This is a genomic window from Anabaena sp. WA102, assembly GCF_001277295.1.
Taxonomy (GTDB): domain Bacteria; phylum Cyanobacteriota; class Cyanobacteriia; order Cyanobacteriales; family Nostocaceae; genus Dolichospermum; species Dolichospermum heterosporum.
The window spans coordinates 980,417-1,038,087 of sequence record NZ_CP011456.1 but is presented as its reverse complement, the minus strand read 5'-3'; the positions used below and the strand labels follow the sequence as shown (position 1 = coordinate 1,038,087).

At 39.5% G+C, this 57,671-nt stretch carries 47 protein-coding genes, 1 tRNA gene, 3 rRNA genes and 1 pseudogene (2 of these 52 running past the window's edge); 23 read left to right on the top strand and 29 right to left on the bottom strand.

Annotated elements, in window-relative coordinates:
- The 4 genes from AA650_RS04220 to AA650_RS04205 form a co-directional block, all read right to left on the bottom strand.
- On the bottom strand, nt 1-197 hold the 5' end (the start) of the coding sequence (locus tag AA650_RS04220) for a peroxiredoxin (protein WP_053538083.1). 262 nt of this gene lie to the left of the window's left edge; only the first 197 of its 459 coding nucleotides appear in the window; the start codon lies at nt 195-197; its stop codon lies off the left edge, out of view.
- 24 nt (nt 198-221) lie between these two features.
- Entirely contained in the window at nt 222-785 is a 564-nt protein-coding gene (locus AA650_RS04215) for a PEP-CTERM sorting domain-containing protein (protein ID WP_168635097.1), read from the bottom strand.
- Between the two features lie 86 nt (nt 786-871).
- A complete protein-coding gene (locus tag AA650_RS04210) occupies nt 872-3,256 on the bottom strand; it encodes a cadherin domain-containing protein (protein WP_053538081.1) in 2,385 nt (794 codons plus the stop codon).
- 434 nt (nt 3,257-3,690) lie between these two features.
- Nucleotides 3,691-7,833 (bottom strand): Calx-beta domain-containing protein, encoded by a 4,143-nt coding sequence (locus AA650_RS04205; protein ID WP_053538080.1) that lies wholly within the window; start codon nt 7,831-7,833, stop codon nt 3,691-3,693.
- Nucleotides 7,834-8,005: 172 nt separating this feature from the next.
- On the opposite strand from AA650_RS04205, the gene AA650_RS04200 reads away from it, so the two are divergent.
- From AA650_RS04200 to AA650_RS04155, 10 genes are all read left to right on the top strand, one after another.
- Entirely contained in the window at nt 8,006-8,188 is a 183-nt protein-coding gene (locus AA650_RS04200) for a hypothetical protein (protein WP_039201592.1), read from the top strand.
- A gap of 515 nt (nt 8,189-8,703) precedes the next feature.
- Nucleotides 8,704-9,051, top strand: a complete 348-nt coding sequence (locus AA650_RS04195) for a helix-turn-helix domain-containing protein (RefSeq protein ID WP_081424140.1) — start codon at nt 8,704-8,706, stop codon at nt 9,049-9,051.
- Nucleotides 8,934-9,680, top strand: a complete 747-nt coding sequence (locus AA650_RS04190) for an NB-ARC domain-containing protein (RefSeq protein WP_081424139.1) — start codon at nt 8,934-8,936, stop codon at nt 9,678-9,680. Before AA650_RS04195 ends, AA650_RS04190 begins: the two co-directional genes overlap by 118 nt.
- A 24-nt stretch (nt 9,681-9,704) precedes the next feature.
- Nucleotides 9,705-10,835 (top strand): acyltransferase family protein, encoded by a 1,131-nt coding sequence (locus tag AA650_RS04185; protein ID WP_053538078.1) that lies wholly within the window; start codon nt 9,705-9,707, stop codon nt 10,833-10,835.
- A gap of 255 nt (nt 10,836-11,090) precedes the next feature.
- Nucleotides 11,091-12,089 carry a UDP-glucose 4-epimerase GalE gene (galE, locus tag AA650_RS04180; protein ID WP_053538077.1) on the top strand — a complete coding sequence of 333 codons (999 nt, stop codon included), beginning with the start codon at nt 11,091-11,093 and terminating at the stop codon, nt 12,087-12,089.
- A 169-nt stretch (nt 12,090-12,258) separates the two neighbouring features.
- Entirely contained in the window at nt 12,259-12,744 is a 486-nt protein-coding gene (locus tag AA650_RS04175) for a hypothetical protein (protein WP_053538076.1), read from the top strand.
- 69 nt (nt 12,745-12,813) lie between these two features.
- Nucleotides 12,814-13,224: a DUF4164 domain-containing protein gene (locus AA650_RS04170; RefSeq protein WP_081424138.1), complete on the top strand. Its 411-nt coding sequence runs from the start codon at nt 12,814-12,816 to the stop codon at nt 13,222-13,224.
- Between the two features lie 204 nt (nt 13,225-13,428).
- Nucleotides 13,429-14,067, top strand: coding sequence for a tetratricopeptide repeat protein (locus tag AA650_RS04165; protein ID WP_411762910.1), 639 nt, complete (start codon nt 13,429-13,431; stop codon nt 14,065-14,067).
- A 387-nt stretch (nt 14,068-14,454) separates the two neighbouring features.
- Complete coding sequence (locus tag AA650_RS04160) at nt 14,455-15,303, top strand: M23 family metallopeptidase (protein WP_053538074.1); 849 nt, start codon at nt 14,455-14,457, stop codon at nt 15,301-15,303.
- A 168-nt stretch (nt 15,304-15,471) separates the two neighbouring features.
- Complete coding sequence (locus AA650_RS04155; RefSeq protein WP_053538073.1) at nt 15,472-16,077, top strand: peptidoglycan-binding domain-containing protein; 606 nt, start codon at nt 15,472-15,474, stop codon at nt 16,075-16,077.
- Nucleotides 16,078-16,950: 873 nt separating this feature from the next.
- Here AA650_RS04155 and wecB read toward each other — a convergent pair.
- The 7 genes from wecB to AA650_RS04120 form a co-directional block, all read right to left on the bottom strand.
- Nucleotides 16,951-18,081: a non-hydrolyzing UDP-N-acetylglucosamine 2-epimerase gene (wecB, locus tag AA650_RS04150; RefSeq protein WP_053538072.1), complete on the bottom strand. Its 1,131-nt coding sequence runs from the start codon at nt 18,079-18,081 to the stop codon at nt 16,951-16,953.
- Nucleotides 18,082-18,160: 79 nt separating this feature from the next.
- Complete coding sequence (locus AA650_RS04145; protein ID WP_053538071.1) at nt 18,161-20,590, bottom strand: ABC transporter substrate-binding protein; 2,430 nt, start codon at nt 20,588-20,590, stop codon at nt 18,161-18,163.
- 175 nt (nt 20,591-20,765) lie between these two features.
- Nucleotides 20,766-21,887, bottom strand: coding sequence for a DUF1822 family protein (locus tag AA650_RS04140; protein WP_053538070.1), 1,122 nt, complete (start codon nt 21,885-21,887; stop codon nt 20,766-20,768).
- Nucleotides 21,888-21,890: 3 nt separating this feature from the next.
- Nucleotides 21,891-22,553, bottom strand: coding sequence for a hypothetical protein (locus AA650_RS04135; RefSeq protein ID WP_053538069.1), 663 nt, complete (start codon nt 22,551-22,553; stop codon nt 21,891-21,893).
- A gap of 42 nt (nt 22,554-22,595) precedes the next feature.
- Nucleotides 22,596-23,114, bottom strand: coding sequence for a tetratricopeptide repeat protein (locus tag AA650_RS04130; RefSeq protein ID WP_053538068.1), 519 nt, complete (start codon nt 23,112-23,114; stop codon nt 22,596-22,598).
- Between the two features lie 262 nt (nt 23,115-23,376).
- Nucleotides 23,377-24,174, bottom strand: coding sequence for a glycine-rich domain-containing protein (locus AA650_RS04125; protein WP_053538067.1), 798 nt, complete (start codon nt 24,172-24,174; stop codon nt 23,377-23,379).
- 236 nt (nt 24,175-24,410) lie between these two features.
- Nucleotides 24,411-25,844, bottom strand: coding sequence for a carotenoid oxygenase family protein (locus tag AA650_RS04120; RefSeq protein ID WP_053538066.1), 1,434 nt, complete (start codon nt 25,842-25,844; stop codon nt 24,411-24,413).
- A gap of 36 nt (nt 25,845-25,880) precedes the next feature.
- Here AA650_RS04120 and AA650_RS04115 point away from each other — a divergent pair, with 36 nt between their 5' ends.
- The 6 genes from AA650_RS04115 (at nt 25,881) to AA650_RS04095 (ending at nt 31,805) form a co-directional block, all read left to right on the top strand.
- Entirely contained in the window at nt 25,881-26,888 is a 1,008-nt protein-coding gene (locus AA650_RS04115; RefSeq protein WP_234413295.1) for an AAA family ATPase, read from the top strand.
- Between the two features lie 23 nt (nt 26,889-26,911).
- Nucleotides 26,912-28,396, top strand: a complete 1,485-nt coding sequence (gene dcm, locus AA650_RS04110; protein WP_053538065.1) for a DNA (cytosine-5-)-methyltransferase — start codon at nt 26,912-26,914, stop codon at nt 28,394-28,396.
- 32 nt (nt 28,397-28,428) lie between these two features.
- On the top strand, nt 28,429-29,187 hold the full coding sequence (locus AA650_RS04105) for a thioesterase II family protein (protein WP_053538064.1): 759 nt from the start codon (nt 28,429-28,431) through the stop codon (nt 29,185-29,187).
- Between the two features lie 299 nt (nt 29,188-29,486).
- A complete protein-coding gene (locus AA650_RS04100; RefSeq protein ID WP_027402602.1) occupies nt 29,487-29,954 on the top strand; it encodes an Hsp20/alpha crystallin family protein in 468 nt (155 codons plus the stop codon).
- Between the two features lie 626 nt (nt 29,955-30,580).
- Nucleotides 30,581-30,826 carry a hypothetical protein gene (locus AA650_RS26075; protein ID WP_035082434.1) on the top strand — a complete coding sequence of 82 codons (246 nt, stop codon included), beginning with the start codon at nt 30,581-30,583 and terminating at the stop codon, nt 30,824-30,826.
- 10 nt (nt 30,827-30,836) lie between these two features.
- The gene (locus tag AA650_RS04095; protein WP_053538063.1) at nt 30,837-31,805 is read left to right on the top strand and encodes a hypothetical protein; all 969 of its coding nucleotides are present in this window, start codon (nt 30,837-30,839) and stop codon (nt 31,803-31,805) included.
- 45 nt (nt 31,806-31,850) lie between these two features.
- Here the strand turns inward: AA650_RS04095 and AA650_RS04090 are convergent.
- The 3 genes from AA650_RS04090 to pds form a co-directional block, all read right to left on the bottom strand.
- Nucleotides 31,851-31,938: transfer RNA gene (locus tag AA650_RS04090), tRNA-Ser, on the bottom strand.
- A gap of 260 nt (nt 31,939-32,198) precedes the next feature.
- On the bottom strand, nt 32,199-33,131 hold the full coding sequence (gene crtB, locus AA650_RS04085) for a 15-cis-phytoene synthase CrtB (RefSeq protein ID WP_039201752.1): 933 nt from the start codon (nt 33,129-33,131) through the stop codon (nt 32,199-32,201).
- The gene (gene pds, locus AA650_RS04080; RefSeq protein ID WP_053538062.1) at nt 33,115-34,554 is read right to left on the bottom strand and encodes a 15-cis-phytoene desaturase; all 1,440 of its coding nucleotides are present in this window, start codon (nt 34,552-34,554) and stop codon (nt 33,115-33,117) included. The genes crtB and pds overlap by 17 nt, the downstream gene beginning before the upstream one ends.
- Before the next feature lie 585 nt (nt 34,555-35,139).
- Between pds and AA650_RS04075 the strand changes: the two genes are divergently transcribed.
- Both AA650_RS04075 and nagZ read left to right on the top strand, forming a co-directional pair.
- Entirely contained in the window at nt 35,140-36,357 is a 1,218-nt protein-coding gene (locus AA650_RS04075; protein ID WP_053538061.1) for a septal ring lytic transglycosylase RlpA family protein, read from the top strand.
- 322 nt (nt 36,358-36,679) lie between these two features.
- On the top strand, nt 36,680-37,765 hold the full coding sequence (gene nagZ, locus AA650_RS04070; RefSeq protein ID WP_053538060.1) for a beta-N-acetylhexosaminidase: 1,086 nt from the start codon (nt 36,680-36,682) through the stop codon (nt 37,763-37,765).
- Nucleotides 37,766-38,264: 499 nt separating this feature from the next.
- Here the strand turns inward: nagZ and AA650_RS04065 are convergent, their stop codons facing one another.
- The 10 genes from AA650_RS04065 to AA650_RS04020 form a co-directional block, all read right to left on the bottom strand.
- Nucleotides 38,265-38,720 (bottom strand): PPC domain-containing protein, encoded by a 456-nt coding sequence (locus AA650_RS04065; RefSeq protein ID WP_027402609.1) that lies wholly within the window; start codon nt 38,718-38,720, stop codon nt 38,265-38,267.
- 56 nt (nt 38,721-38,776) lie between these two features.
- Nucleotides 38,777-39,436 carry a ComF family protein gene (locus AA650_RS04060; RefSeq protein WP_053538059.1) on the bottom strand — a complete coding sequence of 220 codons (660 nt, stop codon included), beginning with the start codon at nt 39,434-39,436 and terminating at the stop codon, nt 38,777-38,779.
- A complete protein-coding gene (locus tag AA650_RS04055; protein ID WP_053538058.1) occupies nt 39,433-39,909 on the bottom strand; it encodes a GNAT family N-acetyltransferase in 477 nt (158 codons plus the stop codon). Before AA650_RS04055 ends, AA650_RS04060 begins: the two co-directional genes overlap by 4 nt.
- 123 nt (nt 39,910-40,032) lie before the next feature.
- Nucleotides 40,033-40,150, bottom strand: a 5S ribosomal RNA gene (gene rrf / locus AA650_RS04050).
- Between the two features lie 116 nt (nt 40,151-40,266).
- Nucleotides 40,267-43,092 (bottom strand): 23S ribosomal RNA (locus tag AA650_RS04045).
- A gap of 272 nt (nt 43,093-43,364) precedes the next feature.
- Nucleotides 43,365-44,851, bottom strand: a 16S ribosomal RNA gene (locus tag AA650_RS04040).
- The 16S, 23S and 5S rRNA genes sit together here, the layout of an rRNA operon.
- A gap of 444 nt (nt 44,852-45,295) precedes the next feature.
- Entirely contained in the window at nt 45,296-46,774 is a 1,479-nt protein-coding gene (locus AA650_RS04035) for a S8 family peptidase (RefSeq protein ID WP_053538057.1), read from the bottom strand.
- Between the two features lie 1,170 nt (nt 46,775-47,944).
- On the bottom strand, nt 47,945-48,139 hold the full coding sequence (locus AA650_RS04030; protein ID WP_053538056.1) for a heavy-metal-associated domain-containing protein: 195 nt from the start codon (nt 48,137-48,139) through the stop codon (nt 47,945-47,947).
- 550 nt (nt 48,140-48,689) lie between these two features.
- Complete coding sequence (locus AA650_RS04025; RefSeq protein WP_053538055.1) at nt 48,690-49,130, bottom strand: hypothetical protein; 441 nt, start codon at nt 49,128-49,130, stop codon at nt 48,690-48,692.
- Nucleotides 49,131-49,196: 66 nt separating this feature from the next.
- Complete coding sequence (locus AA650_RS04020) at nt 49,197-49,889, bottom strand: hypothetical protein (RefSeq protein WP_027402615.1); 693 nt, start codon at nt 49,887-49,889, stop codon at nt 49,197-49,199.
- 270 nt (nt 49,890-50,159) lie between these two features.
- Here AA650_RS04020 and acs point away from each other — a divergent pair, with 270 nt between their 5' ends.
- Nucleotides 50,160-52,130 carry an acetate--CoA ligase gene (acs, locus tag AA650_RS04015; RefSeq protein ID WP_053538054.1) on the top strand — a complete coding sequence of 657 codons (1,971 nt, stop codon included), beginning with the start codon at nt 50,160-50,162 and terminating at the stop codon, nt 52,128-52,130.
- A 49-nt stretch (nt 52,131-52,179) separates the two neighbouring features.
- Here the strand turns inward: acs and AA650_RS04010 are convergent, their stop codons facing one another.
- A complete protein-coding gene (locus AA650_RS04010) occupies nt 52,180-52,473 on the bottom strand; it encodes a hypothetical protein (protein ID WP_039202529.1) in 294 nt (97 codons plus the stop codon).
- A 307-nt stretch (nt 52,474-52,780) separates the two neighbouring features.
- Here AA650_RS04010 and AA650_RS04005 point away from each other — a divergent pair, with 307 nt between their 5' ends.
- The 4 genes and pseudogenes from AA650_RS04005 (at nt 52,781) to AA650_RS03985 (ending at nt 56,103) form a co-directional block, all read left to right on the top strand.
- A complete protein-coding gene (locus AA650_RS04005) occupies nt 52,781-53,347 on the top strand; it encodes a DUF4347 domain-containing protein (protein WP_081424136.1) in 567 nt (188 codons plus the stop codon).
- Nucleotides 53,348-54,276: 929 nt separating this feature from the next.
- Nucleotides 54,277-54,489, top strand: a pseudogene (locus AA650_RS27560) (transposase); the annotation flags it as partial.
- Nucleotides 54,490-54,554: 65 nt separating this feature from the next.
- Nucleotides 54,555-54,797, top strand: coding sequence for a hypothetical protein (locus AA650_RS03990; RefSeq protein WP_053538050.1), 243 nt, complete (start codon nt 54,555-54,557; stop codon nt 54,795-54,797).
- A 154-nt stretch (nt 54,798-54,951) separates the two neighbouring features.
- Nucleotides 54,952-56,103 carry a transporter substrate-binding domain-containing protein gene (locus AA650_RS03985; RefSeq protein WP_199924372.1) on the top strand — a complete coding sequence of 384 codons (1,152 nt, stop codon included), beginning with the start codon at nt 54,952-54,954 and terminating at the stop codon, nt 56,101-56,103.
- Nucleotides 56,104-56,245: 142 nt separating this feature from the next.
- On the opposite strand, the gene AA650_RS03980 is transcribed toward AA650_RS03985, so the two are convergent.
- The 4 genes from AA650_RS03980 to AA650_RS03965 form a co-directional block, all read right to left on the bottom strand.
- Nucleotides 56,246-56,446, bottom strand: coding sequence for a hypothetical protein (locus AA650_RS03980; protein WP_053538048.1), 201 nt, complete (start codon nt 56,444-56,446; stop codon nt 56,246-56,248).
- 175 nt (nt 56,447-56,621) lie between these two features.
- Nucleotides 56,622-56,891 (bottom strand): hypothetical protein, encoded by a 270-nt coding sequence (locus AA650_RS03975; protein ID WP_053538047.1) that lies wholly within the window; start codon nt 56,889-56,891, stop codon nt 56,622-56,624.
- A gap of 6 nt (nt 56,892-56,897) precedes the next feature.
- Nucleotides 56,898-57,302 (bottom strand): endonuclease domain-containing protein, encoded by a 405-nt coding sequence (locus AA650_RS03970; RefSeq protein WP_053538046.1) that lies wholly within the window; start codon nt 57,300-57,302, stop codon nt 56,898-56,900.
- A gap of 193 nt (nt 57,303-57,495) precedes the next feature.
- On the bottom strand, nt 57,496-57,671 hold the end of the coding sequence (locus AA650_RS03965) for an ATP-binding protein (protein WP_053538045.1). 1,804 nt of this gene lie beyond the right edge of the window; 176 of the gene's 1,980 nt are visible here — the last part of the coding sequence; its start codon lies beyond the right edge, outside the window; the stop codon is at nt 57,496-57,498.

Sequence of the window (57,671 nt, the reverse complement as noted above, 5' to 3'; positions counted from 1 at the left end):
TCAGCACCAGCGGATTGAAACACTTCATATTGATCTCGAAAAGCGCAAGATTCTACAGTGCATCCTGGTGTATCATCCTTGGGATAAAAATAGAGGACAACGGATTTTTGACCCCGAAAATCTCCCAAACTGACATTTTTGCCATTTTGGGCAGGTAGACTAAAATTAGGAGCGGTATCTCCAACTTTGATAGACATATTAAAATTATTAATTAGAGAGTGTCAAGATTTGGAATTGCCAGTGTATTTACGTTTAGCCCAAACACCAATACCAAAAAGAATTGTACTACCTAATATTGGTAGGGTATCAGTTTCCCAAGGAACAGCCTGAATTTGAGCATTACTTAGGGTGAGAGTTGATTGACCTGTTGAATCATCAACGTCAACAACTCCAATACCGATATTATAACTTCCCGGTGAAGTGAAGGCATAGCTATAAGTACCATTATTACCAGTTAAGGGTTGAATATTATTGGCAATCGTTACAAAAGCTTGATCTTGATCTGTGCTTGTGAAATTCCAGTTGAAGCTAAACACATCTCCAGGGTTGATGTTACTAAAGGTACTTTTAATAGCTGAACCATAATAATTGTTCGGGATAGCAGCGTCCAAATCGGTCGCATTGATACCTAGCAATTCCTCGAAACTACCAGTACCACCACCCGTTTGAACTTGATTCGATGAACCTGAGTAAATAACTGTGTTGTTACTAGTAACATCTCCAAGGGGGTCAAAGGTGTTTAAATTAACGAAGTTAATAGAGTAAGCAGGGGCAGAGATTGCCATGGAAGTGATACCAGTGGACAAGGTGATACTGATGGTGATCAGAGGGTTTTTGAATTGAGTTAACATAGAGTTCCTGATAGAAAATGTTAAAAGACAAAGTTACCAACGTTATTTAACTGGGTGCTAGTGATGTTATCAACCTGAAGGAAGTTCTTAAATATGGCACTACCTGAAATCCCATCCCGATCAATTTGCAGAAAGGTACTACCAGTATTACTACCTGTTCCGTTTACAAATCTGATGTATTTATCCGCAATAGGATTAGTGCCATTATAATTGATACTACCGAGTAACTTAGTAAGAACAATTTTGTCTGCTCCCACAGTAAAATCCGTAATCCGTTGTCCTACATCTCGAAGATCGGTAAATACGAACAAATCATTACCCGCACCTCCGGTAATGGTTTTTGCCCCTGGACCGCCTATAATGTAGTCAGAAACAGCAGTTCCTACAATTGGGTTACGTCCATTGTTAATTGAAGGATTACCAATAATTTCATTGAGATCATTGATGTTAATATTTAATTGTTTTTCATAACTTAACCCTCCTTGGTCTGTGGTTTTGACGCGAATATTGTAACTATTCTTAGTTTCAAAATCGGGAGAAGCATTAATTTTCAGTTGATTGCTACTAATGGTAAAGACATTATTATCCGTGTCTCCTGCACCAGTTACCAGGCTATAACTGAAGGTATTACCCGTATCAACATCCGTCGTGCTGAAATCTCCGATTACAGTCAGAGAGGCAACATTTTCGTTAACACTGGTATTACTAAGGATGAGATTTGTTGGGGTTTCGTTAACATTATTAACACCAATAGTTAATTGTTTTTCATAACTTAACCCTCCTTGGTCTGTGGTTTGGACACGGATGTTGTAACTATTCTTAGTTTCAAAATCGGGAGAAGCATTAATTTTCAGTTGATTGCTACTAATGGTAAAGACATTATTATCCGTGTCTCCTGCACCAGCTACCAGGCTATAACTGAAGGTATTAACCGCATCAACATCTGTAGTGCTGAAATCTCCGACTACAGTCAGAGAGGCAACATTTTCGTTAACACTGGTATTGCTAAGGATTAGATTTGTTGGGGTTTCGTTAACATTATTAACACCAATAGTTAATTGTTTTTCATAACTTAACCCTCCTTGGTCTGTGGTTTGGACACGGATGTTGTAACTATTCTTAGTTTCAAAATCGGGAGAAGCATTAATTTTTAGTTGATTGCTACTAATGGTAAAGACATTATTATCCGTGTCTCCTGCACCGTTTACCAGGCTATAGGTAAATAATGTGTTACCTGCATCAGGATCTGTGGCGCTGAAATCTCCGATTACAGTCAGAAGATCAACATTTTCGTTAATACTGTTATTGCTAAGGGTTAGACTTGTTGGGGGTTCGTTAAGATCATTGACGTTAAGAGTTAATTGTTTTTCATAACTTAACCCCCCTTGGTCTGTGGTTTTGACAAGGATGCTGTAACTACTCTTAGTTTCAAAATCGGGAGAAGCATTAATTTTCAGTTGATTACTACTAATAGTAAAGAGATTATTATCCGTGTCTCCCGCACCACTTATCAGAGTATAGGTGAAGGTATTACCCGCATCAACATCCGTCGTGCTGAAGTTTCCAATTACAGTCAGAGGGGCGACATTTTCGTTAATATTGGTATTGCTAAGGGTTAGATTTGTTGGGGTTTCGTTAACATTGGTAACTTGTATATTCAGTGCAGAGACAGTTAAACCTCTCAGAGTAGTCGTTGCCGGTTCCCCAAAATTATCGTGGGCTGTAATCTGAACTTCATAAATATTATCTTGATTACTATCAATGGGATTTTCAAAATCAGGAATACTATTAAACGTGAGTTGACCCGTTGTAGGATCAAGAGTAAATAAAGATTGATCCACTCCCCCTGTAATAGCAAAGGTTACAGTATCTTCTGGATTAGGGTCAGAAACTGTGAGAATAATATTATTACTATTTTCTAGAAAAGCCCCTGGGGTGGGAATCAGGGGTGCATTATTTACATAATCATCGGTAAAAGCCAAGCCCGATAGATTAGGAATCAGGACAAAATCTGAAGCGGTAACATCTGCTTTGGCTAAGAAATGGAGAGTAGCAAAGGGTTCGAGGTTATTAACACCTATTGCTTGACCCAAATCAAATGCAGGTAAAGCACCCGCTTCTAAATCGCCAATCCGCCCAACAGTGTTATCTAAAGTACCACCAAAAACGGCGGGAAAGTTTGAGGTAATAACTTCATCAGGGTTAAAAGGATCATCCAAAGATTCTAGAATACTTGGATTCCATTGTATGGAAGACAAAAAACCAATTAATCCGACTGCATCACTACGGAAGTCACCAACTAAAATTTGTGCATAAAACCTGTTTCCGGCAATAACGCTATCAACAGCATCGCTGATAAGACCGTCATTATCAGCAAATAGTTGGATTTTAATACTGAATGCCATAATATTTTCTTCGACTTGTCTAAATGAATTCTGACAATAACTGTACACAACGGTGTCTTGACACTCTGCGGACTGAAGACACCTTAATTTATTGAGGTTTTCGGTTTATCGAGCAAGCCCTAAGTAATAGACATCTCCGGTAAAGATTGTAGAGACGTTCCATGGAACGTCTCTACAATGGTTTCAAACCACGCCCATTTAATTTTCGGAGATAGTCTAATAGGCAGGGAATAATTTCAGGAGTTAAGGGAACACCAAAAAATAAATTACCCAATTTTGTGGGATGGGCATACTATGGCTAACGCCACGCTACGCTATCGACAAGCTCAGCACAAGTCCTGCCCGTCCTTGATGGTTAGCGGGCAAGATGCCCGCACCACAAGAGATTTTTGGGTATTTTTTTAATTGGAAGTCCCTAAATAGACACTGAGAACTTAAACCGACAATTTCAGTCTAATGTCAGCAGTTAAGGCATTTGCATCAAGGGTACTAATCAACCCATCACCATTGATATCAGCAGTGCCATCAAAAATTCCCCTATTAAAGTTCGTTCTTGCTTGGTTCAGTGAACCTAAATCACCAGTATTAACTTTGCCATCATAGTTGATGTCTGAGTTAAAGGTGGATTTACCGGACAATTTAACCTCGTACTGAGACCAATCAGGAATGTTGGTAAACAATACCAGACTACTACCATTTTTATCAAAATCAAAGTTTTCCCCAGCCACCAAAGGATCATAGGTCAAGTTAACCCGTTGACTAGAACCCGGATTCACCAACAGGTCTTTATCCCCTGACAAATCCAGATTCACAGTCACCCCGCTGACATTAATCTGAATATCGGAAACCACCAGAACACCTGACCCCGTATTGGTGATGTCAAAGTATTTGGTGGTATCAGCATAATTGGGGCGGACATAATCGCTGTCTTGGAAGTTCTTACGGAACTTGGATAGTTCTGTTGTGAATTTGATACTAGAATCATTGGCATTGCCTGAATTATCGGTAATAGCCAAACCTGGAATCACAAGATCAGCTTCGGAGTATTGGCTGAAGTAGGAATCATAAGTATACCCCTCTGCTGTGTAGGCATAACCGTATTCTGAGCCAAAACCAGAGCCGCCGCCATAGCTATAGAGATTGGTGGTCTCACCGTAGAGGGTGTCGCCATCTGTGTAGCTGGTGACATAGACACGATTGTTGTAGGAACTATCCGTTGTTACAGCGCTTACTGAGTCAATGGTGTATTGTCCTGTATAGCCTGTCTCATTGGCATAACCACCCAATACTTGACCTGCTGTATAGGTTCCTGCTAAAGCGTAGCCGTAACCACTATAACTATCGCCATTACCGTAGGTGTAGGTGTAGTTAAATAGTTGGTTCTGGATGTCAGCTTCGTAGTATTGGCTAAAGTAGGGGTCGGAACTATTGCCATTTACGTCATAGGCATTGCCACCTTCCGAACCAAGTCCCCCATAGCCATTAACACCCTGCCAGTCACGGGACACATTGGTTGTTGTTCCATAACCAGTATCACCATCGGTGTAGCTGGTGACATAGACGCGGTTGTTATAGGAACTATCTAAAGCAGTGGGGGTAATGGAGTCAATAGTGTACTGACCTGGATACCCCGTTTCGTTGTAGCCGCCAATGGTTTGACCTGCTGCATAAGTTCCATCCACAGCATAAACATAACCCGTATAACTATCCCCATTACCGTAGTTATAGGTAAAGTTATATTGGCTGTAAGCCGGAGTTACCACAATTGGTTGGTATGTTTCCACATCCAGAGAGTAGTAGGGATTGTCATCCGCTAAAGCAGCGCTATCTACTGTGGTTGTGAAATAGTAAGTCCCGGTGGAATTTTCTGTTTGGAAGCGCAGAAGAGCAAAGCGTTCTAACTGATTCACTCCTATAGCTTGACCCAATTCAAAAGCGGGGAGAGAACCGCCACTGAGGTTGTTAATCAAACCACTGCTATTGTCTACAGTTCCATCCTGTAACAGTGGGAAATTGGCGGTGATAATGTTGGTGGGGTCAAAGGGCGTATCAATAGATTCCAGAATCAGCCCATCCCAAGCTAAATTAAGTCCTAAACCGTTAACCCCAGCCGCATTTCCACGCAGGTCTGCTACCTGTATTTCTACAAAGAAGGAACGATTTAGTCCTACTTGGTCATTGCTGATTATTTCACCGGGTGTTCCATTGTTATCTGCCAGCAGATTCAGTCGCACTTGCAGGACGGCAGGCAAATCTGCTTCGTAATAGCTGTTGAACCCAGTGTCTCCTGAATAGTTCGCATTGTAGGCAGAGCCATATTCAGAGCCTAAACCACCGTAGCCCCACGAGCTAATGCTATTTGTTGTACCATAACCAGTATCCCCATCGGTGTAGCTAGTCACATAGACGTAGTTGTTGTTGCCAGTGCCAGCATTGTCAACAGAATCAATGGTGTAATAGCCTGGGTTGCCTGTTTCATTGGTGTAACCATCCAATACTTGACCAACCGTATAGGTTCCCTGTGCAGCATAGCCAAAACCAGAATAGCTATCTCCATTACCATAGGTATAGGTAAAGGTATATTGTTGGTTGATTAGGTCGGCTTCATTGGAGTTACTGAAATCGTCACCGCCCCCAGCAGAATTGTAGGCATAGCCAGATTCAGAGCCTAAACCATTATAGCCATTACCGTAACCACCGTAAGCAGAACCATAACCAGTATCGCCATCGGTGTAGCTAGTCACATAGACGTAGTTGTTGTTGCCAGTGCCAGCATTGTCAACAGAATCAATGGTGTAATAGCCTGGGTTGCCTGTTTCATTGGTGTAACCATCCAATACTTGACCAACCGTATAGGTTCCCTGTGCAGCATAGCCATAACCAGAATAGCTATCTCCATTACCATAGGTATAGGTAAAGGTATATTGTTGGTTGATTAGGTCGGCTTCATTGGAGTTACTGAAATCGTCAAGGCCCCCAGCAGAATTGTAGGCATAGCCGGATTCAGAGCCTAAACCATTGTAGCCCCACGAGCTAATACTATTTGTTGTACCATAACCAGTATCGCCATCGGTGTAGCTAGTCACATAGACGGAGTTGTTGTTGACAATATCAGTCTTGTCAACAGAATTAATGGTGTAATAGCCGGGGTTGCCTGTTTCATTGGTGTAACCATCCAATACTTGATCAACCGTATAGGTTCCCTGTGCAGCATAGCCATAACCAGAATAGCTATCGCCATTACCATAGGTATAGGTAAAGGTATAAACGCTTTGGGGAACAGGTTCATTCTCAACAATAGTGAGGGTTGAGTTTATTTGATTACCTAATATTGCGCCTCCCGTAGGATCGCTTAGGGTTAAATTGACGGTTTTATCACCTTCGTAAATGGTGTCATCAATAACGGCAATAGCTACAGTTTTAGTCGTTTCACCATCGCCAAAGGTGACAGTAATGGGATTGTTGTCGTAGTCACTACCTGCTGTTGCAGTTCCGTCACTGGGGGTTAGGGTGACACTTACTTCGCCGATGATTCCCCCTGAACGAGTAAGAGTTACTTGGGTAATGGGAGTTCCGTCTTCTTGAACACTGTAATTGGTGGTACTGAATGTGATAGTGCTGGGAATATTTACTGCACTGATGCCATTTAGAGTGAGATGAGCAAAGAAGATATGATCATCATTGGACGGATTAACCGTTTCCAGTGTAAGACTAGTATCTCCGTTATTAATGAAGGGTAACAGATTGTAAAGTTCATCATCTGTTGCTGGATCTGTGCTATCGGAGGGTGGGTTATCAGGACTATCTCCTATACCACCAACAGTAAACAAAGCCCCGTTACCAAATTGACCGTCATCATAATTACCTGCAACTTGAGTTAATGGTTGACCGTTAACTTTAACTTGAGAGGTTTGTCCTGCGGGGGCGTTACTAAATCCAATTCCTAACCCTAAAGTTGCTCCGAGAGTTAAACTGGTATCAACAGGAGAAGAAAAATTGATCGTGGAAGTTGCACCTGTAGGGCGTAAACCACCAAAGTACAAAATTACGCTACTATCTGCCGGTTGACTAGGATCATCAAACAACACAGCAAGAGCGAGTCCTTCGTATGATGCAGATTCGTTTCCTTCGTCAACAGCAATACTAATGATACCATCTGTTGCGGCATCAATAGTAGGTTTTACTAATGAAGTAACATCACTGAGGTAGCTGTAGAAGCTAAAACTGGAAACCGTTGTAGATTCAGTTCGATCCCAATTAATACTTGTACCATTTATTCCAGCAGTTGTGCCAATAACACTGCTGGTAATATTTGTGCCATCAGCCACTAAATAAGCTTTGCGAACGGTAGCACCGGGCTTTTTGTCAACCCGAACAGATCCTGTTGAATCGAAAGTTCCACGACCATCAACAGAGAGGTAAATTTTTCCAGTCTCATTGAAGAGGGCATTTAACCCAGTGGATTCTTCTATGGTAGAAGAGACGGAGGAGTCAGTCTGTGCAGAGAAGGTAAGTTTCTGAACAGTTACATCAAGACTTAACTCATTTGAATTTGATCCAATAGTAGCTTCCGTCATAAATGTGACTTTGTATATTGTTAATAGTTGCTTTTTTCAGCATATCCCATAGATAACTGAGTTCCGTACTGACTTTTACTGACTTTGTACTGACTTTAATTGCACATATATTAAGTTTTTTAACCCACATTCCGCAGGTGTTTTTTGAATTTTCGGAATTATCCATAACCCAATGATAACAAGGCTTTCAGACAATGACACGCAATTCTATATTAGAGCGATCGCCGATATATTTAAAGCTCGAATCAAGTTTATTGAGAATAATGTCAATAAATTAGTTGGTTTGAGATTAAATTCATTGAATACCGACCTAGATAGCAAAAAGCATGAACTGGTTATTATGATTGGGTTTTAGCTGTTTTATGAAATTCTTTTTTTGACAAAATAACCTGCTGGGAAAAATATTTTGAGTATATTTACTCATGCTGAATGTGGGTTTTAACAATACGCGAAAGTCCCCAGCCTCAATGTAATTTTATAATGGGGATGAGTAGCGGGCGGTCTCTACAATCTTTTTCACCCCACCCTAACCCTCCCCTTGCAAAGGGGAGGGAACTGGATTTTCTTGTTTCCCCCCTTCATAAGGATTAAGGGAGGTAATTTGACTTGTGTGTACACGATAGCCGATGCTTTGGGGAGGGGATTAGATTCCGGGTTCCCGCGTTCACAACAGAAAACTTCGGAAAAATAAAAGAGGCGATCGCTCAACACCAGCCAAAATATCCTAAAATTAAATACAGTAACGGGAATTTAGACTAAAAGAAATTAAAAATTAAAGTCATAAATTACCTAAAATAGGCGGGTTTAAGCGTAAAAACAAACTATCATCTGTACGCTTTCATCATGGGAATAACCACTTAACAGAAATCAATGCCAAGATCACTATGCGTTCGTTATGACTGTATTGACGAGGTTAGGGTGGCTGTTACACGCAATGGATACGCTAACCAAAGAGCCTTAGCTGATGATACCGGATTATCCTTAGCTACAGTTAGTAATTTCTTAACTGGTAAACCTGTTAACTATAGAACAGTTGAAGAACTATGTCGCAAATTAAATCTAGATTGGCAAGAAATTACCACTAGCAGCGATGAAGTAATATCTACCCCCCCCCCGCAATCCGGACAAATACGCAAAAAAAAAACAATTTCAATAAATTCCAAGACTGGGGAACAGCAATTGATATTTCACCATTTTACGGACGTAGGGAAGAACTGATCCAGTTAGAATCATGGATTATCCAAGATAGCTGTCGGTTGGTAGGATTGTTCGGTATCAGTGGAATTGGTAAAACAGCTTTAGCTACTCAACTAGCAAAACAGATTGGGGGTGAGTTTGATTGCGTTTTTTGGCGTTCAGTGCCTACTGTTCCATCTTTTGAGAGTATGATCACTGACTTGCTATCTTTTGTCTCTAATCACAAAGAAAGCAAATCCGACATTAATCGAGTTATCCATTATTTGCGTACTCGTCGTTGTCTGATTATCTTGGATAATCTTGACCCGGCTTCAGATATTAATTATATAAAATATACTCAACTAACCCAAATAATTGCGGAAACACACCATCAAAGCTGTCTCATTTTCACAAGTCAATCCAAACCTGCTGAAGTTGGTTTTATGGAGAAGTGGACATTATCAGTACGTTCTTTGGGATTATTGGGTTCATCAGAAATAGCTTTTTCCCTAATCCAATCAAAACAATTATTGGGAACTGATGAACAAAAATATGAACTATGCTATCTCTATGGAAATAATCCCCTCAAAATTAAAGTGGTTGTTAGTACCATCATTGACTTATTTGATGGTGACATTGGTAAGTTTCTAGAAGAAAAAAGTACCCGTTAGACTCTCAAATAGATTATTCCGCTTATGCGTCTGAGTTCACTTGATGTGTTTCGTGGTATCACCATTGCAGCGATGATTCTCGCTAATATGGCCGGAGTTGCAGATGATGTTTATCGTCCCCTCAGTCATGCCCAATGGCACGGTTGTACACCTACTGATTTAATATTTCCCTGCTTTTTATTCATTGTCGGTGTAGCAATGACCTTTTCTTTAGCAAAATATACCGCCCAGAACAAACCTACCAAAGCAGTTTACTTACGCATCCTGCGCCGGACTGCGATTCTATTTATATTGGGTTTAGTATTAAATGGTTTTTGGAATCAAGGTGTTGGGACTTTTGATTTAAGTAGTATCCGCTTGATGGGGATATTACAACGGATTGCTTTAACTTATCTTTTTGCATCTTTAATAGTTTTAAAATTACCTCGCAAAAGTCAATGGCTAGTAGCGGGAGGATTACTAATTGCTTATTGGTTAACAATGATGTATGTTCCTGTTCCTGATTATGGTGCAGGAGTGCTGACAAGGGAAGGTAATTTTGGCGCATTTATTGATAGATTAATTATTCCCAAAGCACATTTGTATAAGGGTGATGGGTTTAATTTTCTGGGAGACCCAGAAGGACTCTTTAGCACTATTCCGGCAATAGTTAGCGTTTTAGCTGGTTATTTTACGGGGCAATGGATTAAAGATAAAAAACAGGCTAGTTCACAAACTAGCATGGATTTAGTATTGTTTGGTTTGTGTTGTTTGGTAATTGCAATTATTTGGGATGTGTCATTTCCCATTAATAAGAAAATTTGGACAAGTTCCTATGTTTTATTTACCTCTGGTTGGGCGTTAATGTTATTAGCAGCTTGTTATGAGTTGATAGAGGTGAGGCTAATTAAACGCTGGAGTAAGCCTTTTGAGATCATGGGATTAAATGCGATCGCTCTTTTTGTGGCTTCTGTATTTCTAATTAAAATCATAGCCAAAACTCAACTGGGTACAGGTGAAACTGCCGTTAGCGTATATGATTGGATTTATCACAATATCTTTGCATCTTGGTCAGGAAATTTCAACGGCTCATTTTTGTTTGCATTTGTTACCTTGTTATTTTGGTATGGTGTGGCTGTCTTAATGTATCAGAAACGCTGGTTTATTAAAGTGTAAATAAAACTTTGCTGGGACAGGCATATTAACCAAAGATCAGATCCCCGACTTCTTAAAGAAGTCGGGGATCTGATTTCAAATTAAGCTAAGTAGGTGAACACAATAAAACCAAACTGTGTAAAGAAACGTAAAATCGCTGAAAACTTCTTTACTCTTGCCTCTTGCCTCTTGCCTCTTGCCTTGCTATAACGATAATTTTCAACGCCAACCTACTTAAATTAGATTAACAAAATAACCATCAAGGAGAAATAAACTATGTCAGCGGAAAAACCTAGCATTTTGGTGACAGGGGGAGCAGGATATATTGGTTCTCATACAGTGTTAGCGCTCAAGCAAGCTGGTTATGAGGTAGTCATCCTGGATAATTTGGTGTATGGACATCGGGATTTGGTAGAAGAGGTTTTAGAGGTAGAATTGATAGAAGGGGATACGAGCGATCGCACTTTATTAGATCATCTTTTTCAGAGTCGCCATTTTGCCGCAGTTATGCACTTTTCCGCCTATGCTTATGTAGGTGAATCTGTCACTGACCCAGCTAAATACTACCGGAATAATGTTTTAGGAACGTTGACATTATTAGAGTCAATGTTAGCAGCTTCAATTCAGAAATTCGTCTTTTCTTCCACCTGTGCTACCTATGGTGTACCGAATTTTATTCCGATTACGGAAGATCATCCCCAAAATCCCATTAATCCCTATGGTGCAACTAAATTAATGGTAGAAAGGATATTAACTGATTTTGATGTGGCATACAATTTTAAATCAGTACGTTTCCGTTACTTTAATGCTGCTGGTGCTAACCCTGAAGGATTATTAGGAGAAGATCACCATCCCGAAACCCATTTAATCCCTTTAGTGTTACAAACAGCATTAGGTCAACGGGAAGCTATTAGCATTTTTGGGACTGATTATCCTACTCCTGATGGTACTTGCATCCGCGATTATATTCATGTCAATGATTTAGCCGATGCCCATATTTTAGGACTAGAATATTTATTAAATGGTGGTGAAAGCGAAGTTTTTAACTTAGGTAATGGTAACGGTTTTTCAGTTAGAGAAGTGATTGCTGCGGCGGAAGATGTCACAGGTATGGTAATATCAGTCAAAGAATGCGATCGCCGTCCTGGAGATCCTCCAGCCCTAATTGGTACAAGCGAAAAAGCTCAGAAAATCTTAAATTGGCAACCTCAATATCCAGGTATTAAAGATATCGTCTCTCACGCTTGGCAATGGCATCAACAAAGGCATAAATAAAAACCCGGCGTTGGTGAATTGAGGTATGAAAGTCGAAAATTCCATCTCTCAAACTCTTACTCTCTGCGCCTGGAGCGTCTCTGCGTGAAATAAAATCATACTTTTACTCAGCAACGCCTTTGAACTCTCTCAACTTGTCGAGGAACTCCCGCCTCTCTAAATAATATTTATGACAACCAACCCGCCAATTCTCACTTATACTCTGGAAGAAATATTATCTCGTTTGGATCAAAAGATAGAGAAGCAATTTACCGAAGTCAACCAAAAAATGGAGAAGCAATTTACCGAAGTCAATCAAAAAATGGATCGGCAATTTGCTGAAGTCAATCAAAAGTTTACCGAAGTCAATCAAAAGTTTACCGAAGTCAATCAAAAACTAGAAACTATTGATAGTAGACTAAATAAACTGGAAATTGGACAGGCAGAATTATCAGGGGAAATTAAAACCCTAGATGGAAAACTATCAGGGGAAATTAAAACCCTAGAGGAAAAACTATCAGGGGAAATTAAAACCTTAGAAGAAAAAGTTATTGGTATTGATAAAAGACTAGATAACCAAGAATTTATTAATCGTGGAGTTCTAGTAGCAGTGATTATAGCCTTAATTAGTGGAGTAGTTAAACTATTCGGTTTCTTTCCCACTGGTAAAATCTGAAAACCCTGATTGTTAGTAAAATGACAGGTGCTGCTGTTATTGTCTATAAAACAACTATCACCAAAATATATGACAACCAACCCACCAATTCTCACTTATACCCTCGAAGAAATATTATCTCGTCTGGATCAAAAGATAGAGAAGCAATTTACCGAAGTCAACCAAAAAATGGATCGGCAATTTGCTGAAGTCAATCAAAAACTAGAAACTATTGATAGTAGACTAAATAAACTGGAAATTGGACAGGCAGAACTATCTGGGGAAATTAAAATCTTAGATGAAAAACTATCAGGGGAAATTAAAAGCCTAGATGAAAAACTATCAGGGGAAATTAAAACCTTAGAAGAAAAAGTTATTGGTATTGATAAAAGACTAGATAACCAAGAATTTATTAATCGTGGAGTTCTAGTAGCAGTAATTATTGCCTTAATTAGTGGAGTAGTCAAACTATTCGGTTTCTTCCCCACTGGTAAAATTTGAAAACCTTAATTGATGCTATATAGGATCTTATTAATGTTTAACAACTTACGTGGCTTGTCCATACAATCCCATTCCCTATCCCCCACCCACCAGAAGGTTCATAAGAATACCCACAACATGAGCATATTAGCATTGCTTTCACCACCTATCAAACCTTACCAACTGGGGAATATTTTACAACAGATGGGATAGTTTTCAAAAGCGATCGCCTGTTTCCAAAATGCCCTCAAACTACAACCCAATTTTATAGATGCACTGCATAACTTAGGTTGTCTCTTGTTGCTCCAACCAGAACTTACCCAAGCTCAGAGGTGCTTCCAGCAAATTCTGATATTCCAACCTGACCACATCAAAGCCCACATTAACCTTGGCTTTTTTATTCCCGGTTTGTCTCTGCGTTTGCGTTATGACGGAATTTCTATGACATCAGATACAACTTCTTATCGACTTGAAATTGGTTCAGTAGTTAATTTCAGTCCTAATTTAAGATTTGGAGACTCTCAATCTGAACATTTACGCAGTGAGGGTGGTATATTTATTCAACCTTTTTTAGATAAGAATAATAATGGTATTAGAGATAATAATGAAGAGATTTATACTCAAGATATGGAACTACTATTAATCCTAAATAATAAAAAATTTAATCCTAGTTTGGCAACTATTACAAAACAAGGTGTTTTATTTAAAGTTTCTCCGGGTATTTACCGTCTTGATTTAGATCCTGCTGGATATCCTCTAGACTGGAAACCTGTTCAAAATGCTTATGCTGTGGAAATAGTTGCAGGTAGTTATACAACTATTTCAGTTCCTTTCGTTGCTTCTTATACTATAGCAGGAACTTAGAGGTTGTTTGAAAAGTCATGATTACTGTATCAAATGTTTTACCCCTCCCTAACCCTCCCCTTATAAAGGGGAGGGAACTGGATTTTTATTGTTTTCCCCTTTTACAAGGGGAAAGAGGAGTCAAAGCCTCTCCCCTGGTAGGGGAGAGGTTTGGAGAGAGGTTTCATATTTAATTGTGCCAAAAAAACAAGATCCCCGACTTCTTTAAGAAGTCGGGGATCTATTTCTGGAAATAGTAAGTTTGCACAAGTTGTAAATTTAACCAGCTAACTGTCCTGATGTGACACATTTGAGACTGAAATAGCAAGTAACTATAGCATTTCTCCATTTACAGTAGTCGGCTTTGACTTCTTTTCGCTGCTATAGCAACTATGAGGCTAGAAACTGATGAAAAAAGTTAATATCTACCGCTTTTGCAATTACGCTTTAATGAGTTTAATTTCTTGCAGTCTAGTCTTGAATCAAATTGCTCCAGCTTCACCTCAAACAGTTTCTCTAACTAACACCACATTTGCACCTGCTACTAACTTAATTTGGCCTACTCAGGGTGTGCTTTCTCAAGGTTTCCGTAAATATCAACATGAGGGAATTGATATTGCGGGTGCAAAAGGGACTCCGATTTTGGCTGCTGCGGCTGGTACAGTTGTCAAAGCTGGTTGGGATGATTGGGGATTAGGTAATTTTATCGAAATTAAACATCTTAATGGCAATGTGACGGTTTACGGACATAATAGCCGCTTATTGGTCAGTAAAGGTCAACAGGTCAAACAAGGTCAAATTATTGCCGAAATGGGTTCAACAGGCAATAGCACCGCCCCTCATTTGCATTTTGAATTTTATGCAGATGGTCGTTTAGCTAGTAATCCTCTCAGTTTATTACCGTCCGTCACGATCGCAAAAACACCAGTAAATCAACCAGTTACCCGAACTCCACAACCAGTTTCACCTATAAGTAATCATGCTGATTGTCATGGGACTACAATTATGAATGGGGAGACGGCAACAGTTAGTATAAAAGTTTGCGAAGAAAATGGTCAGTTATTTTATTTAGGGAAATTGAAACAGGAACCCAGTCAAGTTTTAAAAATTCGGGCTTGGAAAGTTGATAATAACAAATATCAGGCAGAAAATGGTACTTTTTCCTACTTAATCAGCCCCGGGAAAATAGAAATTTGGCGCAATGGTAGTCCAATTCGTGCGGATAGTTTTCTCACTTCTCGTGGTTTAGGGAAATAAAAATACTAACCTCTTTATGTAATTGATGATTTCATTACAAATACCTGATGTGACAGTTCAGATGGCGGAATATAGTAGCCAACATATTGTGCTAAAGAAGTATAAAATCAATAAAGATTAAAACTAGACAAAAGTATCGTAAAAGTTCACATAAAGGAGCAGGTGATTATGGAATATTTGGCTTATTCATATATGTATATAGAAGATGAACAACCAAATGAAAATTTTGCATTAAATTTTCCCAAATCGTCATTTAATTGGCGGAAAATTTTTAAATCTTCGGCATGGTTAACTTTGGCTGGTGTGACTATATTACTAGCTACAGTGACTCAAATGCAGTTTGCTTCCGCAGAATATGTCAGCACGAATGGAAATTGTCTTTATATTCGTACCGGACCTAGCACTGCAAATTCATCTGTAGCTTGTGTCCGCAATGGTTCATATATTGGTGAAACAGGCAGTGTCAGAAATGGATTTGCGAGAATTTCTTCGGGACGTTACCGAGGATACTATGCTGCTGAAAGATGGATTGGTAATACTCCTGGCTATTCTCACCGCAGATATCGTTCTGGATACGGTGTTGGGGGTAGGGTGACGGTAGGATATGGCTCAAGAGGTGAACGAGTTAGAGAAATTCAAAGAGCTTTAGGGATTAGAGTTGATGGTGTTTACGGCTCACGCACCATTAACGCAATTCGTCACTTCCAAAGACGTAACGGACTGCGTGTAGATGGCGTTGTTGGTTATCAAACTCGGAGAGCTTTAGGTATTTAGAGAACTCCACAAACAAATAATCCAATTTTGTGGGATGGGCATCCTTGCCCGTCCTTGATGATTAGCGGGCAATTCGTCCCGCACCACAAGAAATTTTGGGATATTTTTTTGATTGGAAGTCTCTAATAAACCTGTGCTGCATGAGTTGTCATTGCGAGTGAAAGGAAGCAATCTCTTGACAACCGATAAACCACCTAACGCAAAAATCTCTCAAACCCTTATTCCTCTGTGTCCTCTGCGCCTCCGTGGTTCGTTAATCAGGATAATTTATTTCTTGGAAGTCTCTTAGAGGATGTTTGAAAAGTATCAGAATTAATTGAGATCCCCCCAACCCCCCTTACAAAGGGGGGCTAAATTCCTCAAAGTCCCCCTTTCCAAGGGGGATTTAGGGGGATCTGCGGGTGTCAGATCCCACACGAAAAAGTTTTCAAACAACCTCTAAGGAATATGAATTAAATAAAGTGTAAAAGTAGGGTGTATTAGCGACAGCGTAACGCACCATTTCAGGTTAAGTCAGAATTGCAGGTTATTAAATTTGCGTTCCTTAGCAGTATTACACCTTATTTAATCCACGATCCTTACTAAATTATTGGTCTGACGCACCCTACAAGAGATAAAATCTACATTACATATTTAGAAAACTTTGTCAATGCGTAAGCTAGGATCATCTTTTTTGTGGAGTTCTCTTAGCCATGTTTAAGAGGTTGCTTGAAAAGTATTAGATGAAACCGATAATCTCCAGAAACGTAACCCCCCTGCCTCTCTTCTCCCCCTGCTTGCCTTCACCCGTCATTTTCGGGTTGACAGACTACTAGTTCACCGCAAGGGATGAGGGGCTATAATGTACCTTTATATACCTGCAACCTGCTGTAACTAAAGTTGTTTTCCTGTTGCCCGTTGCTGGTAATTTTTAACAATTTCTAGGATGCGTTCTGCTGCATGGCCATCGCCAAAGGGATTAATGGCGGTGGCTATTTTCGTGTAAGCGTCGGGGTTGCTGAGTAGTTCACTAGCGGCTGTGACAATATTTGCGGTTTGTGTACCTACGAGTTTGGCTGTCCCGGCGGTAACGGCTTCTGGTCTTTCTGTGGTATCTCTGAGAACTAAGACTGGTTTACCCAGACTGGGGGCTTCTTCTTGTAAGCCACCGGAATCGGTTAAGATTAAATGCGATCGCTCAATAGCTCCCACTAATTCAGCATAATCCAAGGGTTCTGTTAGGAAAATGCGGGGATGACTCCCTAACAACTGTTGCAATGGTTCTCTAACTGTGGGATTTTTATGTAATGGCAGTAATAAGGCTGTATCAGGAAATTGCTCTAAAATTTGTAAAAAACTTTGAGCGATATCTTGCAGTGGTTCTCCCCAATTTTCCCGTCTATGAACTGTTGCCAATATTGTCCTATATTTATGCCAATCTAACCCAGGTATATTGCAAACTGGTTTTTTTGCAGCCACATTTAACAAGGCATCAATTACAGTATTTCCTGTTAAGTGAATTTCTCCTAATACCCCAGAATTTTGTAAGTTTTCTACAGCTAAAGTAGTCGGCGCAAAATGTAATTGTGTCAGTTGGGAAATCAACCTTCTATTAGCTTCTTCGGGAAAAGGATTAAATAAATCATCAGTCCTTAAACCCGCTTCCACATGACCCACAGGGATTTTTTGATAAAAAGCTGCCAAGGTCGCCGCAAAGGCTGTTGTTGTATCTCCTTGGACAATTACAAAATCTAATTTTTGAGCTTGAAATAATGCTTCTAAACCCTGTAAACTTCGACAAGTAATATCATTAAGAGATTGTTGTCGCTGCATAATCTCTAAATTCCAATCAGCTTTGAGTTTGAACAATTGCATTACTTGTTCAACCATTTCTCGATGTTGTCCTGTGAGAATTACCTGCAATTCAAAATCTGGAGAATTTTGAAAAACTTGAATTACTGGTGCTAGTTTAATAGCTTCGGGACGAGTTCCTAAAATAATGCCAATGCGGTGTTGATTAGTCATTAGTCAAATAATTAGAATTTACTTTTAATTTTCCTAGACGGTAATTAATTTTTTACCTAATTATACCAAATTTTTTATACTATTTGCGGACAAAATTGTAGCCTGTAAGTGCTTGAGTATCTGGTTGTATTTGAACTAACACAGCCTTACTGATGCGATCGCCCCATGATAAAAATTTGATTGTCCCTGTCACACCTGAAAAAGCAAAGTTATGACTTAAAGCTTGTTGAATACCTATTCTAGTATTACCATTTTTTTCCATAGCAATAGCTACTGTTTTAGTAGCATCAAAAGCCGTAGCTGTCCGCCAAGTAATTAAAATTTGTTCACCCCAAATCCGATTAGCACTTTTGACAAATTCTTTATTTTCTAAATCATTAATTTGCCAAGGAACTGCCATTACCATACCATTAAATGCTTGACCAGCAGCCAGAGTTTTTTGAGTTTCTAAACTATGATTTCCTAATAATAATAACTTACCTTGATTACTTTCAGCTAATTGGATAGCTTGATTAATTCTGTCAACTTGAGGATTAAGCAGAATAGTATTGACATTTTGCTCAATTGCTTTTTGAATAATCTGTTCAGCTTGAAAGTTTTCAGCAGCAAAATCACAATGAATATCGCTTATTAACTCCAATTTTTTGTTATTAATAGCATGAATAAAAGCCTGAAAAAAAGATTGATCTGTTGCTTGAGAATCTCTACAAATAACTATCTTATTTTTTTGATTATTTTTAGCATATTCAGCCAGAGTTTCGGCAATAATATTAGAACTAATTACAGTTCTATAAATATAATTACCATGAGTCTGATCTTGACGATCTGTTAATTTTGTAGAGGTACTAGTTGGGGAAATCATCACCAACTTTCCGGCTTGATATATATCAGCAGCGGGTACAGTAGCATCACTACTATTATGACCAATAATAGCTAAAATATCATGATTTTTTACAAATATTTGAGCGATTTTTTGAGCTATTTCTGGATTATTATCATCATTAGCAATTTGGATTTGTAAAAACTTACTATTCACCCCACCATCATTATTTATCTCTTGTTGAGCTTGTGCGACTCCTCTGAGGATTTCTTGTGCTATGGGAGGATTACTACTGATAGGTACAGCTACACCAATTTTAATTACTTCTTTATTCCCAATTTTCGCATTTTCTAAATATATTCTCGCTTCTGGATCATTAGGATATTCCCGTAAATAGTTATTAAAGTTTCTAATTGCTTGATTGTAATTTTTCCACCAAAATGCTTTGATAGCTGCTTCTTTATCTAAATTTTTTGGAGAATTAAATAATATTTTCTCACCATAGCTCAACCGATTTCGCAATTTTATTTCCTGGAAACTCAGCCATGAAATAGTACCAATTATTAATAATAACATCGTAGCTATAACTGACTGTAAAGCTATCTTTTGCAAATTCCGAGGTTTGGGATATTTGAGTAATGCTGCGGCTGGATTTTGAAAAATTACAGGTATCCAAGAGGCACAAGGATATTGATTTTCTAGTTCTTCCTGTAACCGCACACGCGCTTGCTGTACAGAAGTATATAAAGATTCACCAGATGCAAAAACTGTGAGAAAATATTCTAGAAAATGTTGAGCGACAATATCAGGAATAGGTTCTCGCATCACAATTGTATAAGGTATGCGTAAATCAGCTAAATTACGCGCTAATCCTAAACCATCACAAGAATTAAAAATTGCTAACTTCAATCCTTTTTTTACAGCATATCCCAGAGCGTGACGCAACTCTAAGAGTGATAAACTTTCATTGTCATTAATTTGAATTTCTCCCCAACTATCACCTTCTTGACTGCAACTATGTCCGGCAAAAAATAAAATATCCCAAGGTTGATACCATAATTTATTAACAAGTTCTTGACGCGAAGGTTGCAGCAAAGGTTCAATAATTGCCCCTGGTAATTTTGCGGTCAATGCTTGTAAATCTGGTTGAATATCAATCCCTTGACTATTACCTAAAATAGCCAGAATTTTTACCGGACTTTTTAATTTAATTTTGGATGGTTCATACTCAGAACTAATGACAACTTCAGGTTGAATATGACTGGTATGAAATATTTCCCACAAATGCCAAGGAAGTCTTCTTAAAAGTGAATCTTGTGTTTGTACAATAAATCTGACATTATGCCAATCACCGATTTTTTGTAAAAATTGCCTTTCTAATTTTCTGACAGATGGTTGATTTAACCAATCATTAAAACTAGATTGAAATTTTTGAGCAGCAGCATGACAAACTTCTGTAGTAGATACATTAGTAATTTGAGTTTGGGGAACAGTAATTAACCAATTTCCAGGTAATTGATAATAAGCTGATTGCCATTCATAATAAGTTTGAGGAATTTCTAAAGCTGGTGGAAATCTGCCAGAAATTTCTGCGAAATGGGGTTTACCGTCTTCCCCAATTCTGATTTTGACAGGAAATCCTGTTTCAAAACTACCTTCCCCAATCTCGAATATGATCAGCTTCCCCACTGTTTTTACCCTAAGTGATTTGTCTAGTTAAATGACAAATTTTTTATAATAGTTCATGTAGGTTGGGTTGAACAACGTGTTCGCGTAGCGTGCCGTAGGCATAACCCAACATTTTTGCGAATTGCTTGGGTTTCGCAAAGCCTCAACCCAACCTACAACTAATTGATTTGTCTAGTTAAATGACAAACTTTTCCGTAATGGTTGCATTATTTAGAGTAACCCGGATTTGGAATTTTTCACCCATTTCAGCACAAAATTTTAATTGAATGTAATTATCTCCTTGTTCTCTGGCTTCAACTTCTAAAAATGACTGTCCATTTTCATATAATCCCGCTAATTTTAAACCTGTCGGTAAGTAAAATTGATTTCCCATTGGATATACCCGCAAAAGCACCGCAAAAGTTTTATCTTGTTTGGGTAATATAGCCACCATTAAAGCTACAGGTTTACCTGATAACTGCATTCCTAAATCCATAATTCGTCTAGCAGTAATAACAGGATGATTTGGTGTAATTGTCCATAAAATCTCTGCTAGAGTCCAACGAATTTCTTCATCATTTGTAGTTTGTAAAAGATGAACAAGAATATCCGTTACTTCTACATCTGAATTTTGTAATAATGTTGATGGCAAGATTTTTTCCCAACTCTGATGAGGATATAATTGTTCAACAACTTGCCAAACTTTTTTGGATGTATCTATTTCAAATCCACGCACTTTTGCAGAACGAAAGGCTAATTGCGAAGTTTTTTGTAAAGCTAATTCCTCAACATTTTGCCATTGAGATGTATATATTCCCTCTAACCATTGTCTTAATTGTACACCCGAAGATTGATGATAATGTTCTAGGAAAAGTTCTAATGGTTGTAACTGTTCTAGTTTAATTTCTGTTGTCGTAACTTGGGGTAAAAATCCTCTGATTTTGGCTTCTTGGCAGGTTTGATTAATTTCTACTACCACATAACCAAAACGATGATGCCAAACTTCAGGAGGAATATAACAAATCTGATCTCCTGTTCTGATATATCTACATTCTAAATGTCCAATTCCAGTTAATAATAAATCTGCTACATTTCCAGCTATTCTTCCCCAATAATCCCAACTATGACTAGCTTCTAATGTAGTAGAAATATCTAACATTTGCAAGTAGTTATTCACAACTTGTACAGCTAAAGTATTCAGATATACGAGTTTTGCTTTTTCTGGATTTGGTTGTTCTTGGGCAAATTGTAAAGCTGTATCTCGGAACTTTGCCGAAATAGGAATAGAAATGCTTTGTTGTTCAGTAGGATAATTCATAATTTATATATCAAAGTAACCTTCGCTATCAAAATAAGCTTGGGATTTACCAAAATTGAGCAGACGGGGAAAACATTGACGTTGATAGAAATTGCTGAGAGTTGCTACAGGTATACCAAACTCTACAGATAAATCTAGCCAAGATGTTTCTGGTGGTAAACGACGGGAAATTAAAACGTAACAATTAACATCTGGACGTTCTCGGATATGAATACGTTTTAGTTCTGAAGAATTTATTTTTAACCATTCTTGAATTTCATTTAATATTGGTCTTGGTTCTGTAGGTGCAGGAATTAAATTTGCAGGATCTATTTGCTCATTTTCTTCTAAGAAAAAATCAAATTTACTTTTTTGTTCATAATAACTAATCCGTTTATCTTGTAACCGATAACTTAAGTAATTGTTAATCCAAGTAATAACGCTACTTTTATCAGGATTATAAGGTTCTTTTGCGCTAGTAGCTTCACAAAGATTACGGCAAAAAAACCACCAAGTTTCCTGTAAAGCTTCTTCGGCATCAGGTATACCTGTACCGCGCAATAATTTACCTGTTTTTTGAATGAGTAAAATAATCTGATTGAGTCCTTTTTGACGGGCTAGACTACCAGTAGGATGTTGACAGGTTTCTTGAATAAGTTGGAGGATTTTTGCTTCTAATTCATCCATTTGATTAGGTTAGTTTGATTTTGATAGATAATACCATTATTTTTATTTTGTTATCTGAATATTTATGATTTTAATTAAATCGAGAGTAGATTGATATTCAGCTATTCTCCCTTGTTGTTGAAATAGTTCAGATGCTTTTTGCAAATCGGTAATAGCTCTTTTCATATTTCCCAATTTATTGTGGACAAGACCTCGTTTGTAGTATATTAGGGCATCATTAGGATTTAGACGTAGGGCTTGGTTGAAATCTTCAATTGCCCCTGTAAAATCTCCCAATTTACGACGGGCAGCACCCCGATTGATGTAGGCTAATGCAAAATTAGGATTAAGACGCAATGCTTGGTTATAATCTTCAATCGCCCCTTTCAAATCTCCTGATTGAAATTGGACTCCACTTCGCTTGAAGTAAAATTCTGCATCTTGAGGATTAACTTGAACTAACAGTGATCTTGATTCTCTTCCTGACTCTAAAATATTCGGCACATTTTGAGCATCAACTTTAGAGCTATATAATATTGCTCCTAGTACAAAAACCAAACTTGTTAATTTTGATATTTTCATCCGATTTTACCCTTTTTATTCAAAGTATATAGTTTTGCAATCAAATTGCTAAGGTTTCTTTTTGGGAAGCTGAAGATGGGAGACATTTTACTTTTCTTTACACAATTTGGTTTTATTATGTTGACCTACTTATTTTTCCCCATTCGTTTAGTCAAAATATTCAGAAAAGAGATTCTTCTCATCAATAGTTTCTTCATATTTTCCTTTTCTCTGCGTCCTTTGCGCCTCTGCGTGAGATAAAAATCAATAGTCTTGAAAACGATTAACCGCCACCACAACCACCGTCACCGCAACCACCTCCGCAACCTCCACCACCACAACCTCCATCACCGCCGCCACTACTTCCACCACCACCGCTACTACCAGATGTGAAGATCACGAAGATTACAGAACCAGCTACTATCAAAAAAAACCAAAATCCTAGAGAATTTTCAGAACTTTGAGAACTTTGGGAATTAGTATTATTCGAGGCTAATAAAACCTGAGAATTGGTGAAAATTAATGTCAAAGTAAACAAAAATGCTAGATAAACTCTCTGAGGAATAAAACGAGAAATATCTATCTCAGGAAACTTTAAGATTGGTTTTGGTAAAATCCAATTTTTATGAGTATCTACACGCTGAAAATTAGCATCCAAATCAAAACGAATATGAGGGGCTGGCCAAATATCTACAGGTGGATTTTCTCCAAAAAAGATTTTGTAAGTATCTACAGTATTCACATACCAATGATTAAATTTATGATATTCCTTATTACCACCGCGAGTCGGACCATGATCTAATGGTTTACCTAATATTTCACAAAAATCATCCCAATAAGATTGAGTATATGTTAAATGTAAATGCCAAACTTGATCTACTTGATCAGAAGGTGTAACTGGATGACCTGCAAAAACAGCAATAACAGCAAATTTTTTATATTCATCAATTACCCGCTGAGTATATTCAAATGTCCAGTTATTTTCCCTTGCTAATCTTTGACTAAAAGAGAAAGCAACATTTTCTTCATCTAAAGAAAACTCTTGAAGACGTTGATATAATTCTGCTTGTTGAAGATTCATAGATGTTAAGAATTAACTTTTGGTTCTATGAGTTCTTCTGTGAATGTAGAGTAATATTATCTATATCGTTACAAAACTTTACAATTACAAATCAAGTCCTCAAGCTAAAAGGTGGAGAAACCCCACCCCTAGCTTGATTTAGGACTTACACAGAAATTATTTTCAACTCCCATTCCTCTCTAACCTCTGTGTCCTCTGTGTCCTCTGCGGTTCGTAATTCCTATGATTGGATTTTTCTAAGCAGGTTTCCATGTACCGTGAAAACTGTGGGGGATAACGCTGGGTAATCCCAGTTTACAAACAGGTTCTGCATTTAACCTATCACTCGCAAATACCCAAACTTCGCTACTATGAGTATTACCATCATAAACCACAGTTAACACCCAACCTTGTTCAGAGTTTTGCGGATTTTGCACATAAATAGGTTCGGAAGGATAGCGATTTTCTCCTATGTTTGCTTGTGTTAAAGTTCCAGTTTTGTGATCAAAACGAGCAATACTATTTAAAATCTCCTTACCAACATCTGTTCCTGGTTGGAATCCTGACATATAGGTATAGCGAGAAAATTGACCAACATTTTGGGGAGGAACACTCGGAAATTCACAATGTTGATTTGAAAGGGTTTCAATTTTAATCACTTTTCCAGTTAAAGGATTAAGTTGAACTTGTGAAAATGTACTTTTGGCAATTGTGTGAGTTTCTCCCGTAGCTACTTCCCGAAGATATTCATTAGTTTGAAAATCTTCATAACGGGCAATATCCACAATTACTGCACCACTAGCATCTACATAACCATTAGCAAAATGCCACTGAAACCAAGATTCAGTTTCTCCTCGACTGACTAAAGATAAACTTTCTCTATCAATCACTATAATCTGAGTTCCTAATTCAGGATGCCATTCTAGGGAATCACTATAACTCCTTATCCCTAACAAAACAGGCCAAAGATTTAACTTCACTGGCGAAATAAAAAAGATTAGATACTGTCCTGCTAAAACAAAATCATGTATGAGTGGTACACCTTCTAATTGATATGTTTCTGTGCGGATAATTTTGCCCGTAGAGTCACTTTTATAAACATTAAGTGTGGCATTTAATCCAGGAGTTACACCAAAATTAAAAATTTCCCCTGTATTTGCATCCCGCTTATAATGGGCAGAATAACTTAATCCCTTAGTTAAACTGCCTAAATCATCTTCACCACAAGTTTCTAAAGTTTGCAAATCTAAAGCATAAGGTTTACCACCTTCCCACAATGCCAAAAGTTTATTAGGTAATGCCAAAACTGAAGTATTCGCCGCATTTTTCACAGGTTTTATCCATTGATTCCAGATAATTCCTGGTGCAGTCATGCCATAATTACCATAAAGCAATTTACCCGCAGCAGTTTCTTCTTGATAACCTGTAGTTTGCACATAGCGATAAACTGCAAATGTTTCTGCATTGGTAAAATTAACAGCCAGAATTGCTCCATCTCCATCAAACCAATGTCCCACTGGCATACCATTTCGTTCTAGTCGTGCTGGTCCATTCCGGTACAGTGTACCCCGTAAACCATCGGGGATTGTACCTGCGAGAATAGGTAATTGAGTGGCAGAAAATTCTGTTGCTGGTTGAGATATTGCTCTAGACCATGCTTTTTTAGTTGACTTTTGATCAATTTGTTGCATATAGGATTTATTCTGTGAATAATAGGTTGTTGTCTCATGCTAATCGAATTTACCCTCGCTAATTTTAAAAGTTACAGCACAGGCCACTTACCTTTGGGGTCTTTGACTGTTTTAATAGGTGCAAACGCCGCAGGTAAAAGTAACGCTTTGGAAGGTTTGCGATTTTTGTCATGGCTTGCACAAGGGCAAAAACTTTCTAGTATTCAATATGCTGTGAATAGTGCCGAGGCAGTGGTGCGTGGTAGAGTAAATGATTTATGCTATCATGGGCAGTCAAGTTTTACCATCGGTTGCCGATTAGATTTACCTGAATGGAATGAATTAAATATAACTCTGAACGTGCGTGATGGGGAACTACACATCAGTAGTGAACGAATTACTGACTCAATCAATACAGTTTCCTTGTATGAATTAGATCAACCTTCTCAGGGAATAAATACTGATGTTAGTGTGGCCTATAACAACTTTACAAGGGGTCAAAACAAGCCAAGAATAACTTGTAGTGATCAAATGGCTATATTCGTGCAATTAGATAGCCCTGCGCGTTTTGATATCAAATATGAAAAGTCCCAAAAGATAATTCCTGAGATTGCCCGCGAATATCAACGAGTTTTAAATAATATCTTATTTTTAGATCCTGTTCCTGCCAGGATGCGTGAATATAGCTTTAAGTCTGATAAAAGATTATATGAAGATGGTAAAAATCTTTCTAGCGTTTTATATCGTTTATGGGAAAACCAGCCTGAAAATGAACAGATAATTCTCAATTTCATCCAGAGTTTACCAGAACAGGCTATAGATGGACTAAATTTCCTGACTGGTCCCAGGGATGAAGTTATGGTGCGACTAAGAGAAACTTTTGGTGATCAACCTCGCTATTGTGACGCTGCATTATTATCAGATGGTACATTACGAGTGTTAGCGATCGCAGCAATTATGCTATCGGCTACCGAAGGAAGTTTAGTAGTCAACAAAGAAAGAATCTATCGAGAATTTTTAGGAATTGAACCTCCTAAAGATTTTGAAGAAGGGGGTTTAAAATAATTTATATAAATAAGAGATGTAAAATGCAGAATATACGATTTACTTTTGTTGACCTTTTTGCTGGAATTGGTGGATTTAAAATGGCATTAAGCAAGAATGGTGGTCATTGTCTAGGTTTTAGTGAAATAAATCAAGATGCAATCAATACGTATTGTGAAAACTTTCAAATTGAACCTAGTTGTAACTTAGGAGATATTACCAAAATTAAAGAATTACCACCTCACGATTTATTAACTGCTGGAGTTCCTTGTCAAAGCTGGTCAATTGCAGGTAAAAATCTAGGTTTTGATGATGATAGAGGTCAGTTATGGAACGATACAATTTATTTACTTCAACAATCCAAACCAAAAGCATTTATTTTTGAAAATGTCAAAGGATTAGTTGATCCTCGTAATAAAAAGGCTTTATCTTATATTTTAGAGAGAATTGAACAAGCCGGATATCATGCCAAATATTTTGTTATTAACTCCTTTGATTATGGTTTGCCACAAAATAGGATTCGCATATATATAATTGGATTTCAGGAAAAAGACTATTTCCAAAAATTCAACTTACCAAAACCAACAGATAAAAAACTAAAACTTGGTAATATATTAGGTATTATACCACCACAACCAATAGATAATCTGATTATTCAGAGAGACATATTTGGTAATATTATTGAATCTAAAAGTATGAGTCTTTCCAATACCAACGGATTCAATGATTACTTTTTATTTAATGACTTGAGAAATGGTCATACAACAATACATTCCTGGGACATTATTGAAACCACTCAACGACAGAAAGATATTTGTTTATTATTACTTAAAAACAGACGCAAAAGTAATTATGGTGCATTAGACGGAAACCCTTTATCATTAGAACATTTTCAAAACCTAGATTCATCAATTACACAAGCAGAAATTGATGAACTGGTACAATTGGAAATTTTCAAATCAGAAGAATATCGTTTTATTCTTAAACAGGATAATATTCAAGACTTGACAAAGGATGAAGAGATTCTACTTTCATTTACCAATAATACAGAAATAATAATTGACAGCTTAAAAAGTCAGAAAGTGTTTAAATTAGAAAAGATGTCAATTAAAAAAATAATAGAGTCTCTCAAACAAAAAGATATTATTGAGTGTACCGAAATTCGCTATGATTTTAAAAACACGAAAATAAGCACAGGATTATTTGGTGTAAGTCGGATCTTTTTACCAAGTTCTGACATTTTCCCAACTCTAGTTGCCAGCGACACAAATGATTTTATCACTTTAAAGACAATTGAAGCACTAAATCATCATGATTTCAAAAACAAATTCATAAAAGGAGTTTATGAATCAAGAGAGTTTAGAAAAATTACTAAACGCGAGGCTTGTTTAATACAGGGATTTCCTGAAGATTTTAAATTACCAGGGTCAAGACCAAGATGGATGAAACTAATTGGAAATAGTGTTTCAGTTCCCGTAATTGATAAATTGTGCAAAGCTATTGTTGAAACTGGTGTCTTTGAAAATTAAGATAAGTCAAGCAACCCCATAAAAACCCCATCATGTTCACTGAAACTACCTTCACAAATTGGATAACTTGCCCTCAACCCAATCCCCATGCCAAAGTACGCCTATTTTGCTTTGCTTATGCCGGTGGTAGTGCTACGATTTTTCGGACATGGGCTGATGATTTACCAGCAACTATTGAATTATGCCCCATAGAAATCCCCGGAAGAGGCAAACAAATCAAATCACCTCCATACACAAAAATTCAACCTCTAGTTCCAGCAATAGCTACCAATATCATCCCCTATCTAGATAAACCCTATGCTTTCATCGGTTACAGTATGGGTGCATTAATTAGTTTTGAGTTAATTAGGCTACTGCGCTCTGAATATAATTTTCACCCTTTACATCTTTTTGTTGCTGCTCATCAAGCCCCACAATTATCTGCTGAAAAACCGCCAATTTCTCAATTACCAGATACCGATTTTTTAGCCAAAATATCCCAATTGAATGGAACTCCCCAAGAAGTGCTAAACAATGCCGACTTGATGCAGATATTTTTACCGATTATCCGCGCTGATTTTACAGTTTTGGAATCCTATATTTATACTCCCCAACCTCCTTTAGATTGTCCTATTACTGCTTTCGGTGGTTTACAAGACCCAAGAGTTAGTTATACTGCCATTGCTGCATGGGAAAAACAAACTGTCGCCCCTTTTTTATTACAAATGATAGATGGTGATCATTTTTTTATCAACACTGCTAAGACTACTTTACTTAACCATCTAATTCAATCCCTCCAATCCTATTTCTAATTTATCTTCTAAAACATGAAAAATATACCTAGTGATGGGGGAATCATTACCGAATCTATACTATTCAAAATAATTGAGGATTTATATAGTACGGTTATCACGACGATCATATCTATAAAACCGAACTGTAATCAATTGATTTTCTGGTGCTACTATTTAATTGGGAAGCTAAAGATTAAGCTTCAAGAAGTTAAAGGTTAGAAGTTTTACCAGTAGTATTATTGTTTACCAAGTCAGAAGCTTAAGATTCAGTCTCACCAAATCAGAAAGTCCAATAGTGAATTTTTGAGGAGATAGATATGACACTTGTACGTTGGAATCCTTTACGGGAAATAGAACGCTGGGAACCATTCCCTGAAATGGGTATTATCCGTCAGCAAATGGATCGTTTGTTTGAGCAATTATTACCACCCGACGGAGGGGAAAAAATAGGATTGACTTTTATTCCTCCTGCCGAAATTGCGGAAACCGATAGTGATTTGAAGTTGAAAGTCGAAATACCAGGCTTGGATGCGAAGGATCTTAATGTTGAGGTCACTCCTGAGTCGGTTTCTATTAGCGGCGAGCGCAAATCGGAAACAACAACAGAAGCGGAAGGCATGACTCGCTCAGAGTTTCGTTATGGCAAGTTCCAACGGATAATCGCCTTGCCTGCGGTCGTGGATAATGAGAAGGTCGTAGCAGAATATAAGAATGGAATTCTCCATTTGACCATTCCTAAAGCCGAATCAGAAAAACACAGGGCTGTAAAAGTTAGTCTCGGCTAATGGCTTTTGGTTGAAATGAAGTAGTAAGGGTCAGTAACCCAGCCCTAAAGGGACTGGGCTTGCAAGAGTAATCAAGCAAGCCGTACTGACCAGACCACCCTAAGAGACTTGCCCTTCGACTTCGTTCAGAGCAAGTCTCTTGGGGTAGCCGTTATTTGAGTCACGACACCTCGGAAGGCGTAGCCCCTTCGGGGTTCAGCAGTCGCTCATGGGGGAAACCCCCAAGACCGCGCTGCTTCACTAGTTCCCCGCTCTGTCATTTGCAATCACTTCATCCTTCATTTTTTTGTGGCAAGTGGGAGGGATAATAATTCATGATTAATGGTTTATATTCTAAAAATATGTTTCTAATTACATAGTTAATTCTCAAGATAGATGATAAAAGGCATTTTTATATTTACGAGTTATGGGGACAAAAATCTAGCCTATATCCTTTTCTTACTTTTATGTAAGATATGAGCAAATATATCTCAGTCGCTGTTAATATATCGGAAATAGCAGTTTGTATCTTTGACCTAGATAGGGGGTTTCGATTTTTGAGAAAACTTCTACAAAAACACACACTGATACAGTTTCATTTGCTTGAATAGCTATATAAAGAGGATTGAGATTGGCAATTATTAATTATGGCAACCAAAGTAATTGATGTTAGAGAATATACTGTCCGAGCGCACAAAAGACTGATTCATACACGAGTTTTCCACTTTGTTTGTAAAGAATGTAATCAGGCTACAAAGCGGGAAACTTTCGGAACTCGCCCTTTATATTGTGAAAGTTGTCGTCCTCCCCAACCTCCTAAAAAATCACTCCAGGTATCTACACCAAGCAAACCTAGAGCCATGACTTACACCAGCAATATAGATTTAGGTTGAGTGAATTGCTATGAATTCTCCAGGACAATTACAAGCACCACCCGAAGTATTTATTGCGCCATTGTTGGAATTACGAGATTACTATGGGAGTCTCGCCCAAAAGTACCAACGTCTATTCATAGAGGCGCGATCGCAATTAGATAATGTAGAATCCTTGTTATCTACATGGTCTTATACTGATGACAACGAACAAGTTGAGGCTGACGAAGAAGATTCATTATTGTTGTTGTCTTCCAATCACAGTTCCAATCTGGAATATTTGCAGCCTCTAGAGTCAGAAATTCCTAAATCAGACCCTTTCAAGGTCGACCATTCCCTCTCTGAAGTTAAAGACTCAAACAATCTTTCCTATCAGCGTCGTCACTATGTTGGTAAGGGGGAAGATGTTCCCATGCTCTCTCACTATGAAAATATGACTCGCATGGAAGCACTCAAAAAGCTATTGGGAGAATATGTGGGAACTGTCTGTCACATAGATTTTATCGTGCGATCGCTCTATGGTGATTTAGAGTCTACTATTTTCAAAGTCGTTAAAGGTAGAGTCCAATCATCTCTGACCCAAGGGAGGGAAAGTGGTTATTGGTCAGCGATTCCCAATGAACCGGGCTGTTATACCCTAGATCTAAACTCACTAGGTCCAATTCAAGGTAGGGGAATATCTAAGGGGATCAAATCCACCAAAACCAACAAACATTTCCTCAGACCCCAAACGAAAGTAGTACCGATGTTGGCACAATTTGATGGTCAATTTTTAATTGATGCTCTGACCTTATTTCTAGAACAAAATGCGGGACGAATTTTCAATGTGAATGAGATAGTCAATGGCATTTATGGACATCTAGACCCAGAGGAAGTCAGAGAGGTTAAAAATAAGGTTCTCAATGAACTATCTAGGGGTCATCGCACAGGCCGATTTGTCAGAGTTCCTCACCAAATCGGTCTATATACTTGGGATATGAATATGATCGCCAAAAAATAACACAAAAAAGGTGCGTTACAACTTGTGAACGCACCTGATTAAAAATGGAGAGGGGGGGATTCGAACCCCCGAAGGGATATAATCCCTTAACAGATTAGCAATCTGCCGCTTTCGACCACTCAGCCACCTCTCCAGTTCATGAGTAATAATCGTAGCAGAAGTTTTTGAGTCTGTCAATAGTCATTTTCCAAATAAATTCAATGACCAATGACCGGGAATTTTAGATTTTAGATTTTAGATTTTAGATTAAAAAAAGTTGGTACAGGACTTAGTCCTCTACTAACGGAAAAATCATAAATCCCAAACCCAAGATTTTCGAGCTTCTACACTTTAGGGTGGAGTCAATCCAAAATCCAAAATCGTCAATCCAAAATTGCCTGACCAATGACCAATCTATAAAACTTGCGATCGCATCCAAGCTGCTGGCAAGGTGCGTAACTTTTTCCATTGGGGAACATAAGCTCGCTGACTGAACACATCATAATCATTGCGCTCAATCACCTCTAAAATCTGCTCATATAGCATAGATGCAGACCAAACAGGCCACCGAGCATCAGCAGCCAGGTAACTAATACCCTTATCTGCTTGGATGTAAAATTTACGGGCGCGGTCAATTTGAAACCGCATGAGTGAACGCCAGCGGTCATCCACTACGCCGCGAATACATTCTTCCTCGGTGTAATTAAATTTGGCTAAATCTTCTAGGGGAAGATAGATTCTGCCTCGACGGGCATCTTCACCAACATCACGGAGAATATTGGTAAGTTGATTAGCAATCCCCAAGGCGATCGCCTCTTCTATAGGAAGATAGGGCTGTTGGTTTTGATGCCAAGGGGCTGTGTAGATACTATTATCTATCCCCATAATCGTCGTTGACATCAAACCCACAGTTCCCGCTACTCGGTAGCAGTAGAGGTATAAGTCCTCAAAAGTTGCATAGCGACTGCGATACAAGTCCATCCGCTGACCGGCGATCATATCCCGAAAGGGTTGAATGTCTAGCGGAAAGCGTTGGAGGGTATCTACTAACGCTACATCATAATTATCCAATGGGCATCCCGCAAAAATGGATTCCAGTTGATTTTCCCATAGTTCTAGGGTTTCTGGGGTGGTGATAGCAGATGCCGGACCATCCACTAACTCATCTGTACGGCGACACCAGGCATAAATTGCCCAGACAGATTGACGCTTGGCCGGACTCATCAGCATTGTACCTAAATAAAAAGTTTTAGCGTACTTAGCCGTGAGTTCCCGGCAAAGGGTATATGACTCATCTAGAGAGACCAGCGTTTTCATGCGCGGGGGGGAATCAGGCAGTTGCAGCATTCGTGGCGGGCGGTCGTGTTGGCGTTTGCAGGTTAGAGGAATTTGCTACCGTCAGCGCTTGAAATATCGCCTGCGCTGTTAGTTTACCAGAAAGTACAGCCCCTTCCATACTGGCGAGATAGCGTTGCATTGTATAATCCCCAGTCAGATAGAAGTTAGAAATGGGGGTTTGCTGTGAAGGGCGGTACTGTTGGCGACCTGGAGTAGCTTTGTAAACTGAACGCGGTGTTTTCACCACATGATATTTCAGTATTTTAGTCGGATTATCTCCCCCAAAGTGCTGGGGAAAAAGTTTTTCTAACTCAGTAATAGTTGCAGCAACGATTTCTGCATCGGATTTAGATATCCACTCTTTGGCTGGCGCTAGAACCAATTCCAACATGGAACGGTCAGGATTGGCATATTCACGGCAAGTATTACTCATATCAGCATAAACGCTGAGGAGTGGAGAACGGGAAAATAGCAGATGATCAATATCTGTTAATTTGCGATCAAACCAGATATGAACATTAATCACTGGTACACCTTCCAAACCCTCCAATTTTTGGAAAAACTCCATTGCTTTCCAAGAACTTGGCAAAATCGGCTTTAAAGGATCAACTGGCAGAGCAGATACATAGGTATCCGCTGTAAATATTTCATCTTCTGCCCCGTTTAAGCCCCGCAGCAGGAATCCTTTTACAGTTCCATCCTCATTGAGTAAAATCTCTTTCAATGGCGCATTCAGGCGCACCTCGCCACCGCGTTCAGTGATGTGGTCAATGATTGGCTGACACAACCTTTCTGTGGGTGAACCGTCCAGGAAAGCCATTTTTGAGCCGGTTTTCTCTTGGAGAAAGCGATTCAATGCCGTTAAGAGGACGGTGGCGGAAATTTCGTCTGGATCAATGAAGTTCAAGGCTTTAGACATAGCAATGAATACTTCTTTTTCTACTCTGGGGGGAACGTTTTGTTTTTGTAACCACTCCCGGAAAGAATATTTGTCCATTTCTTCGACATACTTTTGCCCCTGGAGAATGGCAGGTAGTAAACCAATCCCAAAACTGATTTTCTCCGGCCAGGTCAGCATATCGTTGTTTCTCAGAATTGCCACCATACCATTGATAGGTGCTGGCAAATCTGGAAAATCGAATCGGCTATAAGTCCCCGGAGCTTCAGGCTGATTGAAGATCATTGTGTGTTCTTTCCACTGCAATCGATCTTCAATGTTCAATTCTTTGAATAACTGCAACATATTGGGATAAGCCCCAAAAAAAATGTGCAGTCCTGTTTCGTACCAGTCACCATCAGCATCTTTCCACGCAGCCACTTTTCCTCCTACTACGTCTCGGCGTTCCAAAACGATAGGTGTGTGACCTAGATCGGTAAGATATTTTGCACAGGAAAGTCCTGCTAGACCCGCTCCCGCGATTGCTACGCGCATTTAAACCTACTATTCTTCAATATTTCTTAACTGTTTTGTCGTTCTCATTATACGTTGCAATCCTTTACATTTGGCACGGTAGGTCTGATTGCTTCCCAAAAAATTCCCCAAATTTCCCCCCGACTATGTAATTTACCTTAATCTTCGCTCCAGGAATAAACCCGAAATTTTTTCTGTGATAAATATTTAGTGTAGTTTAGGACTCATTTTGAATTAGTGTATATTTTTGCTTAACTGCCTATCATCAATACAAAAAATGGCTTCCTTACTCAGTGTTTATACGTGAAAAACGTATGTCTAACAGTAAAGTAAGTAGCAAATAAAAATTGTATTCATAAGCAAAAATAATCGAAATATTAGTAATACTTCAAAACTAGATTTAAAACTTTTATTTATTTAAATCTCCATTACGGTATATGATGATCCCGGACAGTTTAATCATAATTAAATCTGAAAACGCATAGAAATTATGTAATTCCAAAAAAAATTTGTTCTTTGTTTAATAGAACTTTTTTCTATTCAACCTGGAGATTATTTCTCTAGGAATTGTGCATCTATCTGGAGAATAACTAAACTATGATATCAATGGGAATACTATGGGTGAGATCCTTTACAGGTGGGGCTTTGGCGTTGACAGCAAATTTACCACTGGGTTTAATAGCTGCATTTTCTCCAATCCAACTTCCAGCCAACTTAATTAAGCCGCAACCCCAATTTCTGACGATCGCTCAACAACATAAAAATGCTTGGCAAAAAACCTTAATATCAAAAACTGCTTTCACATTTGACTGGATAAATAGGCAATTATCATCCTACAGAAATAAGTCTATCGCTGTACCTTCAATAACCTTGAAGCCAAAAGAAACGCGATTTTGTTCCTCTGTGCCAGAAAATATAGCTGCACAACCTCACTTGAAAAATGCTACTAACTTTTTACCAATAGTTACACAAGTTAGTATTCCCAAGGTAGATTTATCATCTTCTACTGTTGTGCGATCGCTCCAAAGTTTCTTTAATGTCATCCGCAATCCAGTCGATCCAAATGGAAGTTATGATTACTCACCAGTATTGATTGTTAAGCGGAATCCATCCAGTTATGAAGTATGGGTTAATAACAGTTTTGTTGCCAGACTACCTGATCGAATTACAGCCAAAGCATTACAAAAACGCTTGCAGCAATTAACAAAAATGCCTGCTGTACAACCTACACAATTACAACCAGGCTTAGTAGATAAAACTCCTTCCATGATGGTAGGTAATCGGTTACTATTTGCAATAGATCAAAAACTCTCTCAGCAAATTGGTCGCAGCGGTGATATTTTGGCAATGGAATGGACTAATAATTTGCGAATAGCACTCCATACCAAACCACTGACATTGGTACAAGGACAAATGGAAATGTATGGATTACAGTCCTCAACCACAAAACTTTCTGGTATAGCTTCTTGGTATGGTGGCTATTTTCACGGTCGCTTAACCGCAAATGGTGAGATATATGATCAAGATGATTTTACTGTTGCCCATCGGACTCTACCTTTTAATACCTTCTTAAAAGTCACCAATTTAGAAAACAATAAATCCGTGATTGTCCGCGTTAATGATCGTGGTCCGTATATTTTACCCAGAAGCCTGGATTTATCTCGAACAGCGGCTCGTTGTCTCGGTAGTGAACATACTGGAGTCGTAGCTTATCAGGCTGTGATTTTACAACAAAATTTCCCAACAATGACGTTGAAACCATCTCAACCAAAAACTGAAAATATGGCTAATGCTAAAAGCGAGTTATTAGTTTCCAATTTTTAGGGAACACCAAAAAATAAATTACCCAATTTTGTGGGATGGGCATCCTGCCCGTCCTTGATGATTAGCAGGCAATTCCTCCCGCACCACAAGAAATTTTTGGGTATTTTTTTAATTGGAAGTCCCTTAGTGGCAGGATCAGGGCTGTTTCATTCTAAAATTTGACATTTTATGTATTCACGAGAATGCGTCATTTTAGGCTTCAGGGATTCTATCTCAAGACGGCTGAAAATACCTAAATTTGTTGCTTAAATCTAGAATGAAATAACCCTGCTGGAAGGATAAAGTAGAAAAGGCTTTATCCTTTATTGATATCAAACTAATTATGTCAATATCCCAACTATCACAAAGCTTTGGTAATCATCTAATTCTGGGTATTTCCGGGACAAGTTTAAATGATGATGATAAACGGGCGTTAAATGAACTAAAACCCATTGGTGTCATCTTTTTTGCCAAAAACTTTCTTGACGGTGTAAAATATCCAGTTTGGTTAGAACAGTTTAAAAACCTCATTGATGAAGTTCGCCAATATACTGAGCGTGACTTCATATTTACTACTTTAGATCATGAAGGTGGGCGGGTTGTGCGGACACCTTTACCAATTACCCGCTTTCCTCAAGCTTATTTATTGCAGTCCCATGCTTATGAAGTTGCCAAAGCCACAGCACTAGAATTAAAATCTCTGGGAATTAATCTTTCCTGGTCCCCAGTTGCCGATATTTTCTCTAATCCCCAAAACCCGATTATTGGCGCTCGTGCGTTTGGAATTACACCAGAAACCACTAGTGAAGCCGTGGGAGAATATTACCGAGGATTACGGGAAGAAGGGATTTTAGGTGCTGCTAAACACTTTCCTGGACACGGAGACACTAGCACAGATTCCCATTTGGAATTACCAATCTTAAATTTGAGTCGGGAAGATTTGCGAAATCGGGAATTGATACCTTTTCAAACATTAATTCAGTCACAAATTCCGTTAATTATGACGGCGCATATTTTGTTTCCACAGATTGATCCAGAAGTACCAGCAACTTTATCTAAAATCATTTTGAATGATATTTTACGAGAAGAGTTAGATTTCCAAGGTGTGATAGTTTCTGATGATTTAGATATGAAAGCTGTATCTGAGATGTTTATGCAATCAGGAACGATTGCGCGGGCTTTTCATGCTGGTTGTGATTTATTTATAGTTTCTCGAAATATCAATTCCTCTTCTTTAGAACGAACATATAAAATAGCTGAAGATTTCTCTGCTAGTTTGAATAATGGTACTTTGGATGTAGGAGTGGTGGAAGCTGCGCGGGAGAGGGTGGAAAAGTTATTACAGGTAACTCCTCAATATCCAGTTTCAACCCTTGATAAGGAGACGCTGCTGAAAAATGCGGAATTGGCTATTAGTTGTTGTTTGTAAGGGAATATTGGTGTCAACTTAACCTACAGATGGCTTATTTGTTGGCTTCCACACCCACCCATGAATTTCAGGGCTAATAACCAAAGTAAACTTTAGTTTACTCAAAAATTTCTAGGTTATTTAGTCATCTTCAGATGACTTCTGCTATGAGACTGGGAATTCATTCCCAGGCGGGTTATGGGTTTTACCTAAAGCTCCAATTATACTGAAAACGGTTCATAGTTTAACCAAATATGAAACCCCTCTCCAAACCTCTCCCCGCACCCCTCCCTGACCCTCCCCTACAAGGGAGGGAAAAGGAGCAGCTTTTATAATTGGAGAGGCTTTGAACTTGTTCTTTGTATGATAAAAAAGTCCAGCTTATAGCCGTTTTGAGTATAATTAAACTATACCCCATCCATCTTGAAAACTTGGGTTTTCGCCATAGAAAAACTATAGGTTTCAACTTAGAGGGGGGTTAAATGTATATACAAGTGGTGGTTCACATTCTACTCCCTATCTACTTAACTGGTTGCAGTTTTGTGACCTTGAGTTTAAATTTACCTACCCCAGTTTCTCCAAAAGAGCGAACCCGCACAATGTAAGTTCCTGATTCTGTAATGCGGGTAAATAATAGAGAATTACTTGTACCATCAGGAGCATCATCATTTTCTCCTGCTGTTGAACCATTAGGGGCTAATAGTGTAATCATACTGTCAAAGTTTTCCGATGACAAATCAATAGATAAATTATCACCCTGATTTAATTTAATTGAATAATCACGAGCAAATCCTCCTTGACCTGTGGGAATATCTTTGTTTGATAGGGTATCAGAAATTTCCGTCAAATTAGTTAATGGAATAGGGCTATATAACTTATTTTGTGCTGAGGCTGTTTTGATCCATATTCCCATTGTTAGTAATGTGATAGGAATAATTAAAATTTGCCTTAAACCTACTGCAAAAATCTTTTTCATAAATAAAAATACTGTTCCCTCAAATATCGGGTAACTAATCTAATATAGCTTGATTTTTATTTATTTGTCGTGGCAACAGCAGCCACACCCAAGACTGTAATTTGATGTTGTTCAAATGTCTTGACAGCAGCTTTAACAGTGGCACCAGTAGTATAAATATCATCTACTAATAATATTGGTATATGGGGACGACGACGCAAATCTTTACCAAGGACAAAAGCATCTGCTAAGTTCTCTTGTCTTTGGACTGGGGACAAATTAAATAGGGCTTCAGTTTCCTTAATGCGTTCTAAAGCATGGACTTTCAATTTGTATCCCGTCACATTACAAAAACCTGCCGCTATTAATGCAGCTTGATTAAAACCGCGTTGTTTTTGTTTTTTGGGGTGCATAGGAATAGGAACAACTAAAACCTGTTGTTGTGGTTGAGGTGAATGTAATAACCATGATTCCCCTAACCATTCTCCTAAAACATAACCAATTTGTGGTTGATTTTCATATTTTAGGGCAGCGATCGCCCTTTTAACAGCACCACCATAATTTCCCCACACAAATATGGGTAATGGTTGCTTCCATAAATAGGCGGGATTTTGCTTATGACAACTTTGGATTTGCTGAATACAATATGGACAAAGTTCCTTCTGCGTAGAACGTTGACACAACGGACAAGAAGATTTAAGAAAAAGATTAAGTAAATTTTGAAATATCTTGATCATAGATATTTTACATAAACGCGATCGCATCTACTGGTTTCTACACCTGTTGTTGGTAGATAACCATTACTTTCATAAAGTTTAACAGCTTCAGTTAAAATACTGGCAGTTTCAATCCAAATTTGCTCAAATCCCCGCAAAGCAATAGCTATTTCCAATTGTTGTAATAAATATTTTCCTAATCCTAAACCGCGCACTCTTGGTAACAGATACATTTTTCTAATTTCTACAGCTTTTTCCCCACGATTGATGGGGTAATATGCGGCAGTTCCGACAATCTGACTTTGGTGTTCAACTACCCAAAATTCTCCACCGGTTGCTAAATAATATATTTCTATTTGTAATACATCCTTGTCTGCTTCTTCGGGCTGCCAAGGTAAACCGTATTCTGATAATATAGAACTAATAACTGTAGCAGCCAAAGTAAGGTCATCTTTTTGCCAACTACGAATAATAAAATCTTGGTAAAAATACATCTTTCTGTGAAATTGATGATTTTTGTGATTATTTATTCAAGCCGATACTAAAACTGCTTGTATAAATGATAAAAAACCCATCTCCATTGTTTCATAGAGAAGGGTTTTTTAGTTGAATAATAAACCTGGCATCGAGCTATTTTCACGTGGGGCTACCCCCAAACTATCGTCGCCGCAGCAGCGTTTCACCTCTGAGTTCGGGAAGGGATCAGTGTGGTTCCACCGCGCCATAGACACCAGGAAAGAATTTAGAATTGAGAATTTAGAATTAAAGAATAATTTTAGATTCTAACTGAGGGTGTTCATAACCCTGAAGACTGCATTCGAGAAAGAGAAATCACAATAGCAAATTGAATAGAGGTCAAGCCCTCGGTCTATTAGTACCCCTCAGCTTCATACATTACTGTACTTCCACTTAGAGCCTATTAACGGGTGTTCTGCCCGTGACCTTACCTACTTTTTGTAGTGAGAGTACTCATCTTGAGGTGGGCTTCCCACTTAGATGCTTTCAGCGGTTATCCTCTCCGCACTTGGCTACCCAGCGTTTACTGTTGGTACAATAACTGGTACACCAGCGGTGCGTTCCTCCCGGTCCTCTCGTACTAAGGAGGACTCCTCTCAATACTCTTGCGCCTGCACCGGATATGGACCGAACTGTCTCACGACGTTCTGAACCCAGCTCACGTACCGCTTTAATGGGCGAACAGCCCAACCCTTGGGACGTACTTCCGCCCCAGGTTGCGATGAGCCGACATCGAGGTGCCAAACCTCCCCGTCGATGTGGACTCTTGGGGGAGATCAGCCTGTTATCCCTAGAGTAACTTTTATCCGTTGAGCGACGGCCATTCCACTCTGCGCCGTCGGATCACTAAGGCCTACTTTCGTACCTGCTCGACTTGTCGGTCTTGCAGTCAGGCTCCCTTCTGCCTTTACACTCTTCGCACGGTTTCCAAGCGTGCTGAGGGAACCTTTGCGCGCCTCCGTTACCTTTTAGGAGGCGACCGCCCCAGTCAAACTGCCCACCTGAAACTGTTCCCCGACCGGCTTACGGTCGTGGGTTAGAATTCTAGCTTCGCCAGAGTGGTATCTCACCGTTAGCTCCTTATTCCCCAAAAGGAATAACTCACCGCTTCCCACCTATCCTGCGCAAGCGAAGCCCGAACACAATTCCAGGCTACAGTAAAGCTTCATAGGGTCTTTCTGTCCAGGTGCAGGCAGTCCGTATCTTCACAGACATTCCTATTTCGCCGAGTCTCTCTCTGAGACACCATCCAAATCGTTACGCCTTTCGTGCGGGTCGGAACTTACCCGACAAGGAATTTCGCTACCTTAGGACCGTTATAGTTACGGCCGCCGTTCACCGGGGCTTCGGTCGCCAGCTTCACTTTCGCTGACCAGCTTCCTTAACCTTCCGGCACTGGGCAGGCGTCAGCCCCCATACGTCCTCTTGCGAGTTGGCGGAGACCTGTGTTTTTGGTAAACAGTCGCTTGGATCTCTTCACTGCGACCCACTTCTTAGGTGGGCACCCCTTCTTCCGAAGTTACGGGGCCATTTTGCCGAGTTCCTTAGAGAGAGTTATCTCGCGCCCCTTGGTATTCTCAACCTCCCTACCTGTGTCGGTTTCGGGTACGGGTGTTCTATCTTCATCACATACACAGCTTTTCTTGGCACTTTCCTTCACCACTCGGAGTTCGTAAACCCCTCCCAAACCAATCAGGGTATGGCTATCTTTCATGCGTCCCTGTCTATGCTCCCACAGAACAGTAAGTGACTATTGACACTTTGTCCATCGACTACGCCGTTCGGCCTCGCCTTAGGTCCCGACTAACCCAGAGTGGACGAACCTGGCTCTGGAACCCTTAGGGTTTCGGGGTGTATGATTCTCACATACATTTGCGCTACTCAAGCCGACATTCTCACTTCCGTTTCGTCCACAGCTGCTCGCCGCTACTGCTTCTACCTACGACGGAACGCTCCCCTACCGATTATGATTAGTAATCCCACAGCTTCGGTACATCACTTAGCCCCGTTCATTTTCGGCGCAAGATCGCTTGACTAGTGAGCTATTACGCACTCTTTCAAGGGTGGCTGCTTCTAGGCAAACCTCCTAGTTGTCTAGGCAATCTCACCTCCTTTATCACTTAGTGATGATTTGGGGACCTTAGCTGGTGGTCTGGGCTGTTTCCCTCTTGACAATGAAGCTTATCCCCCACTGTCTCACTGGCTGTGTGTTCTCTGGGTATTCTGAGTTTGTCTCGATTTGGTACCGGTTTCCCAGCCCGCACCGAAACAGTGCTTTACCCCCCAGATTTAATCACAACCGCTGCGCCTCAACACATTTCGGGGAGAACCAGCTAGCTCCTGGTTCGATTGGTATTTCACCCCTAACCACACCTCATCCGCCGATTTTTCAACATCGGTCGGTTCGGACCTCCACTTGGTGTTACCCAAGCTTCATCCTGGACATGGTTAGATCACCAGGGTTCGGGTCTATAAACACTGATCTTCGCCCTCTTCAGACTCGGTTTCCCTTTGGCTCCAGCATTCTCGCTTTAACCTACCAGTGCCTATAAGTCGCCGGCTCATTCTTCAACAGGCACGCGGTCATCCGTTAAATCGGACTCCCACTGCTTGTAAGCTTATGGTTTCATGTTCTATTTCACTCCCCTTCCGGGGTTCTTTTCACCTTTCCCTCGCGGTACTTGTTCACTATCGGTCACACAGTAGTATTTAGCCTTACGAGGTGGTCCTCGCTGATTCACATGGAATTCCTCGTGCTCCATGCTACTCGGGATTCAGCTACTATCCTTTGGTTTTCAACTACGGGACTTTCACCCCCTCTGGTACAGTATTTAGCTGTTTCGTCTAACCTAAGTGATTCGATATCGCTGTCCCACGACCCCAGAAGATAAATCCTCTGGTTTAGGCTCTTCCCCTTTCGCTCACCACTACTTAGGGAATCTCTAGTTTGATTTCTCTTCCTCCAGCTACTAAGATGTTTCAGTTCGCTGGGTTGGCTCTTTCCTGTCTATATATTCAACAGGTAGTACATAGGGTTGCCCCATTCGGATATTTCCGGCTCTTAGTTTGCTTCCAACTCCCCGGAACATTTCGTCGGTAACCACGTCCTTCTTCGCCTCTGTGTGCCTAGGTATCCACCATTAGCCCTTATTAGCTTGACCACATTTTCTGCTTGTTTGCTTTCACATCCATCTCAATGTCTGTGTCTGCCTGCTTTTTCTCTTTCTCTTATGCAGTTTTCAAGGTTCTGGCTGGAATTTAACCCAGCAGTCTAACCATAGTTGTTAGGTGCTGACTTTGATTCAATTTTTGAACTAAGCCGAATAATACTTTGAAAGATATCTACCAATCTCGACCGACCTAGGTTAGACCAATTTAGTTTCTATTCACAACTTGCATTGCTTTCAAGTTCTAAATGGATTAGGTCTCCCTAAAAGGAGGTGATCCAGCCACACCTTCCGGTACGGCTACCTTGTTACGACTTCACCCCAGTCATCAGTCCTACCTTAGGCATCCCCCTCCTTGCGGTTGGGGTAACGACTTCGGGCGTGACCAACTTCCATGGTGTGACGGGCGGTGTGTACAAGGCCCGGGAACGAATTCACTGCAGTATGCTGACCTGCAATTACTAGCGATTCCTCCTTCACGAAGGCGAGTTGCAGCCTTCGATCTGAACTGAGCTACGGTTTATGAGATTCGCATCACATCGCTGTGTAGCTGCCCTTTGTCCGTAGCATTGTAGTACGTGTGTAGCCCAAGACGTAAGGGGCATGCTGACTTGACGTCATCCCCACCTTCCTCCGGTTTGTCACCGGCAGTCTCTCTAGAGTGCCCAACTTAATGCTGGCAACTAAAAACGAGGGTTGCGCTCGTTGCGGGACTTAACCCAACATCTCACGACACGAGCTGACGACAGCCATGCACCACCTGTGTTCACGCTCCCGAAGGCACTTCCATCTTTCAACGGAATTCGTGACATGTCAAGCCTTGGTAAGGTTCTTCGCGTTGCATCGAATTAAACCACATACTCCACCGCTTGTGCGGGCCCCCGTCAATTCCTTTGAGTTTCACAGTTGCCTGCGTACTCCCCAGGCGGGATACTTAACGCGTTAGCTACGGCACAGCTCGGGTCGATACGAGCTACGCCTAGTATCCATCGTTTACGGCTAGGACTACTGGGGTATCTAATCCCATTCGCTCCCCTAGCTTTCGTCCCTCAGTGTCAGTCTTGGCCTAGCAGAGCGCCTTCGCCACCGGTGTTCTTCCTGATATCTACGCATTTCACCGCTACACCAGGAATTCCCTCTGCCCCGACCACACTCTAGCTTTGTAGTTTCCACTGCTTTTATTTGGTTGAGCCAAACTCTTTAACAGCAGACTTACAATGCCACCTGCGGACCCTTTACGCCCAATCATTCCGGATAACGCTTGCATCCTCCGTATTACCGCGGCTGCTGGCACGGAGTTAGCCGATGCTTATTCCTCAGGTACCGTCATTTTGTTCTTCCCTGAGAAAAGAGGTTTACAACCCAAGAGCCTTCCTCCCTCACGCGGTATTGCTCCGTCAGGCTTTCGCCCATTGCGGAAAATTCCCCACTGCTGCCTCCCGTAGGAGTCTGGGCCGTGTCTCAGTCCCAGTGTGGCTGATCATCCTCTCAGACCAGCTACTGATCGTCGCCTTGGTAGGCTCTTACCCCACCAACTAGCTAATCAGACGCAAGCTCTTCTTCAGGCAGCAAGCCTTTCACCTCTCGGCACATTGGGTATTAGCCACCGTTTCCAGTGGTTGTCCCCAACCTGAAGGTAGATTCTTACGCGTTACTCACCCGTCCGCCACTATCTCCGAAAAGACCGTTCGACTTGCATGTGTTAAGCATACCGCCAGCGTTCATCCTGAGCCAGGATCAAACTCTCCATTTTGTTTTTTCGAGTTTGTCGGCTCCGAAATTAGTTAAAATCTCGAATCCTCTTTCAATTATCTTGACGACGAGGATTGGTTTAATCTATTCTTTCAAAGTATTATTTTTTCTCGGTTCAGTTGTCCGGGAGTCGTTTCTTTCTCTCGGCACTTATTTAATATAGCAATCCTTCCTTTTTCTGTCAAGGGGGTTGAGAAATATTTTTAGGCAAGGGTGATTTCAGGGACTGAAAAGCTGGAAACGTTGAGGGGGAGAGGATTTTTCCCTAGTGGCGTTTGTTTTCACTGGTTCAGATTGTTTTTTTTTGTAGTGGATTAGGGACTTCCAATTAAAAAAATACCCAAAAATTTCTCGTGGTGCGGGACGAATTGCCTGCTAATCATCAAGGACGGGCAGGATGCCCATCCCACAAAATTGGTAATTTATTTTTTGGTGTTCCCTTAGATCAATGCCAATAGCTGTCTTTATAATACTGTTTATCAAAACTATCTTCACTGTTGCTGTTTGGTGGGGTGTTGTCGTAGAAATTTAGTGTGAATTGGGTAACGGGTTGTGCCAGACTTTGACCGTAGTAGTTAAACTGCTGTACTGTTACTGTTGCTATATTGCCGAAATGCAACTCCAACTGATTTTCGCTCTTGGAGACAACTATAGGAGGAAAGGGAGTAGAGGTTCGTGTTGGAGATTGCAGCTTAAAAGGCAATTGTGAAATTATATTAATTAGTTGCAAAGGGAAAAAAGAGTCTAGAGGGGGGAAAAGAGATGGCATTTTCGGTCCTGGCTGTGAAGGTGTTGTCGGCTCTGGAGGATTAGTGCTATTCGCAGATGTGCTTCTAATAATTTGGAGGACTTGGCTTTCGGTTAGGTTATGGTTAGCACTAAGCATAAGAGCGACGACCCCAGCAATGTGAGGGGCTGCCATAGAAGTGCCATTGTAACTGGCATATTGATTATTAGGTATTGTGGAGTAAACATTAACTCCGGGGGCGGTGACATAGGTGATTTCTTGAGGACCAGACCGGTTGGAAAAATCCGCAAGGTTATTATTTTTATCCACTGCGCCTACGGCAATTCCTGAATTATAGGCGTAGCGGGCGGGATAGGATGGTACTGGATCACCATTATTACCTGCTGCCATGACAACGATTACGTTTTTGCTGCTGGCATATTCAATGGCTGATTTGAGCGTATCGTTAGAGGAATTACCTCCTAGACTAAGGTTAATTACATTTGCGCCATTATCAACTGCGTAATAAATACCTTTAGCGATATTCGAGTAAGAACCTGAGCCATTGGCATCTAGGACTTTGACTGGCATAATTTTGGAATTATAGGCAATGCCAGTAACACCAATGCCGTTATTTTCTGCGGCTATGGTTCCAGCAACATGAGTGCCATGATCATTATTGTCTAAAATATTATTGTTGTTATCTACAAAGTTCCAACCTTGAACATCGTCAACATAGCCGTTACCATCATCGTCTATTCCATTACCAGTTATTTCTTTGGCGTTACTCCAAATATTATTTTTTAAGTCTTGATGGTTGTAGTCTACGCCTGTATCTAGTACGGCAACAATAGTTCCTTGTCCTGTATATCCATTATTCCAGGCTGTGGGAGCTTTGATCAGATCCGCTCCCCAATTATTGCCACCCAAGTTAGGAGCATCTGTATAGGGACTAACGCCTGCGGCTTTACTGACTGCTAATCCGGCGTTAACTAGGCCATAGCCATTGTTAGAGTTATAGCTGCTATTACTAGCTATAGGGGAGTTTGTTTCTAGATTATGTTGAGAAGAGTTACTATGATTACCCCAACTTATACTATTGTCGGTGGGATTTTGAAGGGGATTTGTTTGGGAAATAGCAGTGTAATTGATTTCTTTTCGAGACGGGATGTTTTGATAAATATCAACAAATGACATAAGTATTTAAGCCTCAAGAATAGCAATATTTTTTTGACAAGGTGATTTTGTCAAAATCTGCAAATACAATAATTTGAAATTGTTGGTTATTTCTTCTTTTTAATTATTACTATTAATCGGTAACACGAAAAGATATTTTAATCACGAATAAACTAATATTTAATAAATGATTCCAGAAAAAAATAAATTAATATTTGATGACATAACGATTAATTGTACATAGCAAAAATATAATTTCATGACAAAATCATGATTCTTCGATATTACAAAAGAAGGGAACAGGGAACAGGGAACAGGGAGCAAATAAGAAACTTTAGTTCTGAGTTTAAAGCTCAGTCAAAAAAAGGATGTTTTTAAAAGATGCGTAGCACGAAAAAAACAGTGCCATTATTTCAATCTCATGTTTTTAAACATGAGTTTTTCCTGTTCCCTGTTGCCCGTTCCCTGTTCCCTCTGAAAAATAATGATTTATTAAGTAGGTTGGCGTTGAAAATTGTCGTTATAGCAAGGCAAGAGTAAAGAAGTTTTCAGCGATTTTACGTTTCTTTACACAGTTTGGTTTTATTGTGTTCACCTACTGATCGGTTATACAACAATTCCCGATCCCATGAAATACAATAGAGGGCGCAGACCCTGCGCCCCTACTTGTTTGGCGATAAAAAACTGGACTTGATAACATCAGGAAGTGCTGTAAATACAAAAATCCCCAACTTTGTGAATAAGCTGGGGAGATAAAAGACAATCAATAAGTAGGTTAGCATCGACAATTGTCGTTATGGGAAGGCAAAAAGCAAAAGACAATCATGCAAGAGTGAAGAAGCTTTGGGCGATTTTACTTTTCTTTACACACTTTAGTTTTATTGTGTTCACCTACTTAGTGGGTTTTTCAATGCATACAGGCTTGGGGATAAAAACTGTGCCTTATGATAGCAGGAGTGATGTGTTAATGTACAAAATCATCTGAGAAGGTGTTTTAAAAGTCATGATTGCTGTATCAAATATTTTACCCCTCCCTAACCATCCCCTTATAAAGGGGAGGGAACTGGATTTTTATTGTTTCCCCCCTTTGCAAGGGGGGGGGTAAAAATGTGATGGAAATTACGGGATACCACTTTTAAAACATTCTCTAAACGGTGGTTAGGAAATGTTTATTAATTTGAGAATATCTTGCTAAGAAGGTGGATAACCAGCAGCAATTAAAGCTTCTCTAATAACAGATTCTGAAGCTTGAGTTTCTACATTGACAAACTTGGTTTTAGTATCAGCTTCCACAATAGCATTAGCGTCAATGGTTATAACTGCCTTGGTTATATTACTAGCACAAGCAGAACAAGCCATTCCAGGAATAGTGAGTTTAATTGTCATAAGTAAAAAGGAGTGAAAACTCAATTAGAAGTCACAAAAATATGCGTCTTAACTGACTGCATTATGCTTGAAAAAATAGTATATCCTAAATTTTCTAAATTAATTAGTCAAGATAGAACAGTTACGTTGATTGTTTGTGCTAACAAAGCTAGTAGTCTGTCAACCCGAAAATGACAGGTGAAGGCAAGCAGGGGGAGAAGAGAGGCAGGGGGGCAGGGGAGGGAAGAACAGAAGTTTTTTCCGATCATTTACCCGTCAAAATAAATTTGACGAACTACTAGGGCGTTGCTAGTAGTCTGTCAACCCGAAAATGACGGGTGAAGGCAAGCAGGGGGAGAAGAGAGGCTTTGAACTTGTTCTTTGTATGATAAAAAAGTCCAGCTTCTAGCCGTTTTGAGTATAAAGTCAAGGTTGGAGAAATAGAGATTTTCAAGATAGGACAACTAATTTGTGAAGTTTTTAAACTCGGACAGTTATTTTGTCAAAACCCTTATATAGCAAGGGTTTAGGGCTTAATATATTTGTGGACATTAATTTTTCAAGTGGCCATTTAATCTGGCAAGCGACAACAACACTTATCTACAAAATCATTCGCTAAATCCAATAATTCCAGATCATCAATATTCAGATCAATATTACTTACTAATATATCTTTTACAGCTGATGTTTTGTCATTGTCTCGAGAAATTCTCAAACATTCTTCTAAATCTACTGCTAAATCAAACAAGGATGTGTCTCCTACATACTTTCTTATTTTGATGGCGACATCATCATCACTAACTAAAAAGTCTTTAATCCCATCAAATAAAGGATTAGATATTTCATCATCACCCCAAGTTTCTAGCCAATCACCTTCCACATCTTCTACATAAATATGAACAAAATTTAGTCCATAATTTAACCAATCTTGCTGCATACTCCGGGCTGCTGCTAACGCTTCCGTTAGGTTTTCGAGTTGAGCGCTATTATTAGTCTGTTGTTGGTTAACCATAAATGGTGTTTTCAGCGGATTAATGATGTTAGCTAGGACACAGATTTCGATTTCAATATTCGGGAATCAGGAAAAATTCACATACTTCCCTTCCGCAAGATGATCACTGTTATACAGTGCAACATTGACTAACTGATGGATAAAATCATTATCTTGGGGATTGTAACTCAAGAATAATCCTCTTTCTATTTCCCACAATTGCAGTGAATTTTGCCACTTTTGATACTTTGTGTTATGAAATTCTTCACTGACACTGGTAACTTGAATACAGAGTGGTTTATTTTGATGATTGCTAACAATCAGGTCTGTCGCCATGGAAAGGTCAGCTATATAACGCCGCCAAAAATCACCTTCCCGGTGAACAACATCCTGAGCTATATATTTAATGATATCACTATCAGCCTGATTAAACTCCCCCGCCATCATTTTTTTCTTCCAAATATAAAATTTGGTGTCTGTGGCATTAATCCATTTAGGGAACAGATAACCGTACCAATACCTTTCATTGGCGGTCATTTGCTCAAACTGTAATCTTTTGTCTTCCTCCGAAGGTAAAGATTTAATTGCTAACCAAACCCTAGAGTCCGTAATTACTTCTAATAAAAAAGCGACAACGATGGGTTTGGATATCAGCGAACCAAGCTTGATATGTTTAATCCAACGGTTGATATCTCTTAGTTTTGCCGTGAGATTCGGATCTATTTCAGCGGCTTGCTCGATTAATAAATTGAGTCTATCTTTAATTTCCTTGGCTTCCAAACTATACCCTGTTGTAAAATACTAACATGACATCTAAGGATTTATATCCTACTAAATCGGTAAATAAGGTTGTTAAAAACATTATAATTATTTTATCTTACGGCGTACTGAACAATTCAGCATTAGTTAATTGTCGTATTAGAGTAGGACTAGATTAGCATATCAGTAAATAATCTTTACACTTGAGGCAATTTTATGAAAATCTCAAGTTTTTTGGCACAACTTCGTTAAAAATAGTTTTCAGTGACAATATCGTTTACATCCATCACTATGTCTCAACCAACTATAGAATCCATTTTACAGGAAAAGCGGCTATTTCCGCCTACCAGTGATTTTTCAGAAAACGCCCAAATCAAAAGTTTAGCAGATTATCAGCGTCTTTATGATCAAGCTAAGGCTGATCCTCAGCAATTTTGGGCAGAATTAGCAGAAACTGAGTTAGATTGGTTTCAAAAATGGGATACCGTCCTAGATTGGCAACCACCTTTTGCTAAGTGGTTTGTCAACGGTAAGATTAATATTTCTTACAACTGTCTTGACAGACATCTCACTACTTGGCGGAAAAATAAGGCGGCGTTGATTTGGGAAGGTGAACCGGGAGATTCACGGACGCTGACTTATGCTCAATTGCATCGGGAAGTATGCCAGTTTGCGAATGTGTTGAAGCAGTTGGGGGCAAAAAAAGGCGATCGCATTGGTATTTATATGCCAATGATTCCCGAAGCTGCCATTGCCATGTTAGCCTGTGCGAGAATTGGCGCACCTCATAGCGTTATTTTTGGTGGTTTTAGTGCTGAAGCTTTGCGCGATCGCTTAAATGATGCCGAAGCTAAGTTAGTGATCACAGCCGATGGTGGTTGGCGCAAGGATGCGATTGTCCCCCTCAAAGAACAGGTAGACAAAGCTTTAGAAAATAATGCAGTTCCCAGCATTACAGATGTGCTAGTTGTCAAGCGCACAAATCAAACAACTCACATGACAGCAGGGCGTGACCATTGGTGGCACGATTTACAAAAAGGCGTTTCCGCTGATTGTCCCGCAGAACCAATGGACAGTGAAGATATGCTGTTTGTTCTCTACACTTCCGGTAGTACAGGCAAACCGAAGGGGGTAGTTCATACCACAGGTGGTTATAACTTATACAGCCATATCACCACCAAATGGATTTTTGATCTCCAAGATACAGATGTATATTGGTGTACTGCCGATGTCGGTTGGATTACTGGACACAGCTATATTGTTTATGGACCTCTTTCCAACGGTGCAACTACTCTCATGTATGAAGGTGCGCCCCGTGCTTCTAATCCTGGATGTTTCTGGGATGTAATTGAGAAATACGGCGTTAATATTTTTTATACCGCACCAACCGCAATTCGCGCCTTTATCAAAATGGGTGAACACCATCCTAACAAACGTAATCTTTCTTCCCTACGATTACTGGGAAGTGTGGGTGAACCCATTAACCCCGAAGCTTGGATGTGGTATCACAAAATCATTGGTGGTGAACGCTGTCCAATTGTGGATACTTGGTGGCAAACGGAGACAGGTGGGATTATGATTACACCTCTACCTGGGGCAATTGCCACTAAACCCGGTTCAGCTACCCTGCCTTTCCCCGGTATTATTGCGGATGTGGTAGATTTAGAAGGAAATACTGTCCCTGATAACGAAGGTGGTTATTTAGCAATTCGTCATCCTTGGCCGGGAATGATGCGGACTGTGTACGGTGATCCTGATCGCTTCCGCCGGACTTACTGGGAACATATTCCGCCCATTGATGGTAATTATACGTATTTTGCCGGCGATGGTGCCAGAAAGGATGAGGACGGCTATTTCTGGGTAATGGGGCGCGTGGATGATGTCCTGAATGTCTCTGGACACCGCTTAGGGACGATGGAAGTAGAATCTGCGCTGGTGTCTCATCCGGCGGTAGCTGAGGCTGCTGTGGTGGGTAAACCGGATGAATTGAAGGGTGAGGAAGTTGTGGCTTTTGTAACTTTGGAGGGAACTTATCAAGCCAGTGAGGAGTTGAGTAAGGAACTGAAGAAGCACGTTGTTAATGAGATTGGGGCGATCGCTCGTCCTGGTGAAATCAGGTTTACTGATGCTTTACCAAAGACCCGGTCTGGGAAGATTATGCGGCGGTTGTTGCGGAATCTGGTAGCGGGTCAGGAGGTGTCGGGCGATACTTCAACTTTGGAGGATCGCGGTGTTTTGGATAAGTTACGGGAAGAAAATTAAGTAACTGTGTAAAATCTGTATGGGGTGGGCAATTTTGCCCACCCTACAGTTATTGATGATAACTGGATAATTGAGGAATCAAACTGGTGGTTTTATTCACACCATCCCAAACTATCCAGTTGATATCATTAGCTAAATCATCAGCTTGATTGGTAACTTTAAAATAGAATTTGTCACCGTTTTTAAACTGCACTGCAAAGTCAGCATTTTGGGCAAAAACAACTATAAAACCTCTATCCCGTAAGCAATACATCGCCCAATTTTTTAAGGATTGTTTATGGGGTTCATGGGGAATTGGGGGGTTAGTAATTACGTCTGCAATGACTTTTAAAACTTTTTCCATATTTGGAGTTAATTAGGATTACAACGAATTCTAATCATAAACCCATTGGGGTCATAAAGGTACAGTTCTTCAGTAGCATGAGGTTTAAGTGGCACAGGCTTCTAGCCTGTGAACCTGCTAAAATCAACCTGTGAAAGTTTGAAAAATTAATTATATCAAATGATTAGTGTGAATTACTTTCAGAAGATAACAGGCAGGATGCCTGTTCCACAATTCAGAGTTAAATTATTTTAACTAAAATTCTTCCCATAAAAAAGGATAATCTTCAGGATTTTCCACTAAATTAACAAACACACCCACCACCACCATTGTTTTTGTTGATGCTCAGGTTGTTGCTAACTATCAAGACCTGCTCAAACAAGTTCGGCCCGATACAGAAATCTTGATCATCAACTCAGACCAAGACGGAATAGAGCAAATCACCAATACTCTTAAGGAGCGACAAAATATTACTAGTGTGCAAATTATCTCTCACGGTAGTGAGGGACAAATTCAGATGGGAACAACTCGGCTAAACCGCGACAGTATCCAAGCCTATCGTGAGCAATTACAACAATGGCGTAAGGCATTAACAGCAGAAGCAGATATTTTACTGTTTGGCTGTAGTGTCGGTTTTGGTCAGGGTCAGGAGTTTTTAAGGGATTTAAGTATATTCACAGGAACAGATGTTGCCGCCTCCGTAGATATTACAGGTAATGCACTGTTAGGCGGAGATTGGGATTTAGAATTTGCCACTGGAAATATTGAATCTGGGATTGCTATTTCCTCGGAAGGACAACAAGCTTATGCAGGCATTTTGCCTCAGAAGACAGAGGCAAGAATGCCGAATTTAAACTTATTTTTGACCGACAAAGACGAAAGGAGTTTACCTTAAAACTGAATTTAGATCCTGTTACTGACAAAAATGCTTCAGATCCTAATAAATACGTCAAAACAACTGGAACAAACACTATACGTAGTAATCATATTAATACCACTAAAGGTGCAGATTATCTCTTTTATTGGCGTTATGCAGACCATAGCAAGAAAGAATACTTTACTGGAAACGAAATTACTGTTCAGGCTAATACTGGGCAAAGTGATAAAGCCATTATTATTGGTGTAGAACCTATTGATGATGATGTTGCAGAAAATACCGAATCTGTCACTGTTCGGCTGGTACAACCGACAAACGGGAGTGGTACTGAGAACAATCAGTTTTATCAGGTAGATACTCAAAAACAGTCTGCGACAGTCTCTATAGAAGATAATGAACCCACTTTAGAACTGGTAACAGTTAGAAACGCTAAAGAATATGGGGCATTGTTATCCGACCAAGAAGATGCTTACTCCATTGGTTATATTGAATTAAAATCAGATAAATCCATTCTCAACTCTTTGGGACTGTGGGTAAAATACACTATTACAGCTGGAGAAAATGTAATTCAAGGAGTTGATTATCTCAATTCCCAATATCGCAAAGTTTCCTTTAAACCCGATACCCAACAAAATGGGATTATCATCCCCCAAATTGAAGAGTTAAAGATTCCCGGTAATACAGTAGTTGACCAAAATAAAATTAGAATTTACTTTATGGCATTACCAGATGCCATTAAAGAAAACGCGGAAAATTTAAGAATAGACATTCAACCCTATTATTTTGATCTGGATGTCACTAATAATAAAGATATTTCCAATTTCCGGTTAAAACAAAATGGTCAGATTGTTAACAACATTACTGCCGATATCACTATAGAAGATAGTGGTCTTTATCAATCGCAAGTATTCATTGTTGACCAAAATGACCAATTAGTTAACATTGAACAAATAGTTGAAGTGAGCATGGATCTCTGGTCTCCTTATAAAAGTTTAGTAGAAGAATTAATGCCAAATGCAAATATAACTGCTGATAGATTTCACGTAATGAAACAAGTAAATGATGAATTAGATGCTATGCGTAAATCTGAAAAAAGAGCCGCCACGTCTTTAGATAATAAATCAGAGCGAGACCGAATATTAGCAGGATTAAATAAAAGCGGCTCTACCGGACTTAGTATGCTAAACTGGAGGGAACAGGGAACTCTTAACTGGGAACAGGAAGAATGTCAGATGTTAGTTTCTTCAAAGGGTTGAACTTACCTGTCACCAATCCCAGCATTACCATTATTAATCCCAAACCAGGTACAGGACTCAAGACACAGTATCTATTAAAGAGCGATCGCTTACCCAAAGAAGAATTAGCAAAGTGGGCAAAAGAAAAAGCTACAGAATTACTGCCCGCAGATGTAGCAAAAATTATCGGTAGCTTGAGTGCGATGCAGATAAACTACCTATTACCGATTTAAAAAATTGGTTAATTACCAAAGCCGGAAATTCCCTACCACGGTGTTGATAACCTCAATGATTTTACTTTCCTCAGTGGCATCTTAGATTTCCAAGGCAAGAATCTGGCACTGATCCAAAATAATGGGGCAACTTACTCATTCTTCCCGAACCTGAGTGAAATTATTCAGATTGTTGATGCACCTCAAGCCAATCCTCGACGTAGAATTTTCTCAAGAACCAATTTCTTTGGTATTGCCAGAAAATGAATCAGAATGGGCTGATGTGGTGCGTTGGGTGACTTATGCCACCATTCAAGCAGAAGAATTTGGTATTACTTCCGAAAACATTGACCAAATTATTGCCGAGAATACTGATACTGATACCAAGAATGATGCTTCACCGGCGATTCGTCGCTTCTTAGGTTTGCAAGATGAACTAGGAAAAGCATTAGGTATCCGCAATGATTTTGTGGTGCAAATTATCAAGCAAGTTGGTAACTATGGGGAAATTTATGACCGTCATTTCTCCAACTTAGAGCGCGATCTCAATCTCCTGTGGACAGACGATGGCTTAATGTATTCTCCACCCTTCTCCGGTGTCACCCAAGATATCCAATTAATTAATAATGATCAACACAATCTGCTTGCAAAGATTCAACAGCGCGGAGTTCTCAAATTTGGTATCCCAGAAAGCTCTACATTCCCAGGTTTTGTTGAGAAGAACAATGATGGTACTTACCAAGGTTTTGATATTGACTTAGGTCGAGCGATCGCAGTAGCAGTATTTGGCGATGCCAGCAAGATTGAATTTGTGTCTCAGCAATTTAACGATGGTTTTGCTAATACTGCTAATGGTAAAGTCGATGTTTCTGCTGGTGCATATACCCAAAACCTGATGCGTGATGCCAAATTGGGTGTTGACTACAGTCCCATTTATCTCTACACCGAACAGGGACTTTTGACACGATTAGATAGTGGTATTACTGCTTTACCTCTGCTCAACGGTCGCACAATTGGTGTAGTTGCAGGAACTACAGCCTTACAAAACCTAGAAGATGCCCTCAAGGTCTTTGATGTCAAGATCAATCCCGTCATTTATAGCAGCAGCAGTGAGATGTATGCTGCTTACGACAGCAAACAAGTGGATGGTGCTTTAGGTAATACGGGCGTACCTGTTTACTTTGCTTTCTTGGGCGCTAATCCCGACAAGAAAGATCATGTTCTTTCTTTGGGTGATAATATGTGGGGCTTTGAAGATTTACCTAATGGTGGTGATTTGGATTTCAATGATATTGTTGTTCACGCTAAGTTCTCTGTAATAGGCTAGACTGTGCCAAAACGGGAGAATCGTACGCTGAGGAAATTGTAAAAAAGCTAAAAGTATTGCCATGCTGAACTTTTAGCCTTTGCTGAAAACCAATTTTTCAAAAAATTGATGAATATGGTTAGCATATACCAGTTTTGGAATATTAAGAGCAATACCTCATCTCAATTGAGATTTTTCTTAATGCTTCCGCCATTTTTTGTCCATTAGATTTAGTTGCGGTGGTTGATGTTTGTTCTAAAAAAGTAACCTGCACTTGAAATGAACCATCTAAGTTCATTTCGGGAGCTTTATCAATCCATTCAATAGAATTGTTTTTCAAAATAGCGTTAAATGTTTTTAACATGATTTTGTTCACCTATTAATAATTGACATTCAGGTGAAATATACTAACAATTCCTTAATCTTCAAAAATTCCTCATAAGGTAATATAGCAAATTGGTTTTGACCATTTTTAGTTAAAAAATCAGGATGTAATTTTATCATTTTTGCACCTCTTCATATTCATAAGATTTTCTCCATTAATCATCTGCTAAAGTTTCCAACTCATCAGAAATCAAATTTTGCCAATCTTCATCACAATGGGAATGCAAATGAATAGAAGCTACCAGCAATTCTGAGAGAATTTTATCTTTTTGGCGATAGCTGCGCTCGCCGGAGGCATCGCTCAATTCAGAAAGTTGTAATTGGTTAACCAAAGAAATCACATTTTGGCATTCTTCTTGTAATTCTATTAGTAACTGATTAAGCGTTGAGTTTTCACTGCTAATTTTTTGTTTTGCGAGTGTCATTAGTTTTTACCCAATCTTTTCACAACAAGTTTGATAAATTTGCATCAAAACTTGATCAATTTTCTCTGTTATTTCTTCGTTTTCAAATCTCAATAAACGCAAACCTCTAGCTGATAAAATTTTATCTCTTTCTAGATCATATTCTATTTGTTGTTCATGAATTTTTCCATCTACTTCTATGACTAAACTAGCAGCATGACAATAAAAATCTACTATAAAACCATCTATAACTTGTTGTCGGCGAAAATGTAAACCATGCAAGCGGTTGGCGCGAAGATGTTCCCAAAGAATTTTTTCTGCTGGTGTCATTTGGCGACGCATTTCTTTGGCGCGTTCGAGTTTTACGGGTTCTATTTTTTGTCCAATGACTATGTTACGAAGTCCGTCTTTTTTCGGTGGTTGGTTGTTCATTTGTGGGGTGTGCTTTTATATTGTGTTTGACCTCTCCCCCAGCCCCTCTCCTGCGAGGAGAGGGGAGCAAGATTTCTCCCTCTTCCCTTGCAGGGAAGGGGGTTGGGGGGTTAGGTGGGTTTGGGATGTTGGAGGAATGCGATCGCTTTCTCAACGCATAACCAAAAAGCGATCACATCCTGGTTTATAAAAACTATCCTTCATATTTTTGTTTTTGTCTTTCTTCCTCTTCTTCAGGATTATTTAGAAAATCAATCAGTTCTTCAATAACTATTAAATTCATTTCGTGTTCATTTGTATAACGATTATACATGATATGTGTTACACCATGATAAGGGCGAAGATAAATATTATCCTTATCTAAACATG

What these genes read in the sequence shown, in the direction of transcription:
- AA650_RS04215 (WP_168635097.1), bottom strand. Translation starts at nt 785, where the DNA reads ATGGCAATCTCTGCCCCTGCTTACTCTATTAACTTCGTTAATTTAAAC.
- AA650_RS04210 (WP_053538081.1), bottom strand. Translation starts at nt 3,256, where the DNA reads ATGGCATTCAGTATTAAAATCCAACTATTTGCTGATAATGACGGTCTT.
- AA650_RS04205 (WP_053538080.1), bottom strand. Translation starts at nt 7,833, where the DNA reads ATGACGGAAGCTACTATTGGATCAAATTCAAATGAGTTAAGTCTTGAT.
- AA650_RS04200 (WP_039201592.1), top strand. Translation starts at nt 8,006, where the DNA reads ATGATAACAAGGCTTTCAGACAATGACACGCAATTCTATATTAGAGCG.
- AA650_RS04195 (WP_081424140.1), top strand. Translation starts at nt 8,704, where the DNA reads ATGCCAAGATCACTATGCGTTCGTTATGACTGTATTGACGAGGTTAGG.
- AA650_RS04185 (WP_053538078.1), top strand. Translation starts at nt 9,705, where the DNA reads ATGCGTCTGAGTTCACTTGATGTGTTTCGTGGTATCACCATTGCAGCG.
- galE (WP_053538077.1), top strand. Translation starts at nt 11,091, where the DNA reads ATGTCAGCGGAAAAACCTAGCATTTTGGTGACAGGGGGAGCAGGATAT.
- AA650_RS04175 (WP_053538076.1), top strand. Translation starts at nt 12,259, where the DNA reads ATGACAACCAACCCGCCAATTCTCACTTATACTCTGGAAGAAATATTA.
- AA650_RS04170 (WP_081424138.1), top strand. Translation starts at nt 12,814, where the DNA reads ATGACAACCAACCCACCAATTCTCACTTATACCCTCGAAGAAATATTA.
- AA650_RS04160 (WP_053538074.1), top strand. Translation starts at nt 14,455, where the DNA reads ATGAAAAAAGTTAATATCTACCGCTTTTGCAATTACGCTTTAATGAGT.
- AA650_RS04155 (WP_053538073.1), top strand. Translation starts at nt 15,472, where the DNA reads ATGGAATATTTGGCTTATTCATATATGTATATAGAAGATGAACAACCA.
- wecB (WP_053538072.1), bottom strand. Translation starts at nt 18,081, where the DNA reads ATGACTAATCAACACCGCATTGGCATTATTTTAGGAACTCGTCCCGAA.
- AA650_RS04140 (WP_053538070.1), bottom strand. Translation starts at nt 21,887, where the DNA reads ATGAATTATCCTACTGAACAACAAAGCATTTCTATTCCTATTTCGGCA.
- AA650_RS04135 (WP_053538069.1), bottom strand. Translation starts at nt 22,553, where the DNA reads ATGGATGAATTAGAAGCAAAAATCCTCCAACTTATTCAAGAAACCTGT.
- AA650_RS04130 (WP_053538068.1), bottom strand. Translation starts at nt 23,114, where the DNA reads ATGAAAATATCAAAATTAACAAGTTTGGTTTTTGTACTAGGAGCAATA.
- AA650_RS04125 (WP_053538067.1), bottom strand. Translation starts at nt 24,174, where the DNA reads ATGAATCTTCAACAAGCAGAATTATATCAACGTCTTCAAGAGTTTTCT.
- AA650_RS04120 (WP_053538066.1), bottom strand. Translation starts at nt 25,844, where the DNA reads ATGCAACAAATTGATCAAAAGTCAACTAAAAAAGCATGGTCTAGAGCA.
- AA650_RS04115 (WP_234413295.1), top strand. Translation starts at nt 25,881, where the DNA reads ATGCTAATCGAATTTACCCTCGCTAATTTTAAAAGTTACAGCACAGGC.
- dcm (WP_053538065.1), top strand. Translation starts at nt 26,912, where the DNA reads ATGCAGAATATACGATTTACTTTTGTTGACCTTTTTGCTGGAATTGGT.
- AA650_RS04105 (WP_053538064.1), top strand. Translation starts at nt 28,429, where the DNA reads ATGTTCACTGAAACTACCTTCACAAATTGGATAACTTGCCCTCAACCC.
- AA650_RS04100 (WP_027402602.1), top strand. Translation starts at nt 29,487, where the DNA reads ATGACACTTGTACGTTGGAATCCTTTACGGGAAATAGAACGCTGGGAA.
- AA650_RS26075 (WP_035082434.1), top strand. Translation starts at nt 30,581, where the DNA reads ATGGCAACCAAAGTAATTGATGTTAGAGAATATACTGTCCGAGCGCAC.
- AA650_RS04095 (WP_053538063.1), top strand. Translation starts at nt 30,837, where the DNA reads ATGAATTCTCCAGGACAATTACAAGCACCACCCGAAGTATTTATTGCG.
- crtB (WP_039201752.1), bottom strand. Translation starts at nt 33,131, where the DNA reads ATGCTGCAACTGCCTGATTCCCCCCCGCGCATGAAAACGCTGGTCTCT.
- pds (WP_053538062.1), bottom strand. Translation starts at nt 34,554, where the DNA reads ATGCGCGTAGCAATCGCGGGAGCGGGTCTAGCAGGACTTTCCTGTGCA.
- AA650_RS04075 (WP_053538061.1), top strand. Translation starts at nt 35,140, where the DNA reads ATGGGAATACTATGGGTGAGATCCTTTACAGGTGGGGCTTTGGCGTTG.
- nagZ (WP_053538060.1), top strand. Translation starts at nt 36,680, where the DNA reads ATGTCAATATCCCAACTATCACAAAGCTTTGGTAATCATCTAATTCTG.
- AA650_RS04065 (WP_027402609.1), bottom strand. Translation starts at nt 38,720, where the DNA reads ATGAAAAAGATTTTTGCAGTAGGTTTAAGGCAAATTTTAATTATTCCT.
- AA650_RS04060 (WP_053538059.1), bottom strand. Translation starts at nt 39,436, where the DNA reads ATGATCAAGATATTTCAAAATTTACTTAATCTTTTTCTTAAATCTTCT.
- AA650_RS04055 (WP_053538058.1), bottom strand. Translation starts at nt 39,909, where the DNA reads ATGTATTTTTACCAAGATTTTATTATTCGTAGTTGGCAAAAAGATGAC.
- AA650_RS04035 (WP_053538057.1), bottom strand. Translation starts at nt 46,774, where the DNA reads ATGTCATTTGTTGATATTTATCAAAACATCCCGTCTCGAAAAGAAATC.
- AA650_RS04030 (WP_053538056.1), bottom strand. Translation starts at nt 48,139, where the DNA reads ATGACAATTAAACTCACTATTCCTGGAATGGCTTGTTCTGCTTGTGCT.
- AA650_RS04025 (WP_053538055.1), bottom strand. Translation starts at nt 49,130, where the DNA reads ATGGTTAACCAACAACAGACTAATAATAGCGCTCAACTCGAAAACCTA.
- acs (WP_053538054.1), top strand. Translation starts at nt 50,160, where the DNA reads ATGTCTCAACCAACTATAGAATCCATTTTACAGGAAAAGCGGCTATTT.
- AA650_RS04010 (WP_039202529.1), bottom strand. Translation starts at nt 52,473, where the DNA reads ATGGAAAAAGTTTTAAAAGTCATTGCAGACGTAATTACTAACCCCCCA.
- AA650_RS03990 (WP_053538050.1), top strand. Translation starts at nt 54,555, where the DNA reads ATGTCAGATGTTAGTTTCTTCAAAGGGTTGAACTTACCTGTCACCAAT.
- AA650_RS03980 (WP_053538048.1), bottom strand. Translation starts at nt 56,446, where the DNA reads ATGTTAAAAACATTTAACGCTATTTTGAAAAACAATTCTATTGAATGG.
- AA650_RS03975 (WP_053538047.1), bottom strand. Translation starts at nt 56,891, where the DNA reads ATGACACTCGCAAAACAAAAAATTAGCAGTGAAAACTCAACGCTTAAT.
- AA650_RS03970 (WP_053538046.1), bottom strand. Translation starts at nt 57,302, where the DNA reads ATGAACAACCAACCACCGAAAAAAGACGGACTTCGTAACATAGTCATT.